Consider the following 57,269-nt stretch of genomic DNA (forward strand, 5'->3'; position numbering starts at 1 on the left):
ATCATCAGTCACATGCTGGACAGTGGCAACTTGGACTACGGCACGACCGTCGTCGCGGCCCTCCCCACCAAACTCACGGCCCTCGACGCGGCGATCACGGCCCTGACCGACCCCGCGGTCCAGACCACCCTCCAGAAAAATCGCGGCTCGATCATCCACCACATGCTGGCCAGTGGCGACTTGGACTACGGCACGACCGTCGTCGCGGCCCTCCCCGCCGTGCTCACGGCCCTCGACCGTGCGATCAAGGCCCTGACCGACTCGGTGGCCCGGACCGCCCTTAAGAAAAATCGCGACTCGCTCATTAATCACATGCTGGACAGTGGCGACTTAGACTACGGAATGGCGAAAGTGGCGCTCATGGCGAGCGGTAGATTGGAGGCGGCGATGGCCATGTGGGCAGAGCAGGCCGACGATGGCGATGATTTTTCCTGAAGCGCCCGGTTGCGCATTCTGGCCGTGGCCCTGCAGCGCAGCGCGTTCCGTTCCGATCGTGGAGCTCCGTCTGGCGGGTTCTTTTTGAGTTTTACAATCTGCGGCGATCACGTTCGGGGCAATCCAGGTCAAGTGGAAGACCAAAGACGCCGTCCTCTTTTATGAAATCGGTGACCGGAAATATGTCTACTTGTGACATGTATCAATGAGGCCTAGCAGCGCGGCGCCCGAGTGCACAGAATCACTTTAGCCCTCTCCCACCACCCCAAAACAGCGCAGGCCGTTGGCAATGGCGGTCGCGTCCCAGCCGCGTTGGATGTTGAGCCAGTCGGCGGCGTCGAGGTAGCGTTCCGGAGCGGCATCGGGACGCAGCAGCGCACGCGCAGCACAAACGCCGACATGCATGCGTTCCGCCAGCAGCGTGGCGACGCGATGCCGCGCTTGCGCTCGAGCCTCGTCGGTCTGCGTCGCATCCGGCACATATTGCGCAAACGCGCTGATATGATCCCCCGTCACTGCGCGCTCGCGCACGGCCTGCCGTTGCGACGTCATCAACAGCAACGACCGTCCGGCGCCATGCACTGTCGCCGGCATGCGGCGGATCACACGGCCCAGTAAGCGACCAACGACGATATCCATTTGCATGGGATACTGTTCGAACAAGTCGAGCGTATTGCCGATACCGATATTCCCCGTCAAACCGTCGCTCCCGCACAGGAGCCACCCTCCAGTGTGTGGCAGAGCAAAGCGCGTTTCCTCCACCACATGCGCTCCCTGCGTCATTTCGATAGCGCCGAGCGAACGTTCCAACAGAAAATCTAAACGATGCCGCTGCAACGGACCACGCAGCCACTCTGCCTCGCGCAGCGGCTTTCCCCTACGCACGGCGGCGTCCTGCACAATCCAATGATGATGTGGTCGCGTCACAATCGCTGGCTCCGTCCCCAACCCAGTGGTGGCCGAACACGGGATTGCCGCGCCTTGCGAATCGCCGAGATGCAGAAAAATACCGCGCGTCCCTTGGGAGATCGCGATCAACAGCGTGGTGGCACTCATGGGCGCCAGGCATTGCGCAAAAACTGCGCGAGACACGACAAACGCACGGCGCGCGGAACGGACGACGTCATCAATGCCACGCCCTTCATAGTGAAAACCAACCGCTGTGAGCAGAGATTGAATGGCCGTGCGGCTGGCTACGTGTGGGGCAGGACTGCGGCCCACGCCGTCGGCCACGGCCAGCAGCGTGATCGGTGGCCGACAAGGATCCACCGGATAGAGCAACGCTGCGCCGATGCTGTCTTCGTTACGCCCCTTGTAAGGGGCACCGTGCAGCGTCATTCCGGCCAGGCGCGCGGCAAGGAGCCCGCCCTCGCCTCCACCCCCGATCGCGGCCCCCAAAGCATGGGGTCCCACAAAATCGAACGCCACGCACTCCCGCAACGCCTCACACGGCGTGGCACCCGGGTGAAGCGGCTGTTCGCGTAACGGCAACGCAGAGATCCGCGCCACAACCGGGGATTGCCGCAAAGCCTGCTGGAAATAGGCCAGGCGAGTCTGCATGCGCTACTCTTCGGCGGCCGCACGGAATTGTTGCGGAAAAAACAGAGACCCGCTAAACGCCCCCAAAGTCCGGCGACGTAGCTCAGTGGTTAGAGCGAGGGATTCATAACCCCTAGGTCGGTAGTTCGATTCTACCCGTCGCCACACCAAGGTCGCGCTGCGAACAGCCGCCTAGACAATTTCGTCCTCTCGTAGTTCAGTGAAACCATTCGTCATTATTTCGACACAGCAGCAGCTTCCGAGCCATCGGTTGATTTCATTACGTTTTTTTCACGATTTTCAGGGGTATCAGGACCCGGCCCGCCTGTGCCGCGCGGTTCTAGCGGCCTTCTAGCGATCCCCACGCCGCCGCATAACACGATTTAGTGCGTTAGCCGACACGCCACTAGCCCCACCGCTAATCGCTTCCAGTGGGGACAGGTACCTTCAAATCCGCATCAAATCTGGATTTGAAGGTACCTGTCCCCATTCAGATGAAGATAGGAGTCAGTAGCGGAAGTTTCGATCCATCAGGTTGTGCAGTGGCTCGCCATTCAAATAGCGGCGCAGCTGTGCGGCAAATAGCGCGAAGATGCGGTCCCAGCAACCGGCACAGGCGGGGCTCATATGGGGCGTCACGACGACGCGGGCGTGGCGCAACAACGGACTGGTGCGTGGGACGACGTCGTCCACGCCGACGCCGCTCAAGTGTCCGGCATCCAGCGCGGCCAATACGGCGGCCTCGACCAGGATCTCGGGGCGTCCGGTATTAATGACGATTGCACGTTGCGGCAACAGGCGCAGCAGCGTGGCATCGATCAATCCAACGGTCTCCCGCGTCTTCGGTGCGGTAACGACTAACACGTCCGCTTGGCGCGCGACCTCCGCCAGCGCACTCGGCGGATAAACCGCTTCCACGTCGGCGCAGCCACCCACATTGGGCTGCCGTTTGATCCCGAGCACGCGCATCCCGCAGGCCCGCGCGCGACGCGCAACGGCGCAGCCGTTGCCGCCTAAGCCGACGATCGCCATCGTCCGTCCGGCCAGCGGATAGCGCGGCCCTTGTAAATAGAACTGCGGCCCCTCTTCCGGTCGTAGCGCTAAATTCTCCGTCGTCGTGGCACCGGTCGACAGTTGCAGCAGCGCGCCGAACACCGCGTCGGCCACCGGTTCCGCGTGGACGCCGCGCGAGTTGGTCAGGATCACTTCGCTCTCAAACACACTGTCTTCGACGAAGTCGCCGAACTGAATGGAAGATGAATGATACCATTGCAGCTCCGGTGCTGCTGCTAGCATCTCGGCGGTCAGCAGCGGCGCAAACAGGACCTGGGCTTTCGCCAACGTCTCGCGCAGCTGCTGCGGCGCGGCCGCGACACACCACTGCACCGTAGTAAATTGCCGCTGCAGACCCGTCCATACCGACTCCGGCACCGCCCACTCCGGTCGCGGCATCGGAAAGTAACACGCAATCGTCGTCATCCCCGCAACACCTCCGCCAACGACTGGCCAATATACGTCACGTCGTCTTGTTGCAGCCGACTATGGAACGGGAGAAATAAAAATTCGCGCGCCAGTTGTTCGGTGATCGGGAGCTTCCCGGCGCCGCCGCCTGGATACCGTTGATAGAGCGGCTGCATATGATGCGCGGGCCACAGACCGGTTTCGATGTGGAAGCGGTGGCGCAGCGGTCCGATGATCGCATCCCGTCGCGGACAGCGGATTACGAAATGTCCCATCACGGCATCATCCTCGACGCGTGGGACCACGACATCCGGTACTTGCGATAACGCGTCCAGATACCACGCACGGATTTGGCGACGCCGCGCCAGCAGTGCGGCGCTGCGTTGCAATTGGACCCGCACCAGAATGGCGGTCAGATCGGGCATCCGAAAATTGGTCCCCACTTCTTCGACTTCGATTCCCGCCGCGGCGCGCAGGCCGTGGCTGGCCAACGTCATCAGTCGCTCCGCCATCGCTGCGGTATGCGTCACGATCATCCCCCCACCTAAGCCGGTGATCGTCTTGGTGGTCGCAAACGAAAACACCGTCGTACCGCCGGTGCCGAGATTGAACACGCCGAGCGGCACGCGATGCCGCACCGACCCGAGCGCCAACGAGGCGTCTTGGATCACGGGAAGGTCCCGTCCGTGTTTGGCCAACACGCGATACAACGGTTCGAGATCGCCGAACTGATTCATATGCACGAACACGATCGCGCGCGTCTGCGGGCTCAAGGCCCGTTCAACCGCCGCGGCGTCGAGTTGCAGCGTGTCCGGATCGACGTCGACGAAGTGCGGAACCGCACCGGCCATCAGCACGGTGTTCGGCATGGCCGGATAATTCAGCGACGGCACGATCACTTCTCCGCCGGCGACCTGATTCGCCTGCAGCGAGACTAACAGACCCCCCGTCGCATTGGCCACGGCCACTGCGGAGAGCGGGAGTTGGCCGTTCCATGGATCGGAGAGCTGTTGAAAGAAGCGATGACTGATCGCGTGGCGCGGCGCCAACCATTGCAGAAATTCCTGTTGCAACCGATGCACCGGTCCTTGCTGCTTGACGAAATATTGAAACTGCGCCGGATCGTCGGTTTGCAACAACGCATCCAGCACGGCCAACAGTTCATGCCGTTCCATTGAACCATCGTGAAGCGCTGCGGCCCGCGCGGTCGGCCACCACGCTTGCAACGATTCCGGTGCCATTGCGAAATCGATCGCATTCAGCGGATACTCGCGTGCCATCAGCTTCCCCCGTTCCGGCGCCTTCGCCCTTGGTCTTTCGGCGCGCCTTTGCTACGCTAATAGTCGCGTGACGCGCCCCCTCGACATCCTCGATGTGACCATACGTGACGGGAGTTACGCGATCAACTATCAATATACGCCGGATCAAGTGGCCCAGATCGTCGGCGCGCTCGACACGGCTGGAGTGCCGTGGATCGAAGTCGGGCATGGCTGCGGATTGGGCGCGCGCGAGAATTTGCAGATTCCGGCTGCGGCTTCCGACTTGGAATATGTCACGGCCGCCCGCAACGCCGTGCAACATGCAAAGCTCGGCGTATTGGCCGGTCCGGCGCCGCCCACGCGTCTGGCCGATATCGATCGGGTGCGCGACCAACTCGACTTCATTCGTGTCGCCGCGAACGCCGACCACGTGCGACTCGCCGCGCCGGTCGTCGCGTATTGCCGACAACGCGGCTTGGACGTCTGGTTTCAAATGATGCGCTCGGTCCGGCGCACGCCACAGCAGCTGCTCGAGGCCGCGCGCACCGTCGAAGGCCTCGGGGCCTCCACGGTATATATTGTCGACACGGCCGGGGCGTTCGAACCGGGACCGCTCGGCGACATCGTGGCGCTGCTGAAGGCGAAATTGGCGCTCCGCGTCGGATTTCATGGTCACAACAATCTAGGTCTGGCGATCGCCAATACATTGGCCGCAGTGGAGGCCGGCGCCGATGTGGTCGACGCGTCGATTCGCGGCCTCGGGCGCGGCGCGGGCAACACGCAACTCGAAACATTGGTCGTGCTACTGCAACGGCGCGGGTTGGTACCGGAAATTCATTTGGCGCCGGTGCTACGCATTGCGGAGGCGCACGCCGCGCTCTTTGCCGCCGCGGCCACCGGCGTCGGCGCGCTGGATCTGCTGACCGCAGCGGCGCGGATCGATTTGTACCCGATGCCATTCTATGCCCGGATCGCAGACGCGCTCGGGATCGAGCTGCCGGAACTGATCACGTTCTTCGGGAATGCCGTGGACGGCGTCGAAGTGGGCATGCCGACGATCGCCGCCGCCGTCCGCCACTTCGGCGGCGATGTCGATGCCGTGTTTACGAAGTTGGGGATTCCACGGCCAGAGAACGCGTAGACCATGCAAACGGTGTCATCCTGAGCCACAGGCGCCGCGCCCGCCTCTGGCGGGAAGCATCAAGAGAATCACCGCGCCGTATGCTGTGCACGAGACCCCTCGCTTGGCGCGGGATGACGGATACTCCTCACAAGAATAATCGCACTCCGCACTGCGTCCGTGCTTAGCCATTCTTCGCGACCGAATTGGATCACCGCAGCGAGTCCTCCCGCCGTCGGCACGAGTTGTTGTAACTGACCATGCCCGCTGTAATGCACTGTGGGCGGTGCGGCCTCCGACTCCGGACCGATCGACGTCCGCATGAGTTCCCAGCCGGACGTGGTCACCGCACGACCGACCACGCCGTTCAATACCATCCGTTGGACCGGCACATAGGCCACGGCGCCATCGAGCAGCGGCAATAACGGCAACGCGACGACGGCCGGCGTACTGCCGCCGCCGAATTCGCGTGCCGGCGCCGGCAGCGCCACGCCGCTGATCCCGCGCAACCGCGCTGCGAGGCGACCGTGGAGCGTCCAGCGGCCGCGCTCGTCACGGCGCCATTGACGGGTCGGTCCGTTTGTGGCCGCGACCCAGACCGCATCGTGATTCAGTGGAATAAAGTGATAAATCGCGGTCCCGCGCGGGAGTGGCCAGACGCCATCGGCATGGAGTCCTCGATCCCGCCAATGCAGTCGCAACACCGGACCGGCAAAGGGGCGGTAGTCGTTCTGCTGTTGGCCCAATAGCGCTGCTGCGGTGTGCGGCGTGGCAGGAAGGACGCGCAAATACCATCCAAGTCCGGTGGCTAGCGGACGCCACGTGCCGGCACCATCCTGCGTCAGGATGAACGACGACAAAAGCCGCTCGCGCCGCGCGGTGATCAGGGCTTCCGGCTGTCCATCGCCAGTGACGTCGTACCAATCGCCACGCAGCGCGGTGAGTCCGGCCGGGATCGTCCACGTGCCATTGTCTTGCAACCGCCCCGCCTGCATCCGATACCAATGCAACTGTTGTTCGCCAACGACGAGCCACCGATCCCCTTCCACGGCCACACTCACGACGGCTTCGGGGAGTTCCACCAGCGTGCGAGCCGACGCACAATGCCCCCGATGAGGGATCATCAATACCCAGAACACTCCAAGTAGGAAAATCTTCCTCAAAAGCACCACACCCCCTCTGTTGTGTCCCCTCTCCCCGTTGGGGAGAGGGTCAGGGTGAGGGGGAGAACCCTCTGCCTGGGAATACCTACTGGATCGACTCCCCCTCACTCTGTCTCTCTCCCCAACGGGAGAGAGGACGTTGCAGCACCCGCCGAAGCCATGGTCGCCTCACATAGTGAGGCCACCACCGCATAGGGATTCAACTCGCCGCGTTCCACGGCCTCGACTAATTGCCGGAGCTCCGCCGACGCCGCAAGCTGCGCGTCAAAACGCACCCGCCACGCCTCCGCGCACAAGTCCAACAACTCCCGCCGTCGCACGGCCCGTTGTCGGGCATCGTGTGCCGCGTCTTGCCCCACCCACGCCGCGTGTCGCCGAATTGCGGTCAATAATTCCGCCGCGCCGTCTCCGGTCGTCGCTGTCGTCTGCAACACGGGCACTCGCCAGCGGGCCGCGGTGGACGACTCCGGCGTCGTTGCGGTTTCCGTGATGTGGTGCGCGGCATCGTGCTGCAACGTCTTCGTGCCGCTCTCGAAGCGCCCTAACTCCACCATGGCCGTTAATGCATTCGCCATTTGCGTGGCGCCGGGACGATCGCCTTTGTTCACGACGAAGAGATCCGCGACTTCGAGCAGTCCGGCCTTCAGCGTCTGGACCACATCCCCCGCCTCCGGGACCAGCACGACCAGCGTGGTGTCGGCGAGTTCCATGATGTCGCATTCAGTCTGTCCGACACCGACCGTCTCGATGATGATCCAGCGAAATCCATGCGCGGCCAGTGCGCGGGTCATGGCGCGCGTCGCGGCGGAGAGACCGCCATGGGCCCCGCGACTCCCGAGCGAACGAATAAAGACGCCGTCATCGGCGGCGTGGGCCTGCATGCGCACTCGATCGCCGAGCACCGCGCCACCGCTGAAGGGACTGGAGGGATCCACGGCTACGACCGCGACGCGTTCCCCTTGTTCCCGCAACCGCCGGATCAGTTGATCGACCAGCGTCGATTTGCCGCTCCCCGGGGGACCGGTCACGCCGAGGCGGTAGGCCGTATCGGTGGCGGACTCCAGTTGGCTCAGTTCGACCAACGCTGCCGGATCGCGGTTTTCGATCTGGGTCAGCAGCCGCGCGAGGGCACGAATACCACCGGATTGGTTCGGGTTTTCCTCCCGCCGCTTGGCCATCCGCAGCTCCCTACCGGAAATGGCCCCCACAGTCCACTGTGTCTTGGCACGCAACTTCGCGTCCCGAGCGTTCCGATAACATGGGTGAAGGGGACCTCGGAGAAAGGAAACAGATATGATTGGCTACGTCGCCGCAGCTATCGCAACCATCGCTACCGTCGCTACGACCGTCTACACCATCGTGAAGACGGAAGAGGCCGAGGATCGCGCCGAGGCCCAAGAGGCGAAGCAAGAAGATCAGATCAGCAAACAGGCCAATTTGGAGAAGGCCAACACGGCCGAGGCCGCGACACGGAACCGATTAGCAGCCACGCGCGGGATCTTGCGGATGCTGGACGAGAAAGCGGGCGTCTCCAGTGAACTGCGCACGGCGGAAAAGAATCCGAAGAAGTTCGCCGGCAAGTACAAGCCGTTTCGTCCTGCAACCGCGCGGGTGGCGGATGTCGCGACGCAAGACGGTTCGAAATTGGCACAGACATTTAGGGCCCCCGGGGGGGGATTGAGTCCGCGCAATTACGGCACAAAGGCGCATTAACACGGCAACACGACACACAAAGGAGAAACGATTATGGGTAGCAGAATAGGCCAGCCACAATCAAACCCACTAGTATGGGGAAAAGTCGCCAAACAGGGCGCCTTTGGCGGCATCGGCGCTGAAGGTGGGGTGCAGTTCAAGGGGACATTTGACATGAACAAATACCTCGACTCGCTCGGCGATGATCCCGAGACCAAAGGCGCGATCAAGAACTGGTTGTTGGGCGACCAGAGCTTGCAGTGGGTCGACGCATTGGGTGAGGGATTGATTACCGGTTGGAACGTCGCGAAGGATATCTGGGCCACGACGATCCAGCAAGATTTAGTCGATCATCAAATCGACCTCGACGGACGGAAGATGACGTTGGCCGAAAAGGCGGAAGGCGACCAGTACTACTTGGCCAAGACGGGTCAGGAGTTTCAGTACAACTTAGCGACCAAGGCGCTGGAGCTGAAAGGTCAGCTGTCCAAGGACGCCAAAGAAGTGGAGATCGTCAAGGTGAAGGAAATCAGTCAGGCGCAGGTCCAGATCGCAAAGAACCAGTCGCTCACGCAGACCTTCCTGCGGCCCCGCTTCTACGGCCGCCCGGTCGGTCCGGTGACGGTGTAACGAAGATCACTCGCGAACGAGAAGGAGAAGATTATGGCACCAGTCAATACCTATCGAGAGCCGGAGATGGAAAGTGCACGCATGGCGGCTGAGTTAGCGACATCGAGCGCGCCGTCTTCGGCGGGAACCTCCAGCGGTCTCAGCGGCGTAGGCATGGCCAACGCGATCGGCGGCGCGGTTTCCAACGTGATGGGACTGCTCGGCAGTATCTGGCAGATGAAATATCAGGAGCGGATCGCGGAATTGCAAGAACAACTCGCGGACTTCAAGATGGCGAAGGCGGAAGAAGTTCAAGACTTCCAATTCAAACAGGCCAAGGACGCGCAAACCAGCGTCTACACGGCCGAAACGGCAAAGCTGGAACTGGCCGGCGAGCTCTCGACGTTGCACAAGGAGCTGGAGATCAAGAAACAACCGCTCTACGCCGAGACGACGGTCGAGTCCGCCAATGAAGCCCTCGCCGCGCGAAATGCGTTACAGCAGCGCTTCTATGGGGAACCGGTTGCTTAATGGGTGACTGGTGACTCGTGGCTGGTGACTGGGGATGGTTTCCGCGCTACCGCGCTTCAACTGGGAGAGCCCCATCAAACACCACATTTCCATGCCTACTATGGCGATGAGGTGGCCGTTTTTGCGATTGAGCCGATTGAATTGCTCGCCGGGACGTTGCCACGTCGGCAACAGCGATTTATTGAGGCATGGGCGGAATTGCACCAAGAGGAACTGAAAAAAGATTGGGATTTATTGCAACAGGGGCGCAAACCGGTCCCGATTCGCCCATTGGAGTAACGATGCATCCGCTATACAAAATACACTCCGTCGACGTGCTGTTGCCGTATAGTTTGCGCGTCCGTTTTGACGATCAGACGGAGCAGGTCGTCGATCTGAGCGACGTCTTGTACGGCGAACTGTATGGTCCGCTGCGCGATATACAATTATTTACGCAAGTTCGCGTTGACCCGGAAGTCCACACCGTGGTGTGGCCCAATGGCGCAGATTTCGATCCCGCCGTGTTGCACGATTGGCCGCAATCTCGCCCCCTATTGATCGAGCGGGTCAAAACGTGGCGCTCCACGTAATCTCCCCGCTTGTCTTGCGTGCAACCTTTCACTAGCGCGGGAACCATTCCACAGCCACCAGTCACCGCTTTTCCCCCCGCAATGAATAGCCGCCGGCGTCGGTGATGTGGACCGGCACGATGTCGCCGAGCACGCACTCCGTTCCGATAAAGTGCACAATCATATGATGCGTCGTGCGGCCTCGCCAGCGGCCGTCACCCTCATCGCGCGATTCGATCAAGACGTCGCGCGTCGTGCCGATGTGCGCGGCATAACGGCGCGTGACGATCGCTTCATTCAGCGCGAAGAGGCGTTGCAAGCGCTCGTCTTTCGTTGCGGGCGGGACGTCGTCGGGAAGGCGCGCGAACGATTCGGTCCCGGGACGCGGGGAATATTTGAACGCGAAGAGGCCGTCGAATTGGACCGTTTCAACCAGCGACAGCGTCTCCGCAAAGTCGGCATCGGTCTCGCCAGGAAAGCCGACAATCATGTCGGTCGTAATCGCCAAATCGGGAGCGGCGCCGCGCAACGCGGCGACTTTTTCCAAATACTGCGCGCGCGTGTAAGCACGGCGCATCCGCCGCAGCACGACGTCCGCACCGGATTGGACCGGGAGGTGAATATGGCGGCAGAGTTTCGCGTTGTCCCGATACGCGGCCAGCAGGCTATCGTTCACGTCTTTCGGATGCGGACTGGTAAAACGAATGCGTTGAATCGCCGTTTCGACAGCGATCCGCTGTAACAACGCGGCGAACGGGATCACGCCGGCGTGGCGGCGATTGCCATAGGTGTTGACGGTCTGGCCCAGCAGCGTCACCTCTCTTACACCACGTTCGACCAAGCCCTGCACTTCGGAAACGATATCATCCGCGGGTCGACAGACCTCGCGGCCGCGCACTTGCGGCACGATGCAATACGCGCAGTTGCTGTCGCACCCTTTCATAATCGTGACGAACGCTGCGGCCGGCGACACGACGCCATCGGCCCACGGCGTGAGATTCAGGAATTGATATTCGTCGACGTCGTTCACAATCTCGAGCGCGCTGACGTGCCGACGCTCTTGTTCCAATGCGTCGAGCAAGCGCGGCAACGCGGGGATCTGGTCGGGACCGAACAGCAGATCCAGCAGCGGAAAGCGGTCGAACAATAATTCTTTTTCCTGCTGCGCCACACAACCGCAGACCCCGACGACTAATTCCGGCCGCGCGGCCTTCAGTTCCGCCGCCCGGCCGATCTCGCTCATCGCCTTATGTTCCGCCTTCTCGCGGATGGTGCAGGTGTTGAAGAGGATCAGGTCCGCGTCCGCCATCGCGTCCGTCGGTTGCAAACCGCGCACGGCCAGCAGCCCCGCGATCTTCCGCGAATCGTGCTCGTTCATCTGACAGCCATACGTTTTAATATAGAAGCGGCGCATGGCCGCGGGACGTAGCAGGCGAACGGGCGTGGGGTCAAGTCACCCGCGCGGATGAAACTTGCGAATCAGTTCCTCTAAGTGTGTCCGGCTGACGTGGGTGTAGATCTGCGTCGTGGCGATATCGGCGTGGCCGAGCATCGTTTGGACGGAGCGGAGGTCCGCGCCACGTTCCACTAAGTGGGTGGCGAATGAGTGGCGCAACGTATGCGGCGTCACGTTGACTTGCAAGCCAGCCCGTCGCAACGCGCGTTTGATCACGCGCCATCCATCTTGGCGCGCCAAGCGGCGTCCGCGCTGCGAAAGGAAGACCACGTCACTCTCCCGTCCGTGCAGCAGCATCGGCCGCGCCGTAGTGAGATACTGTTGCAGCGCCCGCAACGCGACACTCCCCATCGGCACCACGCGTTCCTTGCTCCCCTTGCCGAACGCGCGCAGATAGCCGCCATCCAGATTGAGTTGCGGCAGCATCAATCCGCAGACCTCCGAAATACGCATTCCGGTGGCGTACAGCAGCTGGAGGACGGCATAGTCCCGCAGCGCGGCGGCTTTCGCCTCCGTCGGCGGTGCCGCGAGTAATTGGTCCACTTGTGCGATACTGATAGTGCGAGGAAGTCGCTGCAACATCTTCGGAGGTTCGATTAATTCAGTGGGGTTTTTTTCCAACTGTCGCTCTTTCACCAAGAACTTGCACCACGAACGGATCGCTGTGAGCGTGCGCGCGATCGAACGCGCGTTGAGTCCTCGGTCGAAACAGTCGGCGAGAAATTGGCGGATATGGTGCGGGCCGAGATTCGTGACGGTCGCAACACGTTGCCGGCGTAAGCTTTCGTGACACGCGCGCAGATCGCGGCTGTACGCCTCCAATGTATGCGGCGACAGGCGACGCTCCACTTGCAAGTGCAACAAGAAGCGATCGATCAGGGTGTCCACGCGGCGGCATTGTATGTTAGGGGCTGCCGCATGTCCACGCTGCAACAGCTCCGCATCGGATTGCGCATCCACGGCGCGGGATGGCGTTTCCTCCGCCGCCACCGCACGCTCTGGCCTTGGGCCGTTGCCCCGTTCTGCGTGCAGTGTCTGTGTCTCGTGGCGGCGTTGACTATTTTTATAACCCATCGCAGCGAGTTCACTGCGGCGGTGCAGTCGTGGTTGCCGCAGCTCGCGACAGGCCCGGGGCCAACGACGTGGGGCTATCTCGTGCAGTACTTGTATGCAATCGCTCATTGGATCCTTTTCCTGCTGACCAGCGGCATCACGCTTTTCTTGCTGATCCTCGCAGCCTATCTGGTCGGCTCGCTCTGCGCCGCGCCGCTCAACGAGATCCTGGCCGAAAAGACCGAGCACTTGGCGACCGGCCGTCCCGAAGCGCCACTCGTTTGGCGCGCCGTGCTCCCCAATGCCTGGCGCTCGATCCGCGTCGAATGCGGCAAGGCCCTGCTGCTGCTCGGCGTCCCGCTACTGATTCTGCCGCTGCACTTCATTCCACTGATCGGCACGATCCTCGGCACGACACTCTCCGCCCTCTGGACCACGTGGGCCACCGGCTTCGCGTTCGTCGATTACCCGCAAAGTTATCGCTATCTCCCATTCCGGACGCGCCTCAAGTTCGCGCGCCGTCACGCGTTGTCCCTGCTCGGCCTCGGTATCGTCTTCTGGCTCCCCGGCTACCTGCTCCTCGGCACCCCGGCACTGGTCGTCAGCGGGACGTTGTTGTATGGGACGTTGGGATCGGCAGCTACTACGGAAGAAAAATAAATTTGACTCATTTGGTCATATTTGTCACACTGCGCATGCGATGAGCAATACGTATTCCATTTATGAAACTAAGACGCAGTTCAGCGCGCTGTTGCGCCGCGTGAAAACGGGGAGTGAATTGGTCATTACGGAACACGGCCGTCCCGTCGCCAGACTCGTACCATACCAATCAAACGAATCACTTACCGAACGACTGGACCGATTAACGGCCAGCGGCCATCTGCTGCCACGCGCCGCCCGCGCTGCCCGCCCCGGTCCTCGAAAACCCGGAGCACTGAAGCGATTTTTTGAGGAACGGGAATGATCGCGTACTACGTCGATTCATCGGTCCTCGTGGGGATTCTTTTTCGTGAGGCCGGCTGGAAGCGGCAGCAACGCCGCCTAACCGACGCCGATCGAGTCGTCAGCGCGGCCCTAACCGAAGCCGAAATATATGCCACCGTCACGCGGGAACAACAACCGTTCGCCTTGGCGACTGAAATTCTGGAAAGCGTCGCGCTCTGCATCCCGGAGCGTTCACTACGGCCTGAGTATAGCGAAATCTTTGCCTGCGGCTATTGCCGCGGCGCCGACGCTTGCCATTTAGCCACCGCGCTGTATCTGGATCCGGACCGCTCGGAACTCGTATTCCTCACCAACGATCAACCACAACGCCGCCTCGCCGTGCGACTGGGGTTGGCGGTCGCATAGGGTCAAAAGGCATCCGGTCGACTCAGCCCTCACCCGGCGCTGCGCGCCACCCTCTCCCCGTCGGGGCGAGGGGAAAATATGGAAGTCAGACCAGCTCAGGCAACTTTTCCCGCCTCGCACCGATAATGCCTCCGTATGCATCGCACGCTGCGCCCTTCACATCGTACTGCGCCGATCCGGATTCATCTGCCGCCGCTGGCCGAACCATGTGCTGCGCGCCCGTCAGCGCAAACGATGGCCGCCGTAGGCCTGGCGCCGCTGCCTCCAAGCCTCCTGTTTGCGACCGCCGGCGCACTGCTCCCCGCATTCTTTTGCAGTCGACCACGCGCACGGCTCGTGGCCGCGATGTGTACTACCGCCGGCACACTCAATGAATGCGTCCTCGGTAACGGCCTCGTCGCAGGTGCAATCACTTTTCTTCTCGGCGCGGCCGCACTCCGGCTGGCCGAGTCGCTCCCCATCACGCCATTCAGGCAGCACCCCACTCCGTCGCTCACCGGCTTCAGCCACTACGTCGATTTGCGCACGCTACCGACCTTGGAATCCGCCCAATGGCGACACGCCGGCTGCCGCCGCCTCATTGACGGACTCACCACGACGATCCGTCAGGACGCGACGCTGCAACATTTTTTCCAACTCGCGGACCATTCCAATGCGCTGCTGGAGCAGATTGGCTGGATCCGCATCGCCGATCACGCCATTCACGGCGTGCGGAGTGCCGGCGGCGTATTTGCTCCCTTCGAGGGTGTGGTGTTCGGCGGCCGCGACACCGAAGTCATGGCGCACGAACTGACTCACGTCTTGCACTTCGCCCGCGTTCGAGCGACGTGCACGTTTCAGGACCTGGCACGCGCCGTCGCAGCGATCGACGCCGACAGCCTCGCCGCATATCGACCAACCTATGACACCGTGGCCGCGCACCTCCGCAACCACACACCGGAACACGAAATCCCCGCCGCCGTCCGCGATGCCGGAGCGAAATTGATTTTCTTGATTGGCGGGAATCGGAACATCGCACACCTCGAGGCGATTGCGACCTATGTCCAGACCCGTTTGCCGCATGACCTCCGCACCCGCACTGGACGCCGCTATCTTCGCAGCAACCAATGGCTCTCGCGCTTGCTGGCACCGGTGGCCTGGGCCGGCGGCGTGCTGCACGGCACGGAATACGTTTGCGAAGCTATCGGCTTCGGCAGTCGCCACTTCTTCCGCCGCGCGATGCAACTCGGCCCGATCGACGCCTGCCTCGGCCCCCGCACACCCGATCTCCGGTAATTTCATCCCGATTCCCTCAGCGCCCCTGACCGGCTACAATAATTGGCACTGGGGGAATTCATGCGAAATCACACACGCTGGGGATGCGTGGCACTCCTTTGGCTCGCGGCCTGCGGGGGTGGCGACGACGACAGCAGCACTGCGTCGTGCACCGGGGTGTCCGCTTTTAGCGGCGAAACCGCCGGATTCACGCTGACGATCCCGGACGGCAGCCTGAGTAGTTGTCAAAACGCGAGCCCCACGCTCGGAACGTCGGACACGACGACCGATGCCGTCGAAAGCGATGAGACGTTGCTGTCGCCGACGGCCTACACGATCACGCTCAATACGACCGACAATACCGCCGTCGAGGCCAACGGCACGTTCACACTCTCGATCCCGTTCGACGGCAGCAGCGTCCCTGCCGCGCACTTCGACGACGCCCATATTTACGCCAACATCGTGAACCCCGACAACGAGACCCTCCTCTCCGTGTTCGGCACGGTCGGCGACAGCGCGTTGACGCTCGACACGACCGGTCTCCCCGCCAACAGTAAATGGGTCGTCGTCTACAATCCGAACATCGAGTCGATCATCTATACACCGCCGGCCGCTGCAGAGAGTCTCCCCGCGCCTGGCAAACTCACGGCCCAGCCCAGCGTGTTCGGCAACTGGCCCCAGAACCAGTGGTGCGTCGTCTACAACTCCCATGACGCCACGCTGCGCACCACGATTGCCACGGCACAAGGGGTCGCGGCCAACACGCTGACCGCGAATCAAATGAATACGTTTCTGCAGGAACAGGTCTCGAAGGCCGCGTATGTCGCCGGTTTGCTGTACCAGGACGGCAACTTCCGCGCGCCTAATCTGGCCGTCTACAACTCGCTCGGACGCGAAGCCCGCAAACACTTTTGCACCGGGACCGACACGCCGTTCTACAACATCATCATCGACGGCCGCTCGCGCTTCACCCCCCCATGGCACAATTACGGCCCCAATCCGTTCGGTGTCCTCTACATCGGCAGCAGTGAAGTGGCGGACAAGGCCACCGATCCGCTCGGCTCCGCGCTCGACGCCGTGGCCCACGAGATGGCTCACGCGATCTTTGCCGGATACGATCTCGTGATCGGCGATCTCGCGAAAGGCATCAAAGAAGGGACTGCCACGACGCTGGGATCCACGATGGGCGTCAGCTTCGCGGCCGGCCTGATCGACACCACGTCGGCCCGATGGAGCACGATCGCCGGCGCCTCAGTGCGCAGCGCCCACGCGACGGAAACACATCTGCTCTCCAACCGAGTGAATGTCGGCAAAATTACGCACAGCGAGGCGTACGGGAATCAAGATTTCTTTGCGTATCTCGCGAACCGATTCAACGGCGGCGATCTTTCCTATCTCGCAGACACGTTCGACGCCCTCTACGAGGCGCTGAACCCACGCGCCAGCGCCGCCGGTTTCTCGACCATTTGGGGCTGGGACATGAGCGGCCGCCTCACCAATACGATCCTCTATACCGATCTCTCCACCGCCCTCGACAGCGCGCTCGGCGACGATTTGGCGACGCTCTATGCGCAGTTCGCGCTGGATCGCGCGTACGATCATCCGGCCGCTGCCGTGTTGCGCAGCGGCGATCCGGCCACGGCGTCATTGAACGCCGCCCTCTTCGCCGCCAGCGCTATCGCCAGCGTCACGTACACGCCGACCCAGATCAAGAACAACGAGGCCGCTGCGACCGGGAGTTTCGCCGATATCCCGCCGTTCGCGTCGCGCGTGCTCAGCGTCGCCGCCGGCGAGGCCACGACGGAAGATCGCAGCTTACAAATCGCGTTGACCGAATTGAGCGGCAGTAAGGCCATCGGCAGCAGCAACGAAGCGATCCGCGCGACGGTGCGCGGCACGGCCGGCGCCGTGACACTGGCCGCGGGCAAGGCCGTGATTGAAGAATGGGGCAAGAGTAGTACGATCGCGCATGTGGTGATCAGCAACACGACCACCGATACCGTCACATTAACTTACAGCGTCGGCCCGGTCACGACCTCCAGCCCGACCGTGAGCATTGTGTCGTGCCCCTCCAGCATCCGCGCCAACGAAGCCGGTTCGCTGACACTCGGCTACAGCGACGCGGACGGCGACATCCAAACCCTGACCGAGACGCTCAACTCCAGCCTCGCCAACGCCACGGCCAGCGCCGATGTCAGCACGCGGATGACCGGGACCTCCGGGACGTATACCGGCACCGTCAGCTATCGCGGTTCCGTGGAAGATCCGATCACTGCCAATCTGACCTATTTCCTGACCGATGCGGCCGGCAACCAAAGCAACGTCGTCGAATGCCGCGTCACCATCACGCCATAGCGTCTCCGGAAAGGCGTTGCAATGCCGTGCGCCCTCACGCTACGTCCCCCCAGACGATGATTGCGCCGCGACACGAGCCACAACCGCATTGGTGTCATCCGGTCTGTTGCGCCGCCGCGGCCGCACCGCCGCCGGGGCTGGTACTGCTGGAGATCGGGCCAGGGAATGGCGCATTTCTGGATCGGCTCGCTACGGCGCATCCCGACCGCCATCTGATCGGCATCGAACTTTGTTGGCAGCGCTTTATCCAACAACAGCACCGCTGCGCCCGCCACGGCAACGTCTCGCTGTATCGCGGCAACGCCCGGCGCACATTGCCGCTGTTGGCGCAGGCGTATCCGTGCGCGACGATCTACATCAATTTTCCGGACCCGTGGCCGAAACGGAAACACGCCCGCAACCGTTTATTGCAGCCCGATTTTCTCACACTGTGCGCAGCGTCTCTCGCCCCGCAGGGCGAGCTGTTCATCACCACCGACGACCACGCCTACGCCCAAACGGTCGCCCGCCTGGCCGCAGACACACCGCAGTTGCGTAATCGCCACGTGACGTCGTGGGTCACCCACGACGCCAGCGCCTTCGCCACGTATTTCGCCACGAAATGGCAACGTCTCGGTCGCACGATTTATTATCAGCATTATGAGAAAACCGTGCGGACGTGCGGACGCGAATCACTTCCCGACTAATCCGAGGAATTCTCCGCGCGCGGAGCCTTCGGCGCGGAAATCGCCGAGCATCGCCGAGGTCGTCATCACGGCGCCGCTCTTTTGAATACCGCGCATCTGCATGCACAAATGCTGCGCCTCCAACACGACGGCCACGCCGCGCGGGGTCAGCACCTCTTGCATCGTCTGCGCGATCTGCTGCGTCAGCCGTTCCTGCACTTGTAGCCGTCGCGCGAAACAATCCACGACGCGTGGAATTTTCGACAGTCCCACCAATCGCCCTTGCGGCAGGTACGCCACATGGGCCTGCCCGAAAAACGGCAACAAATGATGCTCGCAGAGGCTATAAAACGGGATGTCCCGTACCACGACCATTTCGTCGTAGTCTTCCTGGAACATCGCCGCGCGTAGCAACGCCGCCGGATCTTGCCGCGCCCCATCGGTCAGAAAGGTCAACGCACGCGCCACCCGCTCCGGGGTCTTTTGCAGTCCCTCTCGTGTCGGGTCTTCTCCTAACTCCGCCAACAGGCGTCGAATCAGCTCTTGCATCGTGCCGGCCCTATAGGACCCGTGCCGAGCCCTGTCAATACGGCGCTGATATGTGATGCGGTGCAGCCGATCCCGTCTTCACTTCTTCCGCGCACAGCCACGATGATAGGCCTTGTCTTGCCAAGGCCCGTAGAATATGAGCTCGGGCCGGGGGATAGAAAGGATCTGCCATATATGGTCACCTCTCGTATCCCCTCTGCCATTGCATCCATCCTTCCCACCGATCCATCCGGGTTTGGCTGCCGACCGGAATCCGATGCCCCAATCTGCCTCCAGGATTATGAGCAGCAGGAGATCTATAGCCATCTCGATCTGAATGGGGATGGGGCACGCGAAGAGATCAGGAGCACGCCCTATCGGCGATTGTACGACCCCTCCATTTGGGTACACATGCGCCCGAGCGACGGAGCGCGTGTCGATTACGACACCGGGCGTTGTTTTTTTGAACTCAACGATATCGCACGTCCCGACCTGCGCAAGATTCCATGGTATCGCCAACCGGACGATCCCGGAGTGCATTTAGGCGACTGGGTCGACATTGATGGCAACCCTTGGGTGCTGAATTCCGTCACGGTCAATTTTGGCCCAAAGGCTGAATTGCTGACGGCTTCCGGCATGACAGCATTGAAACCCCGGATGCCCGTTGAGCGGATGGTGCTGGTTGTCACCGATGGGTTAGGGACGTATCGGCGGATCCCCTTGGAAACCATTTCCGCACTGACCCTCTATCCCGCAACGATTGCCGCCGAGACCGAGCAGTTGTTTGCCTGTCTGGACACTGGGAATGACGCGGATTGTCGCGCAGCGGCCGACATCTCGCCCCAAGCGCGCTTGCTGACCGATCGGTTGCGGACCTTTGAATCCCGTTATGGCGCAGAGCTGGCCATTTTGGCTGGGTATGCCGAGTGTCTGCGTATCTCCCAACGGATCGTGACGGAAGGAAGGGACTTCAATCTTCCGAATCTCTCTTTGCAGATGGCCAGTCTCCGAGACCTGTTTGCGATCCACGACCGCACCTGTGAGCGATCTGCCGACCGCGACACAGTCCGGCTGACCGCGTCGGTCCTGGCAAGCTTCAAGGCCTTCTTTGCGGACATCAGCAGCGACGAACTCCGGGAGATCACACGAGAGTGGTTGGCCACGCGCTATGGCCTCGCCGCCGAGGATCGCGATGCGATTTGGGCGTCGTTATAGTCTCCCGCCCAAGCCTTTTTTCCTGCGCCACACTTCTTTTCGTGCATCCTTGTCGTCCTCGAGCGCCCGTGTTAGGGGCGCGGCATGCGCAAAATGACTCTGCACCGTATCAACTATGTACTCCTCGCGGTCCTGCTCGGCGCCACGCTCGGCTGCAGCGGACGCCAACCGAAACCGGCGGTGGCGCAGCGGATCATCACGAAACATTTCCAACGCTATGCGAAGAAATTCCCGGAGAGCAGCCTCGGCCGCGCGCCGGTCACTAGCGCGGAGGTGCAAGGGATCGAGGAAGTCCATAAGCACTACCTGATCCTCACCACCGCGCTGCACCAACAAGACGGCCAAGGCATGCGCGCCCGCGTCGCACTGGAAAAGCACGTCCCGGGCGGCTGGCACGTCGTCGCGTGGGAGCGCGACGAATGAGACCTCGCATGCTCCCATTCTGCGCGCTCGTCGTGTGCCTACTGGCTGGCCTGGCGAGTGCTGGTGAAGCGTCGATCTTCTCGTCGCAACAGTTGGCCACACTCCGCTCGGCCCGTTTGAAGATCGTTGCCCCGCGTACACTGCCGTCAGGGTTTCGTGTGCATGGCGTCTATGTCGATCCGGATTTCCGCGACACGCCGGACGTCTCGTACGCGATCCTCTACGTCGGCCCGCAACATGCGTGCATTGTCACGGAAGTGGCCGGCGGCGGCATCGGCGATATGATCATTCAAGATGCGGCCGGCCACAACATCGAGCCGACCAAACAACTCCGCAACGCCACGTTCGGCACTACGGCCTTTTGGAATACGCGAGAATATCTGGGCACGGATTGGTTCTATCGCGCGTCCACCCACCAGACCGGCCCGTTCGTCAGTGTGCGCGGCGACATCGATCGCACGTCCGTCCCACGCCTCGCCCCAAAAACCGCCACCCACTGCCGCCGGCCTGCGCCGACAGCGCTGCAACAACTCGCCGAGTCATTGGACTACGCTCCGGATCGTTAACCGCGCGCCATCTTTTGCAGATGACGCACAATGCGGGCCCGGGTTGCGGAATCGAAGTCCGGTCCGTGGAGGCGGAGGAATAGGGCTGCGGGGTTGCTGGACTCTTCCTTGAGCGACGCGCGGACCATCTGCAGCGCGGCATCATAGAGAGCACACCCCATTTTGAGACGCTCGACCGGACTGCGCGCGGCATACATTCGGTGCAAGGCTGCCGTAGTGTCGTGCGTCGTGTCGCTCACGAATCCATCCGGGCCCATAATGTCTCGAGTTGGAGTACGGGGATCCATCGGTGCAGGTATTCTCGGTCCAGTTGTGTGCCATGCGCAAGGAGATTTTTCACGTCGCGCAATTGGAGTTCCGACTCGGTTCGCTTCGCCCACTGCAGCTTGGCGAGGATAAGGTCCTCTGCGGCAATCAATTGGAGTAGATGTCCATCAAGATCGATCGTCGTGCGACGAGCGAAGGCAGAATGATGAAACGGGGTCGCTGGGAGAAGGATCAAATCTACTTTGATCACAGTTTCGTTATGAATAACGTTGAAGAGACTCCGACAGACAATCGCCTCCGCTACCGCTTCAGGAGCGATATAGAAATCGTCTTGAAAGGCCGCTACGAGCCGATCCGCCGCATTGGCGTCCACAGCGTAGTCAGCGGGGATTGTCGAGGCGATTTGCGACGCGATCCTTTAGCGCTCCACGCGATACGGGGTAACTTCCACCCTCCGCCCGTTCGTTTCCACGGTCACGGCGCCGTGTTGGTCGGTGCGATAGACGTGCGTTCCCAGCCGCGCGTAATCCGCCAACACGCGCGGGCGGGGGAAGTGGTAGCGGTTGAAGCGGCCGCACGGGATGATGGCCCAGCGCGGGCGGAGGGCCGCGAGGAATGCGGGCGTGGACGACGTCTCGCTGCCATGATGCGGCGCGACGACGACGGCCACCGGACGCAACCGTTGTTGTGCCGCGAGCCATGCTTCCGCTTCGGCCTCGACATCGCCGGGCAGCAAGATACGCACGTCGCCATATTCCAACTCCAGCACCAACGAGCGATCGTTCTCGTTGCGACTCGCCACTCCGAAGGCCGGCGGATGCAACACGCGCAGCCGGACCTCGCCCTCGTTCCACTCCGCCGCGTCGGCGTGCAGATCGACCCGCTCCACGCCGGCGGCCGTCAAGCGTGCTGCGACACTCGGCCAGGTCGGATCGCCCGGCTCCGGGCCCGAGCCATTGGTGAACAGCCGGCGCGCGCCGAACGCCTCGGCCAAATACGGCAAGCCGCCATAATGATCCGGATGATAATGCGACAGGAACATCGCATCGACGTGGCGGATTTGTCGCCGATAGAGAAACGGCGCGACGACGAAGCGTCCGATATCGAATGGACCTCGTGACGCCTCCCCCTCCCCCATCCCCCTCCCCAAAGGGAGGGGGGGATGGAGGCCCCGCGTAACGCCGCGGGGCGCATTCATCGCCACGCCGCCGGCGTCGAATACGTAGACGCGGCGATTCGGGAACTCGATCACGCTGCCCAATCCTTGGCCGACATCGAGCACGGTGAGCCGCAACGGCGGCTGTTGTCCCGGCAAGCGGTCGCGCGCGGCCAGCGAGCCCAGCAATCCGCACACCGCCAGACCCGCTGCAGCGCCCCAGACGACACGCCGCCGCGCGCGCCAACGCGGCCACGCAGCGCCCGCCAACGGGAGCAACCACAACAGGTACCAGCACACGACTTCGTGCAGCAGTGGAGTAAAGTGCCACTGCCACGGCCCGCTGTAGCGATCCGCCCGCGTCACCACATCCAGAAACACGCGGGACACGCCGGCCAATGGCCACCAGCAGAGGGCCGCGGCACTCCCCCACCACGGCGCGACGCAGAGGAAAAACAGTCCGAGTGGCAACACGCCAAATGTCACCCACGGGACGAACAGAAGGTTGGTGAGCAATCCAAGCAACGACGTCACGTGGAAGTGATACGCCACCAACGGACTCACACCGATCGTGGCCGCAATCGACGCCGCGCAGAGTCGCACGAGCGCACGTCCCAGCCGCCATCCGCACTGTTGTCGCCATGAGGCGGCGGTAACCGACACCATCTCCGCCGATTGCACCCCACCAAGCCGTCGCACCCCGCGCCACAGTGCACCCTCCACCCACGGGGCCCACAGCAACAGGCCGGCAACGGCGGCAAACGTGAGCTGAAAGCTCGGCAACCACAACGCGAGCGGCCAGAGGCCCAAGATCAGGATCGCGGCCAACGCCAACGCCGTGGCCTGATCCCGCGGGCGATCCAGCACGGCGGCCAACAGCCAGATCGTCGTCAGCCACGCGGCGCGAATGGCCGGCAGACCGCAGCCCGCCAAGACCGTAAAGCCCCAGCCACCGAGCAGCGCCGCGACGGCCGCGACGCGATCGGGCCGCACGCGGAGCGTCAGCCATGTCGAACGACGCCACAGCCACGCCACCAACCACCAACAGAGCCCCGCGACGACACTCACATGGAGGCCGGAGACGACCAACAGATGCACAATCCCGAGTCGCCTAAATCCGTCCCAGACCTCCGCCTCGAGCGCGCCGCCTTCCCCCAACAGCAGCGCTTGCAACAGCGCGGCAACGGCCGGGTCCTCCGCCGACAACGCCTCCAGCCGCGCGACCGTCGCCCGATACCACCACTCCACACCGACCCGCAGCCCACGTGGCGCAGTCGTCACGACGGCGACCCATTCCGGCCCTTCGACATGCCCCGTGGCCACGACACTCTCGCTCAAGCGGCGCCAGCCGAATGTCTCGGTGCCCGGATTCCGATACGTGACCGGCGGCCGCAGACTCGCGCGGAATCGGACGATGCTGCCCGGCTGCGCCTCCGCCGGCCACGCGGGCGCACTCAATTCCACGCGACCGACGCGCGGCTGCATCACGCCGTCATGCAAGCAATGTTGCAACGTGAGCGGCACCCGCACACCAAACGAAGTCTGCTGCGGTCGCGCCGCCACCCTTCCTGCGCAGACCGTGGCGGTTTCGGTCGGAATGAAATGCCGAAGATCGACCGCAGATCGCGGACGCGCAGCACTGTGCTCAAATAAAGCGACACCTAACAACGCCGCCGCCACGGCGACGCACACCACGGCGCGTCGCCCCCGCAGCCACCACGCCGCGCCGAGCAAGATCAGGACACCGAAAATACAGAGAAACGGCGGAACAATGAAAAAACGCTCACTCGCGCCCAGTCCCACCAGCAGAGAGGCAAGAATGAGGATCAGCGGCCTCGCGGGCCAACAGACCACAGAGTTCATGATAGACCGCGCTGACCCCCTGCACCACACCAGCGGTCTCGGGTCTATCCCCATGGCGCGTCAGAATCAAGGCGAGTTTTGCCGCCAACCCCCGCAAGAACGCGCGCCCTTTCGGCGTCGGCCGCTGCCGGTAGAGTCCCACCACGGTGTGGACCGGCAGCCGATTGATCAGCAGCTCCCCCGCCTCGTCCCACGCCAATGCAATCCCGGCGACGCGATCGTCATAACAGCAATGCAACTGCCGCAGCAGTCGGCCTTGCGCGGCCGAGATCGCCTCCGCCAGTCGTGGGAAACGCAACCAGCGACGTTCGAAGGCCCAGGTCCGATAGGCATCCAGCGATTCGATCAGTTGGCAACAATGACTGACTTCCGTCGCGGCGGGGATGACTAAATCCAAGACATCCGTTCCATTCAAGCGGACTGTGCCCCCCTCGAAGGTCCACGTTTCTCCCGGAGCGGATTGATAGGTGGCGCGCCAATCAAGTGGCGGCGGCTGCGCGGCACCGGCCCGGCCACGCCGCAACTCGCGCACAAAGCGCCATCGTTCCAGATAGTCGCGGAGTTTGGAGATCATGCCCACATTACTTATCGGCCAAGTGGGAGGCCAAAGTTTCGCGGTAGGCGGGGAGGAGCCGCCGGGCCTCGCGATCGGCCACTAAGACCTCACAGAGGTCGTGCAGGGCCTGGCGCTGCGACGGCGTCAGGGTCATAAATTGGACGTTATGCCCGCGGAAGAAGATCTCGTGGCGGCGTTGGTCGAAGTGGATCGAGGCGACTTCCGCATCAATAATAAAGGTATACGTAAAGCGGTCTTTATAGACGGCCAACATGCTGTCGGCCGGACGGCCATCGGGCCCTGGGACGCGGCGCGCCACCCCTCCGACGATCCCGGCGACTTCGACCGGCGGGAGCGGCTCGGTCGATTGCATCCCAACTTCATAACGCCGATATCGTGGGTCGTCCGTTCCTGGCATGCCAGCCCCCATCACTACCGCCGCGCGCCTCGAGCCAAACCGTTGACACCGCGCGCTACCTGACGGAATGAAATTGCAGGAGCTGTGCCACGGGATCACCGCAGCCATTGCAAAAAACTCCCAACGGAAACGGTCAGTTGAAATGGCGCACCGTCGCCGACCCGCTCTCAAATCGGGAATCACCGGGTGGAATCTCAAATTGACAGGTCCATCGACACCACATAAGGCACGCCACATGATGATCTATCTCGATCACAACGCCACGACGCCGCCGCCACCGGAAGTCATCGACGCGATGCTGCCGTTCCTGCGTGAACAGTGGGGAAATCCATCCAGCCTGCATGCGTTCGGGCGGGACGCGGGCCTCGCCATCGACCGGGCCCGAGAGGCCTGCGCGGCGCTGTTGGGGGCTGCGCGGGCATCCGAAATCTGCTTCACGAGCGGCGGCACGGAGTCCGACAACACCGCGATCCGCGCATTAGCCGCGGCCGACCCCAACAAACGTCACATCATTACGACGGCCGTGGAACATTCCGCGGTGCTGCAATCGTGCCGTGCGCTGGAACGGGAGGGATACACGCTGACGTACCTCCCCGTCGCGCGCGACGGCACGTTGACCGTGGAAACAGTCGCTGCGGCGCTACGTCCCGACACCGCGTTCGCCACGATCATGTGGGCCAATAACGAGACCGGCGTCTATTTTCCGATCCCCGCGATTGCCGAATGGCTCGCGGCGCGCGGCATCCCGCTCCACGTCGACGCCGTCCAAGCAGTCGGCAAACTGCCGATCGACGTGGCGAGGGTGCCGGTGTCGACACTGGCGATCTCCGCACACAAGTTCCACGGCCCGAAAGGAATCGGCGCCCTCTATGTCCGCCGCGGCACGCCGTTTCAACCGCTGATCCGCGGCGGAAGTCAGGAATATGGACGCCGCGCCGGGACCGAAGGCGTTCCACAAATCGTCGGACTTGGGCAAGCCGCCACGTTAGCCAAGCACAGTCTCGACATCTGTACCGCTCGAGTCCGCGCGTTGCGAGATCGCTTAGAACATGAACTCTTGACTTGCATCCCCGGCGCACAGCGCAACGGCGCCGTGGACCAACGAGTCCCCAACACGCTGAATATCAGCTTTCCCGGCGTCGACGGCGAAGGTCTGATTTTGGGCCTCAGCGAACGCGGTCTCTGTGCCTCCACCGGCTCCGCGTGCCGCGCGGGTTCGACCGAACCCTCCCACGTCCTCACCGCCATGCACCTCAGCCCTGCCGCGCTCGCCGGGACGTTGCGCCTCAGTCTCTGTCGCTACACCACCGACGCCGAAATCGACCAAGCGATAGAGATCATCACGCAAGTCGTCCAAAGCCGCCGAGCAAGTTGCACCCACTGACTCCGCAGTTTTCGTTTACGGCATTTGTAGCAGGAGTTGTTCGATCAGCAAGCGACGCAGCGAGAGCACGGTCTTCCCGATCACGAACTCGAGGTGGTCCGTGGCGTGGCCGGTGTCGCCGATCGGACGTTCGGCGTAATAGATGATGTCGGCGAAGTCGCCGATCGCAGCCGGATAGATCCAACATTCGTCGGGGAGTTCCCGGAGGAAGGAACGCATCACCCGCTTGTCGTCATCGCCGACCGGCACCCCACCCCGATACGGGCTGAGGGTCTCGAGGCAGCGTCGAATCAGACTGACGTCTTCCAGCGGAATGACCTGCGCCATCGCTATTTCCCCGGCCAAATTGGGACCGACCCCACCGACACATTGGATCAAACGGTGACGATGCACGGCAAAGACCGCGACGGTCTGAAAATAGCGTTGGGCGAAGTGAAGATATCCTTCGATGGCCGGCTGTTTGTTGCGACACTCGCGGAAGTATTCGACAATATGATAAAAATCCCGACGGTCAGGCTTGCTGACCGGCCGCGGCCCAGCCTCCGGTCTGGCACCGAGGCCTAAGCCATCGACTGCTGGTGTGAGATCCCCCATCCCCCCCATGAGAAGGATACTGTAACACGTACGTCGCAGAACGTGCAATCCCCATCTTGATCTTCTCGAAATTCCGTTGACTTTCACTGGCGACGCGGCTAACTCCCGCGCCTCAATGAAGACACCACTCTTTCAAGGGGCCTCGCTAGAGCACAGTTGGCAGCTCATCGATTGTTCGGAGCAAGCGCTCGGGCGCGTGGCCAATCGAATTGCCATTTTGCTGCGCGGGAAACATAAACCGACTTTTACTCCGCATGCCGACACTGGCGATTTCGTCGTCGCCGTCAATGCGGCGAAGCTGAGGCTGACCGGCCAGAAGCTGACGCAAAAGATGTACTACCACCACAGCGGCTATTTCGGCGGCTTGCGCAAGCGGACGGCCAAAGAAGTGATGGCCAAGACGCCGGAAGAAGTCCTGCGTCACGCCGTCAAAGGGATGTTGCCGCGGAGCACGCTAGGACGGCAGTTGTTAGGCAAGTTGAAGATCTACGCCACGGCGGAACATCCGCACGCGGCGCAGCTCGGCACGCCGGCGGCGGCGTAATTCACTCACACTCGTAAGGACCCTGATCATGGCAAAAGCACGGATCGAAGAATATGTGGCCACCGGTAAACGGAAGGAAGCGATTGCTCGCATTCGACTGCGGCCGGGTACCGGAAGTTTTGTAGTGAATGCCCGGGCGTTGGAAGAATACTTCGGGCGCAGCACCTTGCCGATCATTGCGCGTCAGCCGTTTACTGTCACGAACATGTTGGGCAAATTCGACGTCCATGCACTCGTCGATGGCGGCGGCATCACCGGACAAGCCGAAGCGCTGCGTCACGGGATCGCCCGCGCGTTAGTGGAATACAGCGGCGAATTGAAAAAATCCCTCCGCGTTGCCGGCCTCCTGACCCGCGACGCGCGCATCAAGGAACGGAAGAAATACGGCCATAAGAAGGCCCGGAAGAGCTTCCAATACTCCAAACGCTAAACTAACCGTCGCCATCATGGGCAAACTCATCGACGGCAAAGCGCTCGCACTGCAAAAAGTGGAGCAAGTGCGGCGGTCCGTCGAGGCGCTCCAGACCGACGACATCACGCCGGGGCTGGCCGTGATCTTGGTCGGCAACGATCCCGCGTCCGCCATTTACGTGCGCAACAAGACGCGCGCGTGCGCGCAAGCGGGCATCGCCAATTTGCAACACGACTTGCCGGCGACCACCAGCGAAGCGGCATTGTTGCAACTCGTGGCCACGCTCAACGCCGATCCGCAGGTGCATGGCATCCTCGTGCAACAGCCGCTGCCGGCACATATCAATGCCCAACGGGTGCTGGAGGCGATCGCACCCGAAAAAGACGCGGACGGTTTTCACCCAACCAATATGGGGCGGCTGGCGCTGGGACTGCCGGGACCACGACCGTGCACGCCGCTCGGCGTGATGCAGATGCTCGCGCATATCGGCTATGACCCGGCCGGGCGCGAAGCCGTGGTGTTGGGGCGCAGTGCGATCGTCGGCAAACCGATGGGACTGATGCTGCTGGCCGCGCACGCCACGGTCACGTGGTGTCACTCGCGCACCGCCGATCTGCCGAGCCATGTCCGTCGCGCGGATCTGCTCGTGGCCGCGATCGGCAAGCCGCATTTTGTCCACGCGGATTGGGTCAAGCCGGGCGCAGTCGTGATCGATGTCGGCATTAATCGCACCCCGGAGGGTCGGATTGTCGGCGATGTCGAGCCGGCGGTCGCCGGGTTCGCGAGTCATTGCTCTCCGGTTCCCGGCGGCGTCGGTCCGATGACTATTGCGATGTTATTACAAAATACGGTATGGCTCGCCGCGCAAAGCGCACGCAGAAACGAGCCCAAATGAAAACGCCACTCTATCATCATCATCTGCAACTCAATGGCCGCATGGTCGAATTCGCGGGTTGGGAGATGCCGGTCCAATATTCCGGCGTCGTCGCGGAACATCTGGCCGTGCGTCAACGGGCCGGGTTGTTCGACGTCAGCCATATGGGAGAATTTTCGTTCGCCGGTCCACAAGCGCTGGCGTTGCTGCAATATCTCACCACCAACGACGTGGCCCGGCTGGCGCCCGGCCAAGCCCACTATTCGCTGATCCTCAATGAACAAGGCGGCATCGTCGACGACATCATCGTGTACCGCCAAGGCCCGGAACAATTCCTAATGGTCGTGAACGCCGGCAATTTGGAAAAAGATTGGCACTGGGTACTGGCGCACAACACCAACCACGCCGATGTCGTCAATCGCAGCCGCGAGACCGCATTGCTCGCATTACAAGGACCGGCTGCGGCCGCAATCCTCCAACCGCTCACCGAAATTTCGTTGGCCGACCTGCGGCGCTTTCATTGCGCCGAGGCCCATATCGGCAGCGTCGCAGTCACGATCGCGCGCACTGGGTACACTGGATCGCCCGGATTCGAACTCTTTTGTCGCTCCGCCGATGCCGGCACGCTGTGGCAAACCCTGCTGGAGGTCGGCGGCGCGCACGGCCTGATGCCGTGCGGATTGGCCGCGCGCGACACGCTCCGCGTCGAAATGGCGTATCCGCTGCACGGCCACGAGATCACCGACAAAACGACCCCGTTCGAAACCCGGCTGGATTGGGTCGTCAAAATGGAAAAAGGCGACTTCTTCGGACGCGAGGCGCTGTTGAAACAACGCGCGGCCGGTATCAATCGCACGCTGGTCGGCTTACAGATGGTCGATCCGGGCATCCCACGCGACGGGTACACCGTGTTAGTCGGCGGCAAACCGATCGGCTTCGTCACCAGCGGCACCATGTCCCCATTGCTCAAGAAAGGGATCGCACTCGCGATGATGGGCATCCAGCACAGCGCGGTCGGAACCAAAGTTTCCGTTGACATCCGTGGCAAGGAACGCCAAGCAGAAATTGTCGCGACACCATTCGTCACACCCGCAACGTAACCGTTGTCATAAGTGAAGGAGCGAGCCGTATGCAAATCCCGGAAGATCTTCGCTACACCAAAGAACATGAATGGGTCCGCGTGGAAGGAAAAATCGCGACGGTCGGGATCACCGACTATGCGCAGGACCAACTCGGCGACGTCGTCTACGTCGAACTCCCGGAGGAAGGCGAAGGGATGTCCAAAGGCGATACCGCCGGTGTCGTTGAATCAGTCAAGGCCGTCAGTGACGTCTACGCACCGCTCAGTGGCGAGGTCACTGAAATCAATGTCGCGCTGAAAGAAAGTCCCGAAACTATCAACACCGATTGCTATGGCGAGGCCTGGATGATGAAAGTCGAACTCTCCAACCTCGATGAAGTCGACGAACTCCTGACCCCCACCCAGTACGCCGCATTCGTCGCGGAAGAGAGTGAATAATCCAATAGGGACCGTTAACAATGCCATTTGTTGGGGACCTTGAAGAATGCCCCAGATGCTAGGCGCCCGGCAAGCCGCGACCGGAGCGTACATGGTAGTACGTGAGGATCGCGGCTTGCCGGGCAACGACGCAGGTGGGGTATTATGCGAGGTCCCCCAATGAGTGATTTTCTCCAACGCCATATCGGCCCATCGGCCGAGGCGCAGTCGGCCATGCTCGCCGTGCTCGGGTATACCGCCCTTGACCAATTGATCGACGCCACCGTGCCCGCGTCAATTCGCACCACGCAGCCATTGGCGTGCGGACCCGCGTTGAGCGAACATGAGGCACTGCAGGCCGTGCGCGGACTGGCGCTACAGAATCAACTCTGGCGATCCTATCTCGGCATGGGCTACCACGCGTGCATCACGCCGGCCGTGATTCAGCGCAACATTTTAGAAAACCCGGGGTGGTACACGCAGTACACGCCGTATCAGGCCGAGATCGCGCAGGGCCGATTAGAGGCACTGCTGAATTTTCAAACGCTGGTGAGCGACCTCACTGCCCTCCCCGTGGCCAATGCGTCGTTACTCGATGAAGCCACGGCGGCGGCCGAGGCGATGACGCTCTCGCTCAACGCATCGACACGGGACACACGCGCCTATTTCGTCTCCTCGCGGTGTCATCCGCAAACTATCGCCGTCATCAAGACTCGGACCCAAGCGCTGGGGATCGAAGTGATCGTCGGCGATCACGAACACTACGATTTCAAGACAGCCGTCTGCGGCGTGTTGTTGCAATATCCAACCACCGACGGCGCGATTCTCGACTATCGCCCGTTCATCGAACGCGCCCATGCGGCGGGCGCACTGGTCACGCTGGCCACCGACTTGCTGGCGTGCACCCTCCTCACCCCACCGGGAGAACTCGGCGCCGACATCGCGATCGGCAGCGCGCAACGCTTCGGCGTCCCGATGGGCTACGGCGGACCGCACGCGGCCTTCATGGCGGTGCGGGAGCCATTCAAACGCTTATTGCCGGGGCGCTTGGTCGGCATCTCCATCGACAGTCAGGGCCAACCGGCGCTGCGGCTCGCATTGCAAACGCGGGAGCAACATATCCGCCGCGCCAAGGCGACGAGCAACATCTGCACCGCCCAAGTCCTGCTCGCCGTGATGGCGAGCATGTACGCCGTCTATCACGGTCCAAAGGGCCTGCGCGCGATTGCCGACCGAATCCATGCACGCACTGCGCAATTGGCGGCCGGCGCAAAACGTTGCGGCCTGCAACTCACCACGGAACATTTTTTCGACACGCTACACATCAGCTGCCCCGAGGCCCAAGCCCAGACCATTTACGCCGCCGCCGCCGCACGACAAATCAATGTGCGCCGCCTCGACACCGGAATCGCGGTGAGTCTCGACGAGACCACAACGGAACAGGACGTTGCTGAACTGATCGCAATCTTCAACGGAGGTCGGGCCCCGACCGGGACCCGGGACACGCCAACGACGGACGACCACATCCCCACTACGCTGCGCCGTACCACGACCTACCTGACGCAGCCGGTCTTTCAGCGGTACCATTCCGAAACGGAAATGGTGCGCTACATTAAACGCCTGGAGTCACGCGATCTCTCCCTCACCACATCCATGATCCCGCTCGGCTCCTGCACGATGAAACTGAACGCTGCGGCCGAGATGCTGCCGATCACGTGGCCGGAATTCAGCCAACTCCACCCGTTCGCGCCGCGCGAACAGGCCGCCGGATATCAGCAACTCATCACCCACTTCGAACAGCTAATCCGCGATATCACCGGATTTGCGGCCGTCTCGCTGCAGCCGAACGCCGGATCGCAAGGGGAATACGCCGGATTGCTCGTCATCCGCGCGTATCACCAACAGCGCGGCGCCGCGACACGCAACGTCTGTCTGATCCCCGATTCCGCGCACGGCACCAATCCCGCCAGCGCCACGATGGCCGGGATGCAGATCGTCACGGTCGCCTGTCGCGCTGATGGCGACATCGACGTGGAAGACTTGCGCGCCAAGGCGGCGGCGCACGCCGATCGGCTCGCCGCGCTGATGGTCACGTACCCGTCCACGCATGGCGTCTTCGAAGAAGGCATTCAAGAACTCTGCGCGATCGTGCATCGCCACGGCGGCCAAGTCTACCTGGATGGCGCGAATCTGAATGCGCTCGTCGGTTTAAGCAAACCGGCGGAATTGGGGGCGGATGTCTGTCATCTGAACTTACATAAGACCTTTTGCATTCCGCATGGTGGAGGCGGGCCCGGCGTCGGCCCGATCGCCGTGGCCACGCATTTGGCGCCGTTCCTCCCCGGTCATCCAGTCGTCGCAACCGGCGGCGAACTCGCCATCGGCGCCGTCGCCGCAGCCCCTTGGGGCAGCGCCGGCATCCTGCCGATCTCGTATACCTACATTCGGATGATGGGCGGCGCCGGTCTCACTCGCGCCACCGAGATCGCCATTCTCAACGCGAACTACATCGCCGCGCGACTCGCGCCTTACTTTCCGATCCTCTTCACTGGACGCAACGGCCGCGTCGCACACGAATGCATCCTCGACGTCCGCCCGCTGAAGGGACTGGCCGGGATTGAAGTCGACAATATTGCGAAACGGCTCATGGATTTCGGCTTCCACGCCCCCACCATGTCCTGGCCGATCGCCGGCACGCTGATGGTCGAACCGACTGAGAGCGAATCGAAGGAAGAACTCGACCGCTTCTGCGAGGCCATGATCGCCATCCACGCGGAGGCCCACGCCATTGCCCAAGGAACGCTCGATCGCGCCGACAATCCGCTCAAACACGCGCCGCACACCGCGGCGATGGTCACCGCCGACGCCTGGCCGCATGCCTATTCCCGCCAACAGGCCGCGTATCCACTGCCATGGGTGCAAGAACGCAAATTCTGGCCGGCCGTCTCCCGGATCAATAATCCGCACGGAGATCGGCACTTCATTTGTACATGCCAGGGATAGAAGTAAGTGCTTGAGTTAATCTGCGTAGGAGCGCTCAAGGCGCTCTTGTTCTTCTTTGCAGCGAATGCAGAGTTCGCTGACGGGACGGGCTTCGAGGCGTTTCATCCCGATCTCTTCACCGCACGACTCGCAAACCCCGAATTCGCCGGCGTCGATCTTCTTGATCGCCTTTTCGATTTTCTTGAGGAGCACGTTCTCCCGATCCCGCAACCGGAGTTGCATGGCTTGGCCCGCTTCCGTCGAGGCTTGGTCGACTTCGTCGGGAAGGTCGTCGGGATCGATACCGAGCCCTTCTTCCCGCGTTTGGTCGACCGCCTCCATAATTTGGCGGCGTCGTTCTAAGAGGAGCTCGTGAAAACGTTTGATCTCTTTTTTATTCATGAGGGGGGTACTCTTTTCCTGAGTGGCGAAAATTGTCAATCCGTTTTTGCGCATTCTGGTCCCCCTTGACCCCTCCCCATCCCCCCTGCTACCAGGCCCTCCATGCGCATTCTCGTAATCGGCGGCGGCGGCCGGGAACATGCCATCTGTCGGGCACTGCGGCGGAGTCCGCTGGTGACGGCGCTGTATTGTGCGCCGGGAAACGGCGGCATTGCCGAACTCGCCACATGTCTCCCCCTTGCTGCAACGGACATTGCCGGACTCGCCGACGCAGCCCGCCACGAACGATTCGATTTGACCGTCGTAGGGCCCGAGGCCCCGCTCGCAGCGGGAATCGTCGACCACTTTACTGCGGAAAAGCTTCCAATTTTTGGACCGACGCGGGCGTCGGCACAACTCGAGGCCAGCAAAGTCGCCACCAAGACCTTCCTGCAACGACACGGCATCCCCACCGCGCGCGCAGCCGTTGCGACGACCTATGACGACGCCATCGCTCACGCCCGGTCACAGCCACTCCCGCTTGTGTTAAAGCAAGACGGACTCGCAGCCGGCAAAGGTGTCGTCATCGCCACACAGTGGCCCGACGTCGAAGCCACGCTGCAACAGTGGTTTCGGAGCGCAGACACACAAGCGATCCTGATCGAAGAATGCCTGGTCGGAGAAGAACTCTCCTGCATCGCGATCGCCTCCGGCAGCGATTACGTGCTGCTCGCGCCCGCACAAGACCACAAACGGCTCGGCGACGGGGACACCGGCCCTAATACCGGTGGCATGGGCGCGTACTCACCGGTCGGGCTCGCCACGCCGACGCTGCTCGAGCGGGTGCGGCGCTGTGTGATCGAGCCGACACTGCACGGCCTGATCGCAGAAGGACGGCCGTTCACCGGCTTCCTCTATGCCGGATTAATGATCGTCGACGGGAACCCGTATGCCTTGGAATTCAACGTCCGCCTCGGGGATCCGGAGACCCAAGCAATCCTGCCACGATTGCAAACCGACCTGGTGCCGCTCTTGGTCGCGGCCACAGAGGCGCGGCTCGGCACACCGACATTGCAATGGGATCGGCGCAGCAGCGTCTGTGTCGTCATGGCGGCCGCCGGATACCCGAGCGACGTGCGCACCGGCGACATCATCCACGGATTGGACACGCCACAGTCGGCAGATGTCACTGTATTCCACGCGGGCACGGAGCGTCGCGGGGACACGTATCGCACCGGCGGCGGTCGCGTATTAGGTGTGACCGCGCTCGGCCACGACTTGGCCGCCGCGCGCCGTAGTGCATATGCAGCCATTCAGCACATTACGTGGAACGGGATGCAGTATCGACGAGACATTGGCGCCGCACGCGCAAACACTTTAACATAATAAAGAGGACATCATGACAACAGTCCCGCGAGTCAGCATTGTAATGGGTTCCGACTCCGATGTGCCGACGATGCGCGAGGCGGCAGCGGTGCTGGAACTTTTCCACGTGGCCCACGAACTGGTGATCAGCTCGGCCCATCGCGCGCCGGACAAAACCACGGCATACGCCAAAGGGGCGCGGGCGCGCGGCGTGCAAGTCATCATCGCGGCGGCGGGCTACGCGGCCCACTTGGCTGGCGTCGTCGCGGCGCAGACCACACTCCCGGTGATCGGCGTGCCGCTCGCCGTGTCGGCACTGCAAGGCGTCGATGCGCTGCTGGCGATGGGGCAAATGCCGGCCGGGATTCCGGTCGCGACGGTCACCATCGGTGTGGCCGGCGCCAAAAACGCGGCTCACCTCGCTGTCCAGATCCTCGCATTGAGCGATCCGCAACTCGCCGCCGCACTGACCCAATACCGCACGGACCTCGCGGCTGAAGTGGACAAAAAAGATGCGGCACTGCGAAATTCATAAATCATGAGCTACGGACCGACCACGGAGTTATTGCAGCTCGATCCGACACATCCCGATCCGGCCCGGATCGCGATCGCGGTAGAGCATTTGCGGCGCGGCCATGTCGTCGCGTATCCGACCGAAACTTTTTACGGCCTCGGCGTCGATTTCCAAAACGAGCGCGCAATCAAACGACTGTATGAATTAAAACGCCGCGACCCAAGTCTGCCGATCGCGCTGTTAGTGGCCGATCTGGCGATGTTGGAGGCCTGCGTCACTAACATCGGCGAAACGGCCCGCACACTGATGACCCGCTTTTGGCCCGGACCGCTGACGCTCTGTCTTCCGGCCTCCGCAGCCGTGTCGCGCAACCTCACGACGAATACCGGCAAGATTGGCGTTCGCATCTCGCCGCATCCAATCGCTGCGGCGCTCGTCCACGCCTACGGACGGCCGATCACCACCACGTCGGCCAATCGCTCCGGCTATCCGCCGTCATTGAATGCGCGACATATCCAAAAATATTTCCCGCGCGGCCTCGACTGCATCATCGACGGCGGCGAATGCCAAAGCATCCGCGGCTCCACAGTCGTCGACTTGGCCGACGACACGATGGCCATCGTCCGCGACGGCGCGATCGGCGCAGCGGAAGTCACCGAGTGCTTTCAAGAAGGGGCACCGAGCGAACTACCGGCGCCTGACACACCGAGTGAGCCAACATGAGCAGAACGTCCAGATTGAGGGACGAGACCCGTGCCCCGACAGGGACGAATAAGCGCTCAACTCACGCCGACTTTTTCTGCCAGGATCATCTTGATATACGATTGGTAAGGGACATCGAGTTTAGCCGCCATGGCACGAACTTTATTCAGGAGATCTCTGGGTAAACGGATGGAAATTAATTTCACCGGCGCTTCGACCGACGGATCGAACTCAATCGTCGCACGGTTTTCTTTGGCGTAATCAATGTAGTCTGTCGAGTCATGAGTCTGCCAGAAATTCCATTCTTCTGTCTCATTGCGGAAATGGGGGAGTGGTTCAAGTTTTGACTTCTTTTTCATATAGCTTCCGCTCCTTCCGGCTCATCGGTCGAGCACTGATCACCCGAATCCGGTCCTTGCGAATCGTCAACACGACAAAGAGTAACCGCCCCCCATGGGTCCTACCCAGCGCCGCGAAGCGTTCCTCTCGCGCTACAAGTTGCGCCTTCGCCATGATCAACGGCCGATTAAAAAAAATCTCCTCACATTCGATACTCGTCACACCATGCTTCTTCTCGTTCTTGGTGCGATTGCCCACATCCCAATCAAAGCCTTTGAGCCCGCGCAGCAGCACGGCTGTTGTATATAATAACAATATATAGCTGTCAACGACACAATAAACGTCGAACAAACTCGACACTTTCAATAAAATGCGCCAATGCATTGAACATTCAGAAGAAAACGACAATCAAGAGCGACAGCATCTGCTCAGCATCACTCCCGCGTCAAGATGACGCGGATTTCGGTGACGAGGGCGGGGTCCACGAGGGTATGGATCTTGGCGAGCAGTTGGGGGCGGAGCATGGTGAGTTCTTGTAGCCAGACGGAGTCACGGACGCCCACAAGAAGCGTAGTATCTTGCATCCGGATCGGCGTGGCGTTGCGGGCGATTGACTCGCCAACAACGCGCGGCCAAAGCTCCCAAATCCGGTACTGACGCGCCTTGGCGGCGTATTCGGGACGTTGTTGAAAGAGCCCGGCTAATAACTCCCCGACCGAGGTCGGATGGGACTTGCGGACTAATGGCATACCCCCTTGTAATGGGAGATTAGGGACCACGCAACTTTTTCCGCCATCCGTCGATAACCGGATCAGAACCGTATGGGCGATCCCTTAGCGACAACGCCATTGAGCATTCGTATCGCGCGGCCGGCATTGAAACCGTTGCTCGTCGCCCTCACGCGCACAATGGTGCAATACGCCGACTCGGCCGCCGGCCCGAAAGACATCGACCTCCGAGCGCCGGCGCTGCAGGCGCGGGTCGCAGCGATCTTGCGCGACGGACGCCTCGACCGCATCGAAGCGCCCGCCCTGTTTCGGATGGCCACCGAGATCGTCGGCAAACGGATGCAGCTGCAACCGGAGGATGTCGCATCGCTCGACCGGCAGATCCAGGAAACGATCACGCAGGCCATACAAACGGAACAAGCCCTGCAAAGCAGCGCGTCCTCCGCCCTCGGTGCAACGTCGAACGAGACCTATCGTGAGGAAATTGCACAGCTGCGTGCCGACGCCGCGGCGCTCGACCCGAGTGTGCGCGATTCGGTTGATTATCTCATCGATTTGGCCGAAACCCTATCGACAAAATACGGCATTCTCGACACGTCCATCGCCAACGACTGGGCGAGTCTCTTCAGCACGACCCGAGCCGCGGCCATTGCCGTGGCCGACCTCGTCGCCGAGGACACGACCTCGCGCCAAAAGATGACGCGGCACCTCGAAACGGCCCGGTCGCGCTTGGAAGAAGTCCTCCGCATGGTCCACGATTCGCGGGCCTACGAACTCGCGCGCCACCGGAGCGCACGGACCGGACTCTCGTGGGAAAATGGCTTCGGGCTCTGGGTCTTCTTCAGCGACGAACCGCCATCTCTTGCACTAGCGACCGCGTTGGGCCGGCTGGAGGGCGAACTGTACGCGCACTGGCTCGGCCTCAAGACTTTTCAGGAGGTCTTCGCGCGGGGCGATGTGATCGAAGAAGGGGAAACAGTCCAGCGCTTCGTGCACGGGCCGTTCGGTCAACTCGCCCATCTCGGCGCCCACTTCTTGCTGGATCCAGCCGCCCAGGGCTTAAGCCATAAAGCCGCCCGATGGCGCGTCTGTCGCCATGCCATCATCGGCATGGCACACGATCAGGGCGCCGCGGCCTGGGCCGCGGTCTTTGGGCTGCTCCCGGGAGACGAATAAACGTATGGTGCACTTGGCATCTTCCAATTTGTTGACTCGCGGTTATTTCGGTCGGATGGCCGATGCCGTGCTGAATGGGCAAAGCCTGCTGCTGTATACGGTCCCGCGTTTGGGTGCACATGCCCTCGCTCGCACTGCGCGGGGGGCGCGCCTCTGCCGTCGCGTGACGGAACAGGCACCGGACTGGATGCACGCGCTCCCCGGCATGCCGGTCATCGCCCAACGCGCCGACCGTTGGCGACCAATGCGCTGGTTCCGCGCGAGTGCGAACGTGGCCGGCGAGTTGCTGAAATTCTTGCTCATCACCGGCGCGGGTGCGTCATTGGGCGGCGACGAGGGCTATCTGCTCGGCGCCGAATGCTACTTAGGTCTGGCGGGTATCGCACACGGAATCCATGCCGGGATCGCGGACCATGATCGGCGCGCGGTGCGGCGTGGCGAGGCGGAGCAGTTAGTGCGCACGCGCCGCGCCAACGGCGAGACGGAAGAGCAAATCACGGCGTGGATCGCCACCGTCGGATCGACGCCGACGCGCGGCAGCTTCGGCTGGCCGCGGTTGGCGCCCAGTCGTCGGATGGCGCAGGCCCTCGGGGAGGCACTCCGAACCGTGTTGGAAGAGGAACGGGCAACAGAGCGGGCACAGGAAAAACGGCGCCGACAGACGGAGACGTTACATAGATTAGTCGACGAAATTGCGCGTCTTGTCGCTGACGATCCTGCAGGCGATCAGATCGTCACCCAGGCCCGCCGCTGTGCCGCACAAGCAGACTGTACAACAGCCAGACGCCAGCTCCACGGCATGAAAACAGCGCTCCTGCAACGCCGCGCGCGCGCCGGATCGCGCCCGCCCTCCCCCGATCCGCAACCGCCACCACCCCGCTCACATGGTGCAGCCGTGGGTTCTCTGCGGCTGCGTCAGCTCATCAAAAACCCGCCGCCGGAACTCCGTCCCGAAGACCTTCGCGGCGCTGGGCTCCCAGTCACCTACGAAATGACCGAAGACGTCTTCGCCGCGTTGGCAGCCGACTATGCCGCCAATCGCGATCATCGCGCCAACATTTGGCGGGCATTCGGTCATGATCCATCGAATGGTCGACCCTGGCAATCCGCCGGCCCCGGCCAATACACCCACCGCATCGGCCGACTCCAACTCGTCGTCGCAACCACGGAAGACGACGCCTTCCAGGTCGTCGGATTGCAAGAGCCCACTCCCTAGAGCGCGCCGCGCCGACAACCCATTTCATTTGAGTGGGGACAGGTACCTTCAAATGCAGCATTGGCGGACATTTGAAGGTACCTGTCCCCACTCAAATGACTTTGGTCGGGACCATGGGGGGCAATTAATGTCGGAAGTGGCGGGTGCCGGTGACGACCATCGCCATACCGTGTTCGTCGGCGGCGGCGATGACTTCGGCGTCGCGCACCGACCCGCCGGGATGGATGACGGCGCGGACTCGTGCCTCGGCGATCGCGTCGACGCCGTCGCGGAACGGAAAGAACGCGTCAGAGGCGGCGGCGACTGCCGGCCGGCCGGCGGCCTTCATGGTTGCGACCCGCACCGCATCGACCCGGGACATCTGCCCCGCTCCGATCCCGACCGAGGCCGCGCCGGTCGCAAACACGACCGCGTTGGAACGGACATATTTACAGACGCGCCAGGCCAACGCCAACGCCCGTTCTTCCTCCGGCGTCGGGGCCCGCTTCGTCACCACGCGCCAATCGCGCGCCACTTCTTCGCGCACGTCGCTGGTCTGGACGAGCAAGCCGCCACACGCGGAACGGAGCGACCACGGCTCGGGGCGCGGCCACAAGCATGGCACTAAGCGTAAGTTGGGCTTCGCGGCGAGCAATGTACGGGCGTTCGCCGCAAAACTCGGCGCGCAGATGACTTCGAAGAAACGTTCACTCACGACGCGGGCCGTGGCGTCATCGAGTTCCGTCGTCGTCACGACGATGCCACCGAACGCGGCTAACGGATCGGCCTCCAGCGCCATACCGAAGGCCTCGGCTAGACTTCGTTCAGAAACTCCGACTCCGCACGGATTGCCGTGTTTAATGATGACGGCGGCGAACGGGTAACTACGCAGTTCGCCGGCCAAGTGGATCGCGGCGTCGGTGTCGAGCAGGTTGTTGTACGACAGCGCCTTGCCTTGCAATGCGGCCGCGATATTCAACGACTCTCCGGCCGTTTGATACCACGCGGCCGCTTGGTGCGGATTCTCGCCGTAGCGCATCGCCTGGACTTTCGTGTAATGCGCACTCCACTGCGCGGGGAAGGGATCGGTCGCATCGCGTTCCGCTAAGTAGTTGTTGATCGCGGCGTCGTATGCGGCGATCCGGGCAAAGACCGCACGGGCGCACTGCAGCGCATACGCCTCCGGGACATTGCCATCCCCGGCCTTCAGCTGCGCCAAACATTCGGCATAGTCGGCCGGGTCGCACAATGCGACGACATGCGCGTAGTTCTTCGCTGCGGCGCGCAACAGCGTCGGACCGCCAATGTCGATTTGTTCAATCGCGTCCGCCAATGTCACGTTGGGCTGCGCCACGGTCTGTTCGAACGGATAGAGATTCACCACGACGAGATCGATCGGAGCGAATCCGGCCTGTTGCAGATCGGCGACATGCGCCGGCAGATCGCGCCGCGCCAAGATGCCGGCGTGAATCTTCGGATGCAGCGTCTTCACGCGCCCATCGAGCAGCTCCGGCATCCCGGTCCATGCGGCGAGCTCCGTGACCGGACAGTGCGCCGTGCGCAACGCCTCCGCAGTCTTGCCACTCGCCAACAATTCGACGCCGAGCGCGTGTAACGCTTGTCCCAGTTCGACCAGGCCCGTCTTGTCGGAGACACTGATGAGCGCACGACGCACGATTGGCATAACCACTCCGTTACTTCTTGACCGCTGCGCCGAGACCTCCGGCCAGCAACGACTTGATGTCTTCGTCGACGAATTTCAGCCCCGCGCCGACGAACCAATCTTTCTTCTGATTCGGGTTCAGCGGATCGTCCATTCCGCCGACCAGGAAGAGACTCGGCGTGAGGCGCGCAGTGCCCATAAACTTGAGATGGGGTTTGTTGCCGTTCTTCGTGTTGAAGTCGAAGGCCGACGCAGAGAGTCCGAGACGTCCGACGTCGTAATCGAAACCGACACCGCCGCGATTTTCGATGATCCCGCCGCGCAACGTCAGGTTATAAAATTTCTTGGCCAACTGCGCGGAGACGCGAAATTTGTTTTGATCCAACGTGGTCGTCTCGGCCGAGACCGCCGTCGTCTGGCCGTTGGCCGTGACCGTGGAGGTCCGCGTGGCGCGATTCGGCGAGGCGGTGCGATCTTCGACAAACTCCAACAGGAATCCTTCGTCGGGACGCGGATGCAAATTCAGATGCACGTAGTGTTTGAAGTCCTTCGTCCCGCCCAAATATTCGGTGTGATAGCCGACTTCCGTTTGGAGTTTTTTGAAACCGCCCAGCGCATCGGTCAGCGAATCAGCGGCGTCGTTCACTTTGTTGACCGTGTCCTTGTTATTGATCAACTGGCCGATCGTCCCTTCGCCTTCATCCAATTTCCGCGAGATGCTCGCGACACGTGAAAACGATTCTTCCAAGTCGGGTCGGACGTTGGTGGCCATGCCGCGCAAGTCACGACTGAGGGCCGCAAAGTTGGCGACCATCGCGTCGATGTTGCGTTGGTTTTGCACGACCAGTTCACGAATCGTCGCGGAAAAGGTGTCGAGATTATGGATGATCCGATTCACCGGGGCGTTGTCGCCCGCCATCTGTTCGCGCAGCGATTGGGAGATGGCTTTAAAGTCCTTCGCCACTTCGCCGAAGTCGGTCAGCACCAAGCTCATGTCGCCACCGACGCCGCCGAATTCGAGTTCGGCGCCCGGTTCCAACGTCGGTCCGCCGACGGGCCCCGGCACCAGTGCAATGTAGCTATCACCGAGAAACCCGCGCGCCCGCACGACGGCCTTGGTCCCCGCCGCCACCGTGGCCCCGGGACGGTCGATTTGGAGGTGGGCGCGGGCGTGACGACCGTCTGCCGCCAATTCGACTTTCTTCACATAGCCGACCGAGATCCCGGCGATTTCGACCGGGGTTTTTTCGTTCAGCCCCATCGCGTTGTCGAGCTGCACCACGAGTTCGTAGCCGGTCGGGATGAAGAAGTTCCCCTCGCCCACTTTGAGGGTGGCGTAGACGAGGAGCACTAAGATAAGCGCGGCGAAGAAGCCGACTTTGAGTTCCAATTTCCGTTGTAGCATAGCGTGAGTGGCGGACCGTTAACGTGATTTGCTGCGGAGGTAAAGGGGTAGTTGAAGATCAGGGCGCGTACGTTTTTCTTGTGACGTGGGACTGTGGTCGGAGCGTCAGGTCTGGCAGGGTACGCTATCGCGGCGCCATCGAGGCGCCGCGCGCTCGCCCTCGCCGTTTTCGTCATGAGATTTCGCAAGGAGAAAACGGCTGCGAGCGCCCGTGCCAGACCGGACGCTCCGACCGCAGCCTTTGCCGACACAGGCGTCACAGAAATCGCCACTGCTCAACAAAGCCAAGGCGACTGTCACTCCAACAGATTCGCGTGTTTTGCGAAGAGGGCGGGACGGGTGGTGCGGAGGCAGTCGAGCGCAAGGCGGGCGGCTTTTTGTTGCGTGGCAGCGGCCTCGAGCGGAGCGATGTGTTGGCGTCCGAAGAGGTGGGGCTGGCGGCGGGCCAGCGTTTCGAGCGCCATTCCGGCACTGGCGGCGTGGGGGGCAACTGCGAGCAGCGCGGTCAGTTCGTTTTCGAAACTCATCATAATGCGATCTTTTGCGCGGCGATTCAGATGCCCCATGATGGCCCACCCGATCTTCGGGTACCGTGGTGCGAGCCGGATGAGATGCGGCATGATGTCGAGTGTGATCTTGAAGCCGGGGGTCCGCAACACGGTTTCCAACCGCTCGGCGGCCCACGGGAAATACGGGCTCGCTGCCACGAGCATCGCAAACGACGTCGGCATGGTCGGATCGCGTTCCCAGATTTGCGCCCCGATGGGCGATTGCACAAACGCCGTAACATGCGGGATCGCGCGACTCTCCATAGGAAAGAGATCAGCGAGTAGCCGGATGGCGCCGAGACCGGCCCCCAGCGGATTCTCGGGTCGGAGGGCCGCAAGTACCGGCGCCAACAGCGCAGGCTCGCTGTGCACGACGGCGACAAGGTCAGGCATGTAGTCGGGTCTCTGCCCCATTCCAGCGGCCAACAACGGCACCAGCGTCGGCCGCAGCTCCGGCCGCGACTGCCAACACGCGATGATCGCACGGCCGAGATTGCCGTTCGACGCAAAGACGTCGCGGACCAGTGCGAAATGTTCCGGTGTCGGCGTCCAAGACGTCCGCGTCAGCAACATCAGCAACAGTTCGGCAGTCCAATACTCATTCCTGCCCGCGCGCAACTGGAGGATCGCCGGGAGCTGCGCCTCGTTGAAGAAGGCCGGTTGTGTCGCCGCGAGTTGTTTAAGCGCCAGCGTGAGACTCGGCTTCGGAAATTCACTCGCCGCACTCGCGGCCTGGATCAGCAGCGGGACATCCGTGGCCAGATACGGGGAGGGTTCGAGTTTCCACGTGCTCGTTAAAAGAAATGTTGCGGCCTTATCGTTATGGCGCGCCAACTCTAACAGCAGCGGAAGGAAGGCGCGAAAATGTTGCGGTTGCTCGGTCAGGACCCGCGTCAATATTTCCAAGAGCGGCGGATGCTTCGCTAACACTGCCGCCAGCGCCGCGTGGTGGGACGGTTGGAAGGCCGCCAAATGGGTCTGTAGCGCGTACGGCAACAACGGATCGGTCGGCGTCGCGACGGCGCGGTCCAAGATCCACGGGATATCGGTCGACACGATCGTCGGTGCGGCCAGCGCCGAGAGTTCGGCCAACGGGTGATCGATGTCGGTGACGCGATGAAAGTAGCCGTCGCCGTAGAGCATCACGGTCGGGTACTGCGTCACGCCATACGCCGCCATCCATGCCGCATCGGTCGACTCGACGCGGATAAAGAGTCTGCGGCCTCCGTCGGCTCGTGCGAGCGCGGCGAACGTCGGTTTATAATCCTGACACGGGTTACACCAGGTCGCGGAGAAGTCGACAACCGCCACTTCCCCCGGCCGCAGCCGCGCGAGGGCGCCCTTCAATCCCGCCTCATCCGACACGGCGATCACGGCACCATCGAATGCCGGCTGCGTGGCCTCCGCTTCCGCGATCCCGTCATCGATGTAATGCAACCCGCCCACAAAGAAGCGCGGGACGGAACCAACCACCTTGCTCGCCGCATAGGCCAGCCGCTCCTGCCACGTCCGCACCCCATCGGCATTCAGATCGGGGATCTCGGCGTCGGGCGCCCAGAGGAACGGCGCGAAGCGATCGCAGCATACGGTTTCGTTGAGCGATCCGGCCGAAGCGAACAACGTGCGCGGATCTCCCGCAAAGCGCGTCGCGAGATTGCCGCTGAAACACTGATCCATGATCACGGTCCGCTCGCGATATGCCAATCCCGAGACCAATCCCGCCAACCGCTCGCCGCTGACCGTCGCATCCGGCAACACCAGTCCGTTTTCTGTGCCATGCCCCGTTGTATAAAGGAGAACTGTATCGTCCGCCGAGACCGTAGCCACGAGCCGCGCCCGCACCGCGTCCAACGCGGCCTGATTCGGGGCCCAATAGTGATCACCATCGACCCCATCCGGCCGCTCCGGACTCACTACAAGGACTTCGTATCCCCCATCCCGCAACCGCGCCGCCGCTCGCTCCACGTTCTCCACATGGCGCGGCTCCCGATCCCCATTAATAATCACCGCCACCCGACTCATGCGCTGCGTCCTCCGGTAATATTATCGGGTTTCAGCAGAAAATGTTGCGGAGGCCTAGCACCAATAGGGTGAGGCTCCGGTATCACCAGAGACCGCGCAGTGCGTCAGCCGGGGAAGCGGTGGGGGGCGCACAGGGGCTCTCGGAGCCGTTTTCTCCATGCGTAATCTAATGACGAAAACGGCGAGGGCGAGCGCGCGGCGGCTCGATGCCGCCGCGATAGCGTACCCTGTGCGCCCCCCGCCGCGGCCCCGGCCCCCGGAACAAGCAACCACGCTCACATATCCATCGTCTCTTCAATCCCCGCCGGCCCGTTACTCCGCCCTTCAATGAAGCGCTGGACGACTTCGTTCGGCGAGGCGCGGAAGGCCGCCGGGGAACCGACTTCGATGATCCGTCCGCCGCTTAACATCGCGATCTGGTCCGCAATGCGAAACGCGGACGCGATATCGTGGCTGATCACGACGGAGGTGACTTGCAGTCCGTGTTGCATCGCGAGGATCAGGCGATCGACTTGATCGGTCATCAGCGGATCGAGTCCAGTGGTCGGCTCGTCGTAGAGCAGGATCGCGGGCCGGAGCACGATCGCGCGCGCCAGCCCAACACGCTTACGCATCCCACCGGAGAGTTCAGCCGGCATTTTGGCGTCGACACCTTCTAATCCGACGGCAGCGAGCTGTTCGTGGACCCGTTGCGTAACCTCGTCCTCCGACAAGCCGCCCTGCTCCCGCAACGGAAACGCGATATTGTCGAAGACCGTCATCGAATCGAACAGCGCGGCGTTTTGGAACACCATCCCGAAGCGACGGCGAAAGGCCGCAATTTCGACGCTGGAGAGCGTGCTCACGTCGGTGTCGTCGACCCGCACGGTGCCGCGATCCGGTTGCAACAGCCCGATGATATGCTTCAGCATCACCGACTTGCCCGTCCCGCTGGGGCCCAGGATCACCGTGACCTTGCCGGTCGGAATCGTCAGATGCACACCCCTCAACACGTGCTGATGCCCAAACGACTTATGGAGATTGTGGAGTTCGATCATAGCTGTGGCGGGGAAATGAATTCCAGAATCCATGATGTCAGAAAATAATCCATCACCAGGATGGTGACGCACGACAACACCACGGCGCTGGTGGTGGCGCGCCCCACGCCCTCGGCGCCACCGCGGGTGTAGAAGCCGCGATGGCAGCTGATCAGCGTGATGGCGAAACCGAAAAAAGCGGCCTTGATCAATCCGCCGAAGACGTCGGAGGGATCGACGTAGTGATAGAGCCGGTGCAGAAACGGACCCGGCGCGATATGCAACATCCCGACGGCCACGACGTAGCCGCCCATCACCCCGACGAAGTTGAACAACATCGTGAGCAGCGGAGCCATCAGAGTGGTCGCCACTAAACGCGGCACTACGAGATAGTGGATCGGATTCACGCCCATCACTTCGAGGGCGTCGATCTGTTCGGTGACCCGCATGGTGCCAATCTCCGCGGCCATCGCGGAACAGGCGCGCGCGACGACCATGATCGCGGTGAACACGGGCCCGATCTCGCGCGTCAGCGAGAGACCGATCGTCGCACCGACGAGATTTTCGGCGTTGAACAACGCAAAGGCCTTGCCGGTTTGGAGCGCGAAGACCATGCCGACAAAGACGCCGGTTAGGACGATGATCGGCGTGGAACGCACGCCGACAAATTCCATTTGCTTCAGCACATTGACCATGCGCCACGGACGACGGCCCGACCATCGCACGGCCTCGGCCGCAAAGAGGCACCAATTGCCGAACGCGCGGGTCATGGTCAAGCTCGTGTAGCGGAGCGGCTCGAACAGCGGACGGAATATTTGCAGCACGCGTTCCATATGTTTCGTCGTGCGAAGGTATTACGGACGCCCGTGATAAATCCGCGGCACCCGTTTCGAGACGCGGCAGACGATCTCGTACGGAATCGTCCCGCACCACCGCGCAATCTCTTCGGCGCGCAACGTGGCCGAACCTTGTTGACCGAGAAAGACGACTTCGTCCCCCACTTGACTCTCGGGGCAATCAGTCAAGTCGCAGATCACCATATCCATCGTGATCCGGCCGACGATCGGCACGGCAACGCCACGCACTAACACCCGCGCCTGGCCCACGGCACCCCACGGATAGCCATCGGCGTATCCGACGGGAATCGTGCCGAGTCGACTGGGACGCGGCGCGGTCCACATCCCGCCATAACTCACCTTCGTTCCTGTCGGCACCGATTTAGCGAGAATGATCCGACTGTGCAGGCTCATCACCGGTCGGAGCGGGAGTCGGCCTTCGTCTTCCGGAAACGGCGCGATGCCGTACAGCATGATCCCGGGACGCACCCAAAACTGATCCCCTGACTGCAACGCAAACGGCGTACACGCTGACGGCACGGAGTCCCCGTGGTGGATCACCGCGGCGCTATTGCCGAGGTGCCAGACCAACGGACCCGCGACGCGCGCGCGGATGGTCGCGGCCGCGGCGGCAAAGCATTCGCACTGCGCGTGGCGTTCCGCCGCGTGATTGGCCTCCGCAAAATGGGTCATTACGCCGGCCAGCCGCAACTGCGGATAGTCGGCGAGTTGCGTCAACAGTGCCGGCACCTGTTCCGGACGCACGCCTAAGCGGGTCATCCCGGTGTCGATCTTCAAGTGAAAATCGATGGGGCCGCCGGCAGCAGCCGCGGCTTCCGCGACGGCCCGCAGTCCGTCGGCCGCGTGCAAGACCGGCGTGAGTCGCTGCGCCAGCATCGCGCGCGCGGCCGCAACGCCACCGCCCATCAGACCGCCCATCACTAAGATCGGCGATTGCACACCGGCAGCGCGCAACTCAATCCCTTCCTCAATCGTCGCGACGCCCATCGCGGCCACTCCGGCACTCTCCAACCACAAGCCGACCTGTGTCGCGCCATGGCCGTACGCATCCGCCTTGATCATTGCCACAACGCCGACGTCCGCCGGCAACTGCGCGCGCACCAGACCAACGTTGTGTAACAACGCGTCGCGAGAGATTTCAGCCCACGTGGGACGAAGTTGATTCATATGAAAAGCGGTGACTGGTGACTCGTGGCTGGTGGCTGGGGATCGGACCAAGTGAGATCATTTGCCCAGCCACCCACATCCCCTTTCCCCTTGACCCCGCACGCCCGCCCCTCTAAAGCCTCCGCCAGCAATATGCAAGCCCCACTCCTCGCCACCTATCTCGGCCACGCCACTGTGTTGCTGCAATGTGGTGAACTCGCCGTATTGACCGATCCGCATTTGGGGCAACGCCTCTACGGGATGCCACGCCGCGGCCGTCCGCTCGACGCCGGCACGCTGCCGCCGCTCAGCGCGATCGTCGTCAGTCACACGCATCTCGATCACCTCGATATCCCGAGCTTCAAATTCATCCCCAGCACCGTGCCGGTGATCGTCCCCCCAAAGGCCGGGCCCGTGTTGTATCGCTTCATTAACAACCCGATCGTCGAACTCGCCCATTGGGTCCCGCACATGCCAACTGCGGACGTCACGATCACGCCGGTCCCAGTCCGCCACTACGGCGGGCGCTACGTGCCGGGCCTCCGTTTTCGCCAAGTGAGCGGCTATGTCATCCAGTTAGGTTCGCACACCATTTATTTCGCCGGCGACTCCAGTTACGGCACCCACTTCCGCGAGGTCGGCAACGTCTATCCGATCGACTTGGCGTTGCTGCCGGTCGGCAGCTTCGTCCCGCACTGGCTGGCACCGTCCAAGCCGATGAATGCGATGGAATGCGTCCAAGCCGCGATCGACCTGAAGGCCAAGCACACGTTGCCGATTCATTGGGGGAGCTTCGGTCTATCGCGCTGGGGAGATGCCCAAGTCACGCGACTCCAATCCCTGGCGGCATCCCGCGGCATCGGCGAAACCGTCCACGTCTTGGAACCCGGCGGCGGGCGTTGGAGTTGGAGTGGTCATTCCGCGTAACGCGTCTGCTTCCGCTGTAGACGGATGAAGCATGCAGTAGCACTGTGCCGCGACAAACGCGCCACAGAGTAGACACCCCCCCACGGATTTGTTAGCCACGCTGGCATGACGACATCGGCGGCGCAGCGTAGCGTGGAGATGGGCACGCCGATGTTTCGGCAGTATTGGCAGATCAAGGCGCAATATCCCGATCCGGACACCATCCTGTTTTTCCACGTCGGTGATTTTTACGAGATGTTCTTCGACGACGCGAAGACCGCTGCGCCGCTGCTCGAAATCACACTCACCACGCGCAATCCGAACGACGCCTCCCCCATTCCGCTCTGCGGCATTCCGATCCACGCCGCGGACGGCTATGTGGCGAAGTTGTTGGCCGCCGGAAAAAAAGTGGCGCTCTGCGAACAAGTGGAGGACCCGAAACAGGCCAAGGGCGTGGTCCGCCGCGACGTGGTGCGCGTCATCACGCCCGGCGCCGTGCTGGACGCCGAAGGGTTGAACGCCCGCGAACACAATTATCTCGCGGCGCTGGTAGTGGACCATGCGCGCTACGGCTTGGCGGTGATCGACATCTCCACCGGCGAATTCCGCGCGACGGAATTCGGGAGCTTGGCGGCGGCACGCGAAGAGATCGATCGGATCGGCCCCCGGGAATTGCTGGTGCCGTCGGAACTGCCGTGGTCACCAACCACGCGCGCAATGACCTGTACGCCGCTGGAGGCGGCCGCGTTCGACCGCACCACACTGCCGTTGCTCGCGGGGTGCGACGCCGTCGGCGCGTTGGGTCAAAGCGCAGCGGCCGCCATCTGGCACTATCTCCACTACACGAAAGTGGCCGGCGCGAAGCCGATCACACATATCACGACGCTCCAGCCATATCAGGCCCACGACTATCTAGTGCTCGACGAGACCACGCGCCGCAATTTGGAGCTGCTGCAGACGCTGCACGACGGCCAGCGCGCAGGCTCGTTGCTCTGGCTGCTCGACCGCACCAGCACCGCGATGGGCGCGCGGCGACTCCGCCATTGGTTGCTCTATCCGCTGCGCAGCGTGACCGCGATCGACGCGCGACTCGACGCCGTGCAACAGTTAATGGCCGACGTGACACGCCAAGAAATTTTGCTCGCCACGCTCGCCGGCGTGGCCGATCTGGAGCGGATTGCCGGACGGATCGCGACCGGCCATGCCAGTCCGCGCGACATCATCGCGTTGCGCGATTCGCTGCGCCATTTGCCGACGATCATACGCACGCTCCCGGAATCGCCTCCGCTGTTGGCATCGTTCAGCCACGCTATCGATCCGTGCGCCGATGCCGCCGACCGCATCGCCGCGACCCTCGTCGATCAGCCGCCACTCAGCGCCGGCGACGGCGGCGTGATCCGCGACGGCGTCGACGCGGAACTCGATCGCTTGCGCGCGTTGCAGTACGAAGGGAAGGGCTTCATCGCCCGCTTGGAAGCTTCGGAGCGCGCGCGGACCGGCATCGGTTCGCTGAAAGTGCGTTTCAATCGCGTGTTCGGATATTACCTCGAGATTACCCATACGCATCGTGACCGCGTACCGGCCGATTATATCCGCAAACAGACGCTCACCAACGCCGAGCGGTACATCACGCCGGCATTGAAAGAATATGAAGAACAAGTCGTAACCGCGGAGGCGCGCAGCCACGCGCTGGAATATGAGCACTTCACGCGGTTACGCGAAGAGTTGGCGCACGCGCTGCCGCGCATCCAACAGAGCGCGCGGCAAGTGGCCGACCTCGACGCGTTGTTGGCATTGGCGCGGGTGGCGCAAGAAGGCGACTACTGCCGCCCGACGTTGGTCGAGGCCCCAATGATCGCCATCGAGGCGGGCCGCCATCCCGTGGTCGAACGGATGCTACGCGACGAGCGCTTTGTCCCCAACGATTGCTGCGTCGGGATGAGTGCGCCCCAAGGCGAGCCGCGGGGCATCCACCCCCCTCTCCCTTTGGGGAGAGGGATGGGTGAGGGGGAGACCTCGCCCAACACACCGCTGCTGATCATCACCGGCCCAAACATGGCGGGCAAATCGACCATCATGCGCCAAGTCGGGTTGATCACGCTGTTGGCACATCTGGGCAGCTTCGTCCCGGCGAAGCGCGCCGTGATCGGCCTCACCGACCGGATCTTCACCCGCGTCGGCGCCAGCGACAACGTGGCACGCGGCCAATCCACGTTCATGGTCGAAATGGCCGAGGCCGCGACGATCCTGCGCGAGGCCACGGCACACAGCCTGATCCTGATCGACGAGCTCGGCCGCGGAACGTCCACCTACGACGGCATTTCCATCGCGTGGGCGGTGGCGGAATATCTCCACGACCACGTCCACGCGCGCACGCTATTCGCCACGCACTATCACGAACTGGCGCGGCTCGCCGACACCAAACCCGGCGTCGCGAATTTCACGATGGCCGTCAAGGAATGGAACGATCGGATTATTTTTTTGCGCACCCTGGTCCCCGGCGCCGCGGACCGGAGCTACGGTATTGAAGTCGCGCGCTTGGCCGGACTGCCACCATCCGTCACGACCCGCGCACGCGAATTGTTAGCGGAACTCGAACAAGACCCCTGGCGCACCGCGTCCGCCCCGCCGGCCGCGCAACTCGGCCTCTTCCCGTCGCCAGACCCACGCCACGAAGCCGTCTGCGAGCGCCTCCGCATCCTCGACCCCCAGACGCTGACGCCACTCGCCGCGCTGACACTGCTGGCGGAATTAGTGGAACAAGTGCGAGACACGACTGCGATCTAAGCAGGCAAAGATTGTGACGATCAACCCGCAGCGCGTGCGGTGGCTTCCAGATACGTAATGCTCGCATCCACTGAAGCGAAGCGCCGAGCGCTTAAGAAATAGAGTGGCCGCTCAACATCGAGCGACACCAACTCGATGCCCAACAGCGTGGCGGTCTCATCGCGGGTTCTCATATCTCGGACCGCAGTTGCCGCTAACTGCACTCTCGCTTGGTCTGCCGCCAAGACACTGAGCGTGCCGCCCACGGCCAGGCGCTGCACGAGATGATTAAACAGGGCGGCCTCGATAGGCGCAATAGCGCCGTGCTCCGGGAGAATGGCCGTCATATGGGCTATCGATCCGTCGAATCCGCGGGCGGCCACCTCTGCAACGGTACCAGCGAACACCAGATCTGTCGCTTCGGACAACGCAAACATGGACGCGAGATACAGATTGCGATCTACTGCTCCTGCGTCCCCAGCGGCACTAAAGCCGCAACGCGAAGCCTGGAAGATCACATAATGCCCATCGGTTTCGGCACGAGGAAAGAGTCGCGCGCCGAGACGAGCGGCCGCTTCAAAGGATTCCGGACTCGCGCCGGTGCATTGCGTCCTGCCTGCGCGTCGCAGTCCTGCTTCGACCACGCCAATTCCTACCTTTGCATAAGGACGCAATGCGCCCCACCGAACGACGTTTGCCATGATCCGCCTCCTTTTGAGGTCGGATAACAATACCGCGCATATTCTGTCAACTCATTACATGCAGAGATGGCGATGCAATGCCTGATTTCACAGCCTCGCCGGCCCATCACCCCAGCAAAACCGCTTGCAATCAGCCTTTGCACATCTATGGTGGGGCGGTGCGCTCCAGTCGGAACAGTCGGATAGGGGGCGCGCTGTGGCGCCAACTCGGCCCACAGCGCCGTGTTCGACCTCAGATCCCGAAAATTGTCCTCCCCCAACTTTCTCCGCCGCAGCCACTCCGCGTTCCGCCAATTCACTCCTATGGGGACAGGTACCTTCAAATGCCCAATACACGGGCATTTGAAGGTACCTGTCCCCATCAGATGCACTTAGCGGCGGAGTTGGCGGGGCGGCGGGGAGCACGCCCCCCCTCCCCGCCACCACCCTCCACACCGGCGGCGCCCCCAGCACCTGAGGATGCCGATAGCGTGGATGCCAGCGGTGACGACTCCGACGAAGTCACCTTCCGTCCCCAGGACCTCCCGCTGCCGTATCGCAACTACGCGGGGATCTCTACCGCATGGCGGGAGATCGCGGCGACGGTCAAACTCCTATTTCGGTTGAAGGGATTCCGGATCGCCAACTTCGAAGCGCTCGGGGATTTCTGGGACATCTTCAATCAGGCAGTGCGGGTCCGCTGCTCGGTCCCCCGTGAGGCGCCGACGTTCGACATCGACGCGCTAAGTTTCCATGAAGAAGTCGCCGGCGACTTCTTCAGCGAACGCGATCCGGAATTCATCCGCGCCGTCGCGCGCGTGCATCACAAGATGCGCCGTTTCTACGCCGCTCCCGGCGAGCGGGTACCGACCACCGAAGTCGTATTCAACTTCCCCGCGCTGGAGCGCGAGGCACGCGTCTTTCTGCGGACCAGTCCCGTGCTCGATCCGGCGATCACGGTGGATGAACTGCTCCGTGCTGTCATGCTGCTCGATGAGGCACTACAGGCGAAGCAAGCGATTGATCCGCACCACGTCAACAGCTTCGCACTCCAGCAACTGGCCGCCGATCTCTTCCCACGGGAGCAACCGGCCTTTCGCGCGGCCGTGCAATGCATCCGTGCCAAATACCAATATCGTCATGCGCATGGGTCCTTCGCCGGCCTGCTCATTCCGGTGCGGCAAGCCCTGCAGGGACGCCCCAACCCCGGATTGTACTATCTGAATCACATCCTCGACCAACTGGGCCTCAGTCGCGAAGTCCTCGTCACGACCCTCGGAATCCCGTTGTCGCAAATTGCCACTAACTTGGCCCATCCACGTCGCTATTTCCCATTCTCCAGTCTGGCCCGCCTCCTCAATCTGCTCGAACTCCCGGATGTGAGTGGGCTCGTCTATTGCTGCTATCGACCGTTCCTCGATCGTTATTGCGCGCCGCAGATTGCTGCCGCACGGGTCCAGTTACACGCGGCCAACCACTGCCGCCCCACGGAACAGCTGCGCCGTTTCGGGATCGGCGGACTCGCGCGCGCCCATCGCATCGTTCGCGGCTTGCGGCTCACGGACGTGCTGGGCCACACCGCTTTCCCGATCCACAAAGACAAGACGTTGATCCATTTGGAACACAACCGCGGCAAACCGCTGACTCTAGAGACCGCGTTCGACCTGATCGATTTTTATGGAATGGGCGTCGAGGGCCTGTTCGCGCTGATGCCGGACTTGCCGCGACTTATTCCCACGCACCAACCAACCGGAGTGCTAGTCGAACCGCTCGCGTCGTGGCCGTTTGCACTGCCAGGCTACGCGCCGGAGGTGTATGTCACCGGCGGAGCAAAAGAAAAAGGGGTCAGCGCCTATAACGAGCCCCGCACATCGGGAACGTTAAGTCACCGCTTGCTGTTCGAGCGAACGCTGCGCGGTTGGAGTCGCGCGGAACTGGCGAAAAAAACGGGACTCGCCGAAACGACGATTTATTACTTGGAACGCGACGCTCGGCCTCCGGAAGACGATACGTTAGCGATCCTCGCCCATCCGCGGATCTTCAATATCCCGATCGATGAGCTGCGCGCGTTGGCCCACGCGTCGCAGTAAACTACTTCACTTCATACGCGCCGATATCAAACCCACCGCTGGACGGCCGCGTGTGTCCGACCAGGTCCGAGCGAAAGTCAGCCGCACCCCACGGCCCTTTCCACTCCGTCCCGATCTGCAGCAGGTTGTAGGCCTTATTAATGACCGGCGACCCGCTACCGACGTGGAACGGATCCGCGACGCCTTGATACACTTCATCAAATTGCGGTTCCGCCACGATTGTGCCGCTCGCGTTGAACGGAAGGGCCTTGGCCTGAATCATCGCATCGTCGATGGCATACTCACCAGTCTGGTCGTTGTAGCAATATTTCACCGGCAACGGCCGACTCAGATTCTTCACGAGCTGCACTGGCACAAACTTGGTCGGCGCAAAGGCGATGGCCGCTGTGTGCTCTGTCCCATCCGCGGGCGCCAAGATGTTGTCGTAGAGACTCCCATCGGCGATCGATTCCAGATATACGGCTCGCACACGCGGGCCTTGACGCACACGCACGGTATTCGCCCAGACACGCAGTTGCCCCAAATGCAGTAGATCCAACCCCGTGGTCCAATTCGGCGCGGCCGAAGTATTGTCGACGAAAATCCCATTCGTCGCCACCATGCTCGCTGCCACGCCATCCAATTGGATACCGGTCGCCGTTTCGGCACCGCTGACACTGAGCCGATTCCGCTCCAACAACACTGCCGCACCGCCTTGCACCTCCACCGCCGTCGCCGATTTTTGTGCCGCCGTCAGCGTAATCACACTGTCGCGCCACGTCAGTTGCGATTGTTTCGTCGCGGCCTGTTCCAACAAATGTAGGCCGGTACTCGTCGAACTCCCTTGCACCAGGATCGTATTTCTCCGGCCGTTCAGGGTGTAATGATGTCCCTCGAAGTCAGACACCGACACCCCGGTGGCCCCACCATCGAGTTGCGTCGGCTCGCCGACGGTGATGGTACTATTCCGCAGCGTCACCGTCGTACCCGATTGCTTCGGCACGATCGTGATGCCGTTGACACTCGGTAAGATGTCTCCGGCCTCGGCCGTGGCCTGTATCGTCAATGCATCAAGATCGGCCGTATTCCAGACCGTCAACGCGCCCAGCGCTCCAGACTGCACGACTGTCGTGATCTGAACACCCCACAGATATGTCGTCCCTCCCGTATTCCCGACGATGACATTTCCATTGAGCACGGTAGGCGTCTTTGTCACATCGCGGGTCAGGATCTGCGTCGCCGGGTCATAACTGTACCCGCCGTAGAATGAGACGTTGTGGAACAACGCTTGACCCAACGCATTCTTCGCCTCGTAGGTTCCGGCCAGCAGAAACAGCTTCCGCTTCCCGTTCACCTGGATCGCCTGCATCGCCTGCTTCAGTGTCGGAAACGGTTTGGCCAGACTCCCGTCGGCGTCGGCACCGCCGTTCGCGCCCACCCACACCGCCCCGCTGTCGCAGATGTCGCCCATCTTCGTGCTGTCGTGATTCAACCGATCCACATCGAGTTGGTTCGTATTCGCCACCAGTGGACAGTTATCTTTCGGATCGAGGATCGTGTCGTTGTCGTCGTCGGTATCGCAAAGATCGCCTTGTGCGTCGTCATCGGCGTTCGCTTGATCGGCGTTTTGCAAACCGCCGCAGTTGTCGAGTGTATCGTTGAAGCCGTCGCCGTCTTGGTCTTGTTCACACGCATTCCCAACTTGATTGCCGTCGCTGTCGAGTTGATCGGCATTCACCAGGAGCGGACAGTTGTCAGCTGCATTCAACGCGCCGTCGCCATCGGTATCGTCGTCGCAGGCATTCCCAAGCGCGTCGCCGTCTTGATCGACCTGTTCCGCATTCGCGGACGCTGCACAGTTGTCCGCTGCGTTCACCAGTCCATCGCCGTCGGCATCGTCGTCGCACGCATCGCCGAACTTGTCGCCATCGGTATTGCCCTGATCCGCGTTCGCCACGTTTGGACAGTTATCTTCCGCGTCCATCTGTTTGTCGCCGTCCACGTCGTTTTCGCAGGCGTCG

General features: G+C 62.2%; 57 protein-coding genes and 1 tRNA gene (1 of these 58 running past the window's edge). 32 read left to right on the forward strand and 26 right to left on the reverse strand.

Translation table 11 applies throughout. The annotated features are described in order from the left end of the window. Window positions 1-435: hypothetical protein (locus HY696_07630; GenBank protein MBI4238269.1), on the forward strand; the 435-nt coding region annotated here is incomplete at its 5' end. A 246-nt stretch (window positions 436-681) separates the two neighbouring features. On the opposite strand, the gene HY696_07635 is transcribed toward HY696_07630, so the two are convergent. After that, complete coding sequence (locus HY696_07635) at window positions 682-1,995, reverse strand: protein phosphatase 2C domain-containing protein (protein MBI4238270.1); 1,314 nt, start codon at window positions 1,993-1,995, stop codon at window positions 682-684. Window positions 1,996-2,066: 71 nt separating this feature from the next. Here HY696_07635 and HY696_07640 point away from each other — a divergent pair. Then, a tRNA-Met gene (locus HY696_07640) sits at window positions 2,067-2,139 on the forward strand. A 342-nt stretch (window positions 2,140-2,481) separates the two neighbouring features. Here the strand turns inward: HY696_07640 and HY696_07645 are convergent. Together HY696_07645 and HY696_07650 are read right to left on the reverse strand one after the other, a co-directional pair. Further along, window positions 2,482-3,453 (reverse strand): hypothetical protein, encoded by a 972-nt coding sequence (locus HY696_07645; protein MBI4238271.1) that lies wholly within the window; start codon window positions 3,451-3,453, stop codon window positions 2,482-2,484. Continuing rightward, a complete protein-coding gene (locus HY696_07650; protein MBI4238272.1) occupies window positions 3,450-4,715 on the reverse strand; it encodes a DegT/DnrJ/EryC1/StrS family aminotransferase in 1,266 nt (421 codons plus the stop codon). Before HY696_07650 ends, HY696_07645 begins: the two co-directional genes overlap by 4 nt. A 94-nt stretch (window positions 4,716-4,809) precedes the next feature. Between HY696_07650 and HY696_07655 the strand changes: the two genes are divergently transcribed. Continuing rightward, a complete protein-coding gene (locus HY696_07655) occupies window positions 4,810-5,835 on the forward strand; it encodes a 4-hydroxy-2-oxovalerate aldolase (protein MBI4238273.1) in 1,026 nt (341 codons plus the stop codon). Between the two features lie 68 nt (window positions 5,836-5,903). Here the strand turns inward: HY696_07655 and HY696_07660 are convergent, their stop codons facing one another. Then, window positions 5,904-6,938, reverse strand: a complete 1,035-nt coding sequence (locus tag HY696_07660; protein ID MBI4238274.1) for a VCBS repeat-containing protein — start codon at window positions 6,936-6,938, stop codon at window positions 5,904-5,906. Between the two features lie 143 nt (window positions 6,939-7,081). Beyond that, a complete protein-coding gene (meaB, locus tag HY696_07665) occupies window positions 7,082-8,155 on the reverse strand; it encodes a methylmalonyl Co-A mutase-associated GTPase MeaB (GenBank protein MBI4238275.1) in 1,074 nt (357 codons plus the stop codon). Between the two features lie 115 nt (window positions 8,156-8,270). Here meaB and HY696_07670 point away from each other — a divergent pair, with 115 nt between their 5' ends. The 5 genes from HY696_07670 (at window position 8,271) to HY696_07690 (ending at window position 10,378) form a co-directional block, all read left to right on the forward strand. Beyond that, window positions 8,271-8,690, forward strand: a complete 420-nt coding sequence (locus tag HY696_07670; GenBank protein ID MBI4238276.1) for a hypothetical protein — start codon at window positions 8,271-8,273, stop codon at window positions 8,688-8,690. A gap of 153 nt (window positions 8,691-8,843) precedes the next feature. Then, entirely contained in the window at window positions 8,844-9,299 is a 456-nt protein-coding gene (locus HY696_07675; GenBank protein ID MBI4238277.1) for a hypothetical protein, read from the forward strand. A gap of 33 nt (window positions 9,300-9,332) precedes the next feature. Continuing rightward, window positions 9,333-9,809, forward strand: a complete 477-nt coding sequence (locus HY696_07680) for a hypothetical protein (protein MBI4238278.1) — start codon at window positions 9,333-9,335, stop codon at window positions 9,807-9,809. Window positions 9,810-9,833: 24 nt separating this feature from the next. Continuing rightward, the gene (locus tag HY696_07685; protein ID MBI4238279.1) at window positions 9,834-10,088 is read left to right on the forward strand and encodes a DUF4160 domain-containing protein; all 255 of its coding nucleotides are present in this window, start codon (window positions 9,834-9,836) and stop codon (window positions 10,086-10,088) included. A 2-nt stretch (window positions 10,089-10,090) separates the two neighbouring features. Next, window positions 10,091-10,378 carry a DUF2442 domain-containing protein gene (locus HY696_07690; GenBank protein MBI4238280.1) on the forward strand — a complete coding sequence of 96 codons (288 nt, stop codon included), beginning with the start codon at window positions 10,091-10,093 and terminating at the stop codon, window positions 10,376-10,378. A 61-nt stretch (window positions 10,379-10,439) separates the two neighbouring features. On the opposite strand, the gene miaB is transcribed toward HY696_07690, so the two are convergent. Then, window positions 10,440-11,771: a tRNA (N6-isopentenyl adenosine(37)-C2)-methylthiotransferase MiaB gene (gene miaB, locus HY696_07695; GenBank protein ID MBI4238281.1), complete on the reverse strand. Its 1,332-nt coding sequence runs from the start codon at window positions 11,769-11,771 to the stop codon at window positions 10,440-10,442. Window positions 11,772-11,810: 39 nt separating this feature from the next. Then, window positions 11,811-12,701 (reverse strand): site-specific tyrosine recombinase XerD, encoded by an 891-nt coding sequence (gene xerD, locus HY696_07700; GenBank protein ID MBI4238282.1) that lies wholly within the window; start codon window positions 12,699-12,701, stop codon window positions 11,811-11,813. Window positions 12,702-12,731: 30 nt separating this feature from the next. Here xerD and HY696_07705 point away from each other — a divergent pair, with 30 nt between their 5' ends. From HY696_07705 to HY696_07730, 6 genes are all read left to right on the forward strand, one after another. After that, window positions 12,732-13,526 (forward strand): EI24 domain-containing protein, encoded by a 795-nt coding sequence (locus HY696_07705; GenBank protein ID MBI4238283.1) that lies wholly within the window; start codon window positions 12,732-12,734, stop codon window positions 13,524-13,526. A 40-nt stretch (window positions 13,527-13,566) separates the two neighbouring features. Beyond that, window positions 13,567-13,830: a type II toxin-antitoxin system prevent-host-death family antitoxin gene (locus HY696_07710; GenBank protein ID MBI4238284.1), complete on the forward strand. Its 264-nt coding sequence runs from the start codon at window positions 13,567-13,569 to the stop codon at window positions 13,828-13,830. Then, window positions 13,827-14,216 (forward strand): PIN domain-containing protein, encoded by a 390-nt coding sequence (locus HY696_07715; GenBank protein MBI4238285.1) that lies wholly within the window; start codon window positions 13,827-13,829, stop codon window positions 14,214-14,216. The genes HY696_07710 and HY696_07715 overlap by 4 nt, the downstream gene beginning before the upstream one ends. A gap of 135 nt (window positions 14,217-14,351) precedes the next feature. Beyond that, window positions 14,352-15,491, forward strand: coding sequence for a hypothetical protein (locus HY696_07720; GenBank protein ID MBI4238286.1), 1,140 nt, complete (start codon window positions 14,352-14,354; stop codon window positions 15,489-15,491). Between the two features lie 60 nt (window positions 15,492-15,551). Next, window positions 15,552-17,825, forward strand: a complete 2,274-nt coding sequence (locus HY696_07725; GenBank protein MBI4238287.1) for a hypothetical protein — start codon at window positions 15,552-15,554, stop codon at window positions 17,823-17,825. A gap of 56 nt (window positions 17,826-17,881) precedes the next feature. Next, window positions 17,882-18,511, forward strand: coding sequence for a hypothetical protein (locus HY696_07730; protein ID MBI4238288.1), 630 nt, complete (start codon window positions 17,882-17,884; stop codon window positions 18,509-18,511). Here the strand turns inward: HY696_07730 and folE are convergent. Next, window positions 18,497-19,039, reverse strand: a complete 543-nt coding sequence (folE, locus tag HY696_07735; GenBank protein MBI4238289.1) for a GTP cyclohydrolase I FolE — start codon at window positions 19,037-19,039, stop codon at window positions 18,497-18,499. The genes HY696_07730 and folE overlap by 15 nt on opposite strands. Window positions 19,040-19,213: 174 nt before the next feature. On the opposite strand from folE, the gene HY696_07740 reads away from it, so the two are divergent. From HY696_07740 to HY696_07750, 3 genes are all read left to right on the forward strand, one after another. Beyond that, complete coding sequence (locus tag HY696_07740; GenBank protein MBI4238290.1) at window positions 19,214-20,233, forward strand: hypothetical protein; 1,020 nt, start codon at window positions 19,214-19,216, stop codon at window positions 20,231-20,233. A gap of 84 nt (window positions 20,234-20,317) precedes the next feature. Continuing rightward, window positions 20,318-20,656, forward strand: coding sequence for a hypothetical protein (locus HY696_07745; protein MBI4238291.1), 339 nt, complete (start codon window positions 20,318-20,320; stop codon window positions 20,654-20,656). 8 nt (window positions 20,657-20,664) lie between these two features. Further along, the gene (locus HY696_07750) at window positions 20,665-21,222 is read left to right on the forward strand and encodes a hypothetical protein (GenBank protein MBI4238292.1); all 558 of its coding nucleotides are present in this window, start codon (window positions 20,665-20,667) and stop codon (window positions 21,220-21,222) included. Here the strand turns inward: HY696_07750 and HY696_07755 are convergent. The 5 genes from HY696_07755 to HY696_07775 are packed head-to-tail and all read right to left on the reverse strand — an operon-like array spanning window position 21,219 to window position 25,482. After that, window positions 21,219-21,479 carry a hypothetical protein gene (locus HY696_07755; GenBank protein MBI4238293.1) on the reverse strand — a complete coding sequence of 87 codons (261 nt, stop codon included), beginning with the start codon at window positions 21,477-21,479 and terminating at the stop codon, window positions 21,219-21,221. The two genes, HY696_07750 and HY696_07755, sit on opposite strands and share 4 nt — an antisense overlap. Then, window positions 21,458-21,862, reverse strand: a complete 405-nt coding sequence (locus HY696_07760) for a hypothetical protein (protein MBI4238294.1) — start codon at window positions 21,860-21,862, stop codon at window positions 21,458-21,460. The genes HY696_07755 and HY696_07760 overlap by 22 nt, the downstream gene beginning before the upstream one ends. Before the next feature lie 45 nt (window positions 21,863-21,907). Then, the gene (locus HY696_07765) at window positions 21,908-24,448 is read right to left on the reverse strand and encodes a DNA internalization-related competence protein ComEC/Rec2 (GenBank protein MBI4238295.1); all 2,541 of its coding nucleotides are present in this window, start codon (window positions 24,446-24,448) and stop codon (window positions 21,908-21,910) included. After that, window positions 24,429-25,082 (reverse strand): hypothetical protein, encoded by a 654-nt coding sequence (locus HY696_07770; GenBank protein MBI4238296.1) that lies wholly within the window; start codon window positions 25,080-25,082, stop codon window positions 24,429-24,431. Before HY696_07770 ends, HY696_07765 begins: the two co-directional genes overlap by 20 nt. 7 nt (window positions 25,083-25,089) lie before the next feature. Next, window positions 25,090-25,482: a hypothetical protein gene (locus HY696_07775; protein ID MBI4238297.1), complete on the reverse strand. Its 393-nt coding sequence runs from the start codon at window positions 25,480-25,482 to the stop codon at window positions 25,090-25,092. A gap of 235 nt (window positions 25,483-25,717) precedes the next feature. On the opposite strand from HY696_07775, the gene HY696_07780 reads away from it, so the two are divergent. After that, a complete protein-coding gene (locus HY696_07780; protein MBI4238298.1) occupies window positions 25,718-26,866 on the forward strand; it encodes an aminotransferase class V-fold PLP-dependent enzyme in 1,149 nt (382 codons plus the stop codon). Between the two features lie 15 nt (window positions 26,867-26,881). On the opposite strand, the gene HY696_07785 is transcribed toward HY696_07780, so the two are convergent. Further along, window positions 26,882-27,469 carry a hypothetical protein gene (locus HY696_07785; GenBank protein ID MBI4238299.1) on the reverse strand — a complete coding sequence of 196 codons (588 nt, stop codon included), beginning with the start codon at window positions 27,467-27,469 and terminating at the stop codon, window positions 26,882-26,884. Window positions 27,470-27,575: 106 nt separating this feature from the next. On the opposite strand from HY696_07785, the gene rplM reads away from it, so the two are divergent. The 6 genes from rplM (at window position 27,576) to gcvP (ending at window position 33,791) form a co-directional block, all read left to right on the forward strand. Next, window positions 27,576-28,004 carry a 50S ribosomal protein L13 gene (gene rplM, locus HY696_07790; protein ID MBI4238300.1) on the forward strand — a complete coding sequence of 143 codons (429 nt, stop codon included), beginning with the start codon at window positions 27,576-27,578 and terminating at the stop codon, window positions 28,002-28,004. Between the two features lie 28 nt (window positions 28,005-28,032). Beyond that, window positions 28,033-28,434, forward strand: a complete 402-nt coding sequence (rpsI, locus tag HY696_07795) for a 30S ribosomal protein S9 (GenBank protein MBI4238301.1) — start codon at window positions 28,033-28,035, stop codon at window positions 28,432-28,434. Window positions 28,435-28,450: 16 nt separating this feature from the next. Then, window positions 28,451-29,311, forward strand: a complete 861-nt coding sequence (gene folD, locus HY696_07800; protein MBI4238302.1) for a bifunctional methylenetetrahydrofolate dehydrogenase/methenyltetrahydrofolate cyclohydrolase FolD — start codon at window positions 28,451-28,453, stop codon at window positions 29,309-29,311. Further along, on the forward strand, window positions 29,308-30,390 hold the full coding sequence (gene gcvT / locus HY696_07805; GenBank protein MBI4238303.1) for a glycine cleavage system aminomethyltransferase GcvT: 1,083 nt from the start codon (window positions 29,308-29,310) through the stop codon (window positions 30,388-30,390). The genes folD and gcvT overlap by 4 nt, the downstream gene beginning before the upstream one ends. 29 nt (window positions 30,391-30,419) lie before the next feature. Continuing rightward, window positions 30,420-30,809, forward strand: a complete 390-nt coding sequence (gcvH, locus tag HY696_07810; protein ID MBI4238304.1) for a glycine cleavage system protein GcvH — start codon at window positions 30,420-30,422, stop codon at window positions 30,807-30,809. A 144-nt stretch (window positions 30,810-30,953) separates the two neighbouring features. Continuing rightward, entirely contained in the window at window positions 30,954-33,791 is a 2,838-nt protein-coding gene (gcvP, locus tag HY696_07815) for an aminomethyl-transferring glycine dehydrogenase (GenBank protein MBI4238305.1), read from the forward strand. A 15-nt stretch (window positions 33,792-33,806) separates the two neighbouring features. Here gcvP and dksA read toward each other — a convergent pair whose 3' ends face one another. Next, window positions 33,807-34,172 carry an RNA polymerase-binding protein DksA gene (dksA, locus tag HY696_07820; GenBank protein ID MBI4238306.1) on the reverse strand — a complete coding sequence of 122 codons (366 nt, stop codon included), beginning with the start codon at window positions 34,170-34,172 and terminating at the stop codon, window positions 33,807-33,809. Window positions 34,173-34,274: 102 nt separating this feature from the next. Between dksA and purD the strand changes: the two genes are divergently transcribed. The 3 genes from purD to HY696_07835 are packed head-to-tail and all read left to right on the forward strand — an operon-like array spanning window position 34,275 to window position 36,753. Beyond that, window positions 34,275-35,537 carry a phosphoribosylamine--glycine ligase gene (purD, locus tag HY696_07825; protein MBI4238307.1) on the forward strand — a complete coding sequence of 421 codons (1,263 nt, stop codon included), beginning with the start codon at window positions 34,275-34,277 and terminating at the stop codon, window positions 35,535-35,537. Between the two features lie 13 nt (window positions 35,538-35,550). Then, window positions 35,551-36,051, forward strand: a complete 501-nt coding sequence (purE, locus tag HY696_07830) for a 5-(carboxyamino)imidazole ribonucleotide mutase (GenBank protein MBI4238308.1) — start codon at window positions 35,551-35,553, stop codon at window positions 36,049-36,051. A gap of 3 nt (window positions 36,052-36,054) precedes the next feature. Further along, window positions 36,055-36,753 carry a threonylcarbamoyl-AMP synthase gene (locus HY696_07835; protein ID MBI4238309.1) on the forward strand — a complete coding sequence of 233 codons (699 nt, stop codon included), beginning with the start codon at window positions 36,055-36,057 and terminating at the stop codon, window positions 36,751-36,753. A gap of 56 nt (window positions 36,754-36,809) precedes the next feature. On the opposite strand, the gene HY696_07840 is transcribed toward HY696_07835, so the two are convergent. The 3 genes from HY696_07840 to HY696_07850 are packed head-to-tail and all read right to left on the reverse strand — an operon-like array spanning window position 36,810 to window position 37,820. Further along, window positions 36,810-37,091, reverse strand: coding sequence for a BrnA antitoxin family protein (locus tag HY696_07840; protein MBI4238310.1), 282 nt, complete (start codon window positions 37,089-37,091; stop codon window positions 36,810-36,812). Next, window positions 37,069-37,455, reverse strand: coding sequence for a BrnT family toxin (locus HY696_07845; protein MBI4238311.1), 387 nt, complete (start codon window positions 37,453-37,455; stop codon window positions 37,069-37,071). The genes HY696_07840 and HY696_07845 overlap by 23 nt, the downstream gene beginning before the upstream one ends. 50 nt (window positions 37,456-37,505) lie before the next feature. Next, a complete protein-coding gene (locus HY696_07850) occupies window positions 37,506-37,820 on the reverse strand; it encodes a DUF721 domain-containing protein (GenBank protein MBI4238312.1) in 315 nt (104 codons plus the stop codon). A gap of 72 nt (window positions 37,821-37,892) precedes the next feature. Between HY696_07850 and HY696_07855 the strand changes: the two genes are divergently transcribed. After that, the gene (locus HY696_07855) at window positions 37,893-38,975 is read left to right on the forward strand and encodes a hypothetical protein (protein ID MBI4238313.1); all 1,083 of its coding nucleotides are present in this window, start codon (window positions 37,893-37,895) and stop codon (window positions 38,973-38,975) included. Window positions 38,976-38,979: 4 nt separating this feature from the next. Continuing rightward, window positions 38,980-40,191 carry a hypothetical protein gene (locus HY696_07860; GenBank protein MBI4238314.1) on the forward strand — a complete coding sequence of 404 codons (1,212 nt, stop codon included), beginning with the start codon at window positions 38,980-38,982 and terminating at the stop codon, window positions 40,189-40,191. A gap of 124 nt (window positions 40,192-40,315) precedes the next feature. On the opposite strand, the gene purH is transcribed toward HY696_07860, so the two are convergent. The 6 genes from purH to alr all read right to left on the reverse strand — a co-directional run bounded on the left by purH (window position 40,316) and on the right by alr (window position 48,848). Then, the gene (purH, locus tag HY696_07865) at window positions 40,316-41,848 is read right to left on the reverse strand and encodes a bifunctional phosphoribosylaminoimidazolecarboxamide formyltransferase/IMP cyclohydrolase (GenBank protein MBI4238315.1); all 1,533 of its coding nucleotides are present in this window, start codon (window positions 41,846-41,848) and stop codon (window positions 40,316-40,318) included. 16 nt (window positions 41,849-41,864) lie between these two features. Then, window positions 41,865-43,238: an MCE family protein gene (locus tag HY696_07870; GenBank protein MBI4238316.1), complete on the reverse strand. Its 1,374-nt coding sequence runs from the start codon at window positions 43,236-43,238 to the stop codon at window positions 41,865-41,867. Between the two features lie 296 nt (window positions 43,239-43,534). Beyond that, window positions 43,535-45,808: a hypothetical protein gene (locus HY696_07875; GenBank protein MBI4238317.1), complete on the reverse strand. Its 2,274-nt coding sequence runs from the start codon at window positions 45,806-45,808 to the stop codon at window positions 43,535-43,537. A gap of 275 nt (window positions 45,809-46,083) precedes the next feature. Then, window positions 46,084-46,845, reverse strand: coding sequence for an ABC transporter ATP-binding protein (locus HY696_07880; protein MBI4238318.1), 762 nt, complete (start codon window positions 46,843-46,845; stop codon window positions 46,084-46,086). Continuing rightward, on the reverse strand, window positions 46,842-47,594 hold the full coding sequence (locus tag HY696_07885) for an ABC transporter permease (GenBank protein ID MBI4238319.1): 753 nt from the start codon (window positions 47,592-47,594) through the stop codon (window positions 46,842-46,844). The genes HY696_07880 and HY696_07885 overlap by 4 nt, the downstream gene beginning before the upstream one ends. 84 nt (window positions 47,595-47,678) lie before the next feature. Further along, window positions 47,679-48,848 (reverse strand): alanine racemase, encoded by a 1,170-nt coding sequence (gene alr / locus HY696_07890; GenBank protein MBI4238320.1) that lies wholly within the window; start codon window positions 48,846-48,848, stop codon window positions 47,679-47,681. Window positions 48,849-48,980: 132 nt separating this feature from the next. Here alr and HY696_07895 point away from each other — a divergent pair, with 132 nt between their 5' ends. Both HY696_07895 and mutS read left to right on the forward strand, forming a co-directional pair. Continuing rightward, window positions 48,981-49,754 carry an MBL fold metallo-hydrolase gene (locus tag HY696_07895; protein MBI4238321.1) on the forward strand — a complete coding sequence of 258 codons (774 nt, stop codon included), beginning with the start codon at window positions 48,981-48,983 and terminating at the stop codon, window positions 49,752-49,754. Between the two features lie 132 nt (window positions 49,755-49,886). After that, window positions 49,887-52,520, forward strand: coding sequence for a DNA mismatch repair protein MutS (gene mutS / locus HY696_07900; protein MBI4238322.1), 2,634 nt, complete (start codon window positions 49,887-49,889; stop codon window positions 52,518-52,520). A gap of 20 nt (window positions 52,521-52,540) precedes the next feature. Here the strand turns inward: mutS and HY696_07905 are convergent, their stop codons facing one another. Next, window positions 52,541-53,200, reverse strand: coding sequence for a hypothetical protein (locus HY696_07905; protein ID MBI4238323.1), 660 nt, complete (start codon window positions 53,198-53,200; stop codon window positions 52,541-52,543). 323 nt (window positions 53,201-53,523) lie between these two features. Here HY696_07905 and HY696_07910 point away from each other — a divergent pair, with 323 nt between their 5' ends. Next, window positions 53,524-55,269: a helix-turn-helix transcriptional regulator gene (locus HY696_07910; protein MBI4238324.1), complete on the forward strand. Its 1,746-nt coding sequence runs from the start codon at window positions 53,524-53,526 to the stop codon at window positions 55,267-55,269. A 1-nt stretch (window position 55,270) separates the two neighbouring features. Here HY696_07910 and HY696_07915 read toward each other — a convergent pair whose 3' ends face one another. Further along, on the reverse strand, window positions 55,271-57,269 hold the 3' portion of the coding sequence (locus HY696_07915; GenBank protein ID MBI4238325.1) for a thrombospondin type 3 repeat-containing protein. 677 nt of this gene lie beyond the right edge of the window; the window shows 1,999 of its 2,676 coding nt (coding positions 678-2,676); its start codon lies beyond the right edge, outside the window; its stop codon occupies window positions 55,271-55,273.

The sequence above is a fragment of the Deltaproteobacteria bacterium genome, from assembly GCA_016210045.1.
Taxonomy (GTDB): domain Bacteria; phylum UBA10199; class UBA10199.

Bases quoted from the DNA above. Each gene is read 5' to 3' on its own strand.
- HY696_07635 (MBI4238270.1), bottom strand. From the start codon at position 1,995: ATGCAGACTCGCCTGGCCTATTTCCAGCAGGCTTTGCGGCAATCCCCG.
- HY696_07645 (MBI4238271.1), bottom strand. From the start codon at position 3,453: ATGACGACGATTGCGTGTTACTTTCCGATGCCGCGACCGGAGTGGGCG.
- HY696_07650 (MBI4238272.1), bottom strand. From the start codon at position 4,715: ATGGCACGCGAGTATCCGCTGAATGCGATCGATTTCGCAATGGCACCG.
- HY696_07660 (MBI4238274.1), bottom strand. From the start codon at position 6,938: ATGATCCCTCATCGGGGGCATTGTGCGTCGGCTCGCACGCTGGTGGAA.
- meaB (MBI4238275.1), bottom strand. From the start codon at position 8,155: ATGGCCAAGCGGCGGGAGGAAAACCCGAACCAATCCGGTGGTATTCGT.
- HY696_07670 (MBI4238276.1), top strand. From the start codon at position 8,271: ATGATTGGCTACGTCGCCGCAGCTATCGCAACCATCGCTACCGTCGCT.
- HY696_07675 (MBI4238277.1), top strand. From the start codon at position 8,844: ATGAACAAATACCTCGACTCGCTCGGCGATGATCCCGAGACCAAAGGC.
- HY696_07680 (MBI4238278.1), top strand. From the start codon at position 9,333: ATGGCACCAGTCAATACCTATCGAGAGCCGGAGATGGAAAGTGCACGC.
- HY696_07690 (MBI4238280.1), top strand. From the start codon at position 10,091: ATGCATCCGCTATACAAAATACACTCCGTCGACGTGCTGTTGCCGTAT.
- miaB (MBI4238281.1), bottom strand. From the start codon at position 11,771: ATGCGCCGCTTCTATATTAAAACGTATGGCTGTCAGATGAACGAGCAC.
- HY696_07705 (MBI4238283.1), top strand. From the start codon at position 12,732: ATGTCCACGCTGCAACAGCTCCGCATCGGATTGCGCATCCACGGCGCG.
- HY696_07710 (MBI4238284.1), top strand. From the start codon at position 13,567: ATGAGCAATACGTATTCCATTTATGAAACTAAGACGCAGTTCAGCGCG.
- HY696_07715 (MBI4238285.1), top strand. From the start codon at position 13,827: ATGATCGCGTACTACGTCGATTCATCGGTCCTCGTGGGGATTCTTTTT.
- HY696_07720 (MBI4238286.1), top strand. From the start codon at position 14,352: ATGCATCGCACGCTGCGCCCTTCACATCGTACTGCGCCGATCCGGATT.
- HY696_07725 (MBI4238287.1), top strand. From the start codon at position 15,552: ATGCGAAATCACACACGCTGGGGATGCGTGGCACTCCTTTGGCTCGCG.
- HY696_07730 (MBI4238288.1), top strand. From the start codon at position 17,882: ATGATTGCGCCGCGACACGAGCCACAACCGCATTGGTGTCATCCGGTC.
- folE (MBI4238289.1), bottom strand. From the start codon at position 19,039: ATGCAAGAGCTGATTCGACGCCTGTTGGCGGAGTTAGGAGAAGACCCG.
- HY696_07740 (MBI4238290.1), top strand. From the start codon at position 19,214: ATGGTCACCTCTCGTATCCCCTCTGCCATTGCATCCATCCTTCCCACC.
- HY696_07745 (MBI4238291.1), top strand. From the start codon at position 20,318: ATGCGCAAAATGACTCTGCACCGTATCAACTATGTACTCCTCGCGGTC.
- HY696_07750 (MBI4238292.1), top strand. From the start codon at position 20,665: ATGCTCCCATTCTGCGCGCTCGTCGTGTGCCTACTGGCTGGCCTGGCG.
- HY696_07755 (MBI4238293.1), bottom strand. From the start codon at position 21,479: ATGGGCCCGGATGGATTCGTGAGCGACACGACGCACGACACTACGGCA.
- HY696_07770 (MBI4238296.1), bottom strand. From the start codon at position 25,082: ATGATCTCCAAACTCCGCGACTATCTGGAACGATGGCGCTTTGTGCGC.
- HY696_07775 (MBI4238297.1), bottom strand. From the start codon at position 25,482: ATGCCAGGAACGGACGACCCACGATATCGGCGTTATGAAGTTGGGATG.
- HY696_07780 (MBI4238298.1), top strand. From the start codon at position 25,718: ATGATGATCTATCTCGATCACAACGCCACGACGCCGCCGCCACCGGAA.
- HY696_07785 (MBI4238299.1), bottom strand. From the start codon at position 27,469: ATGGGGGGGATGGGGGATCTCACACCAGCAGTCGATGGCTTAGGCCTC.
- rplM (MBI4238300.1), top strand. From the start codon at position 27,576: ATGAAGACACCACTCTTTCAAGGGGCCTCGCTAGAGCACAGTTGGCAG.
- rpsI (MBI4238301.1), top strand. From the start codon at position 28,033: ATGGCAAAAGCACGGATCGAAGAATATGTGGCCACCGGTAAACGGAAG.
- folD (MBI4238302.1), top strand. From the start codon at position 28,451: ATGGGCAAACTCATCGACGGCAAAGCGCTCGCACTGCAAAAAGTGGAG.
- gcvT (MBI4238303.1), top strand. From the start codon at position 29,308: ATGAAAACGCCACTCTATCATCATCATCTGCAACTCAATGGCCGCATG.
- gcvH (MBI4238304.1), top strand. From the start codon at position 30,420: ATGCAAATCCCGGAAGATCTTCGCTACACCAAAGAACATGAATGGGTC.
- gcvP (MBI4238305.1), top strand. From the start codon at position 30,954: ATGCGAGGTCCCCCAATGAGTGATTTTCTCCAACGCCATATCGGCCCA.
- dksA (MBI4238306.1), bottom strand. From the start codon at position 34,172: ATGAATAAAAAAGAGATCAAACGTTTTCACGAGCTCCTCTTAGAACGA.
- purD (MBI4238307.1), top strand. From the start codon at position 34,275: ATGCGCATTCTCGTAATCGGCGGCGGCGGCCGGGAACATGCCATCTGT.
- purE (MBI4238308.1), top strand. From the start codon at position 35,551: ATGACAACAGTCCCGCGAGTCAGCATTGTAATGGGTTCCGACTCCGAT.
- HY696_07835 (MBI4238309.1), top strand. From the start codon at position 36,055: ATGAGCTACGGACCGACCACGGAGTTATTGCAGCTCGATCCGACACAT.
- HY696_07840 (MBI4238310.1), bottom strand. From the start codon at position 37,091: ATGAAAAAGAAGTCAAAACTTGAACCACTCCCCCATTTCCGCAATGAG.
- HY696_07845 (MBI4238311.1), bottom strand. From the start codon at position 37,455: ATGCATTGGCGCATTTTATTGAAAGTGTCGAGTTTGTTCGACGTTTAT.
- HY696_07850 (MBI4238312.1), bottom strand. From the start codon at position 37,820: ATGCCATTAGTCCGCAAGTCCCATCCGACCTCGGTCGGGGAGTTATTA.
- HY696_07855 (MBI4238313.1), top strand. From the start codon at position 37,893: ATGGGCGATCCCTTAGCGACAACGCCATTGAGCATTCGTATCGCGCGG.
- HY696_07860 (MBI4238314.1), top strand. From the start codon at position 38,980: ATGGTGCACTTGGCATCTTCCAATTTGTTGACTCGCGGTTATTTCGGT.
- HY696_07870 (MBI4238316.1), bottom strand. From the start codon at position 43,238: ATGCTACAACGGAAATTGGAACTCAAAGTCGGCTTCTTCGCCGCGCTT.
- HY696_07875 (MBI4238317.1), bottom strand. From the start codon at position 45,808: ATGAGTCGGGTGGCGGTGATTATTAATGGGGATCGGGAGCCGCGCCAT.
- HY696_07880 (MBI4238318.1), bottom strand. From the start codon at position 46,845: ATGATCGAACTCCACAATCTCCATAAGTCGTTTGGGCATCAGCACGTG.
- HY696_07885 (MBI4238319.1), bottom strand. From the start codon at position 47,594: ATGACCCGCGCGTTCGGCAATTGGTGCCTCTTTGCGGCCGAGGCCGTG.
- alr (MBI4238320.1), bottom strand. From the start codon at position 48,848: ATGAATCAACTTCGTCCCACGTGGGCTGAAATCTCTCGCGACGCGTTG.
- HY696_07895 (MBI4238321.1), top strand. From the start codon at position 48,981: ATGCAAGCCCCACTCCTCGCCACCTATCTCGGCCACGCCACTGTGTTG.
- HY696_07905 (MBI4238323.1), bottom strand. From the start codon at position 53,200: ATGGCAAACGTCGTTCGGTGGGGCGCATTGCGTCCTTATGCAAAGGTA.
- HY696_07910 (MBI4238324.1), top strand. From the start codon at position 53,524: ATGCCCAATACACGGGCATTTGAAGGTACCTGTCCCCATCAGATGCAC.